Source organism: Vibrio breoganii, from assembly GCF_001677275.1.
GTDB lineage: Bacteria > Pseudomonadota > Gammaproteobacteria > Enterobacterales > Vibrionaceae > Vibrio > Vibrio breoganii.
On the sequence record NZ_CP016179.1, the window covers coordinates 271,293 to 327,323 of the forward strand.

The following is a 56,031-nucleotide window of genomic DNA, read 5'->3' on the forward strand; positions in this document are numbered from 1 at the left end:
TATCCCGAAAAAAGCGTATTGAAATCTATCGACAGATTTTGATGCGAGGAATGTGAACATTAGAATGCTCATGGTAAGCGTCAGCCAGCTTGTCGCCTCTAAATGTCCTGCTACAACTAGACATGCCTTGCTTAATACCAACAGACCCAGTATTGCCACGCACCATTGCGTTTGTATTGATCCCTGAGTCTTGATTGGACCTCGATACAATCCGTACACCGCTATGCCTCCCCAGGCAATGTTAAGGCAAACGAAAGCTAGACTCTCCAATATAACGAATGCGATCCCGAGAATAGTGGAAGCTACTGCTGACAATCCATATCCAAGGCGTGGTTTGTTCAGCACTGTTAGTAAGGCATGGTTTACGAGCAACAGCGTGTAACCGATACCGGTCATGGTGATGGCTAGAGTTTGCAAGGTTCTTCTGTCGTAGCTGGGTGATGGCGTATTAGTAGCATTTAGACTTTGGTTGATTGGGGTGCGTTTTCTTTTTCTCGTGATATCTCGCAAAAACCAGCTACATGGAGTGTTGCGCGTTATAAGTGTGGAGACATCTCCGTCTTTTAGGTTCTTGGCGCCTAAGTTTCTTATTGGAAAGATAAGGGTCTATGGTGTGGCAACTTCATATTTAGAGATATTGGCAAAAGTTGAGTTTGATTGGGATAGGGAAGCGCTCAAACGAGAGTTGGAGTTGACCGATAGCTGTCTTCGCTTTTTGTCTGATTACGATCACAATGGTACAGACCTCGTTCCAGAAGAATACTTCGTGTTTGCTAATGGCATTAATGAGCGATTTCTCAGGCGTTTGGGTATTGAGTCAGATTCAACGGTAACGGTTCAGTGCTTGGCGCAAGTAGGTGGTGTGCTCGCCTATAAGGCGTGGTCTGTAATTATTGAAGATCAGTTGTCGGAGGTATCATTTACGTCCTCGACGGGCTTTGAGCCCCACGCAGTCATATCGAATTCATATGTGAGTAAGTCTATAGAGGTTCAGTTAGCTGATGCACTGACTAAGGTTGGTGTGTCTATCCCACGTTACCTTACTGAGTCTTTTTGTACTGACATATTGAAGTTGCGAGGGTTGATAGCGCAGGGAGTTGAGAACAGCGAGACCGAATTGATGGTTGATGAGATCTCATCATCGCAGATCAGCCGTTTAGTCTATCGAGTGCTTGAAGTCCTAATTGATGTGGCCAGTTATTTCGTGGCGTACTTGCAGAACTTACAATACAGAGGTGTCACAGGAACCCTTTCGTATGGTCACGAAGAGTCTATTGAGCAGCTGAGAGACAGCTTACTGTTATTTGTGCTTCATAGGGTCAAGAGTGAGCCTTTATTCCGCCAGTTTGATTTCAATGCTATAGAGCGTGCGATGCGTTTCGTTTCGGAGTGGCAGGAGTCGGTTGAGTTGTATCTGCAGTCTGAGGGTTTAACTCCAACGCGACCTATATTTCAAGATCTATGGTCATTAACGGGTGATGAGTTGGCGAAGTTGGCCTCCGACGTTGCCGAAGGCCGAGTAGAGGCTTTTACGTGATGCGTCCGTACAGAGCCTCGTAAATAACCAAAACAAAACTGAGTGAAATTGTTAGTACAGGCACCAGCGCAACGATTGATAGAACCCAAACTGCGAGGATGCTAGTTAGTGACAATTCGATCTCCAAGAAGCTAATGGTTGAAACCGTTCGGTTCTTCTCATCTTTAAGGTTAATTTTCATTGTTTCTCTGCTGTGGCGCTGCGTTACCTGCATACAATCTATCAATGATATTTAAAGGGGGCGCGAAGGAAGTCATTGTCTCTTGTTCAATACTATAGGCTGTGTAAATGCCTTCTCTGTCATGGGTGTTGTGCATCGAAGCAATCTGATTGAGGAAGCCAAGATTGAGGGGCAGTGACAGCTTTAGCCAGTCATACTGCATCTCACAAAATAATCGGTAGGATTTTTTAATCCAGATTTCTTCGGGTAGTGGGTGCGTGCGTTTCACTTCCAGGCGACCTGTGCCGGTGTTAGCTCTCATCTTAAAGTCAGTAAGGTGACTCAGTTCATTAAATGCCTGTACAAGATAGGATTCTAGGTTTTCCTGAATTGCTGGCACATAGAGAGTGCTTGGGTATGACTGTGGAGTATAGGTGTAATGTGAGCTCTCCAAGGCAATGTAGTCAATGTGCAAAGCGAGGAGGAGTTTATCTTGCTGGGTAGCAATGATCAGTGTGCCAGGCGGGTTCACTTGCTGTCCGTCATTGGGGAACAGTCGAGCCGTGGTCATTGTAAAATCAAAGCAGGGAATAAGGTAATAGGTGACATCAAGAGAGGTAAATTCCGTCATCTTGAATGTCTGTTCGTTCGATTCCAGCGCTTTAATGTGTATTTTATGGTTGGGGTCTCTGATGTCAGGCTGGCGAGAGGTCAGGCCAAAGCGTTTGAGTGTCAGTTCTATCTGTTTGAAGTCATGGCGCTTGAAGTTCATGGCTTCTTTTGTTTTGACTGGTATGACGCTAGGTAACGACTCTCTGCCTTCTCGGTAAAAAGCTTCGATAACAAGGTGGTCGAAAGTGGAAATATCTCGGTTTGAGCGTAGTTTGCTCTTTACTGAATCTATTCCGTATTTCACGCTAAATAAATCGGCAAGTAATATCTTTGGAAACGCCTTAATAACTGCTTCTGGGAATTTCCCAGACTTATTCATATTGGACAATACTTTCTCGTGGGCATCGTCTGCGCTCATGCTTTCAATGCGAAAGCTGGATGCGGTGCCTTGGTAGAAAATATCTGATTGGCTTTGGTATCCAAGTATTAGTGCTGAGAGATCATTACGGTGCTTCCCAAAAGTAATATCAATTGAGAACTCATCTTTCATTGTGAGTAGCCATGCCTTGATGGCAGGTATTACTGAGTTGGTATCTGAGTAATGAAGCGGTAGTTTAATCATTGTCTACATGGTATCGAATTGAAATTTTCGACATCATTACAGTCAATACGCTGGTGGTTAAGTGACCGTTGAGTTTTTGAGTAGTGTCTCGCAAAAGCGCTAGTTGCCGGCTTTTTTGAATCGTCACTCCCTTTCCTGTGGTTGCTCTTGTTCATACAGACCTGAAACCGATTCTGGTTTAGGTCGCGAAAGCGAGAGTTAACGCAATGTAAGGAACTTAGTATGACTGTAAGACTTAAGAAGGTGTGGGTGTGGAACGCGAAAGGCGTTGATGTGCTTGGGAATGAGATTAATCGTGTTGAAGTCACGATTTCGTACTGTGATGGTACGTTGGAATCGCCTAAGGGCTATCGTCTAGGTGTCGCTGCTGTATATCAGGAGCCAGCCGAAGGTTTTGGTTATTTGCGTCGTTCATCCGGTAAAGGATGGTTTCACTTTGTAGAACCTGCAGGGCGTTTTAGTTTAAAAAGACTGGATGCGCTTGAAAATTATTTTGCGGAAGATTCTTATGAATCAGATGCAAAGGTGATTGCAGGAATGCTTAAAGCGTGTGGTGTTGGTAGTACCGTTCAATTATTGAATGGCTATTCTCCGATGCCCTTTCATATTGCAAAGGCCATTAAGGCGGAGTTGGGGATTGAAGATTCTGAGGTGGATGTATGTTGAGTGTATGTGCGAATTGCATAGACGAAATATGCACCGGTCGTTGCACGGGAACGTGCAAACAGAATTCAACTTTTCTAATAACTGTTCTTCCTTATGAGGTAGCTCTATGATTACCATTCGTTGCAAGTTTGCTAGGAAATCGGCTCGCACTTTAAGTGCTAAACCGTTGCGCAGTGTGCTTTATGTCCGTAGTGATTCTGGGAAACTGGAGCCTGTGGGTATTAAAGAGGCGGTACGTTTGGTGGAAGCGGGTGTTCCTGTTGACGATAAGGGTAAGTTGATGCGTTGTATGGATGATGCGCTACCTTATGCGGTAAAGACAATAGGTGGCAACTTTAGCTTCAAGGAGAGAGTGCAAATCAATCAGATGAAAAAATCTGATGATTTAAACTGGCTCCAGGCGCTCTACTTGCAGTGGAGTATGAATAACAATCCACCAGCTTGGAACGCTGCTGGCCTCAAGCTTGATGTGTAAATCTTCTTAACTAACAAACCCTCATTCGGCACAATTTATGTGCTGAGTGAGGGTTTTTCATTTTCTAAACGCAGTGCCAAGATTTCGCAGCGATGCTCGCGATCATGTTGGCGTTTCCGATAACGAGTTCAGAGGTTGCGATCGGGGTCTCTGAGTTTTCATCTTGCGTAATGAGTTTTCTTGGTTCTGGATGAAATTTCTTGAAGTATTCCGTGTACGCTTCGCGTGCGTCGGCAAAGAAGCCTGTGTGCTTTTGGGCGTCTTTAATCAAGAAGTTTTCAATTGCTTGAGGTTCACCTTTAACGAGAGATGTCATCTGTGTTGGGTGTGGATTGCTCATTTTAAGTGTCGTTAATGCGTACGATTTAATGACCTTAACTTTATCGATGCTATTCATGTATCTATTATTCCTTTGGGGTGTGGTATTCCTTGAGTGTTTTAGCCACGTTTTTTACGTAATCGCGCATTGCAAAAACATAAGTGGTAAACCGGTCACACGTATAGCCAGTGATGAATATCAAGGCGACTGTAGTGACGATAATTGCGCCAATTGGTGCTACAAGAGCGCATAGAATCAAGAAAATACCTAGTTTCATCAGTGATTGATTACAGATTCGAGTAGTTAGAGTTAGACAGTGCGATGTTCGACGAAAGCTTATCCGTTACGAACAGTTTCCCGCATTTTGTGCTGGCCCCAAACTGAACCTCCCCCCCTTTAGTTATTACAGCATATACAGACACCTGATGTGCACCAAGTAAACTTAGTTGTAATGATGTGTCTGCTGTTCCATTTGCGCCCATTAAGAACCCGTCGCTCACGCAAAATGACTCTTGCGTATGTGGGTGCAGTTTAAGTTTGGTGATGCTGTGTTTTAGTAGGGCTTTGTCTGTGCACGATAGTGTTATGGAGAAGAATGCCTTGTCTTCTTCTTTCTCGTAGCGTTTGGCTCTAAGTTTAAGTTCTGTCACAGTGAGTAGATCCGCTCTGGTCTGGTTTCGTTGTGTATATGAAAACGATACTTAGAGTTGTGTGGGCCTGGAAAAGCATGGGTCATTTTTGAGAGATATCACGTAAGAATTTGTTGAGTAGGTATACCCACCCTTTAAATAGTGGACGATAGCGACTTCATTTTGTAAATGCGGAGTTGTTAGTCGTGGATCCAGTTTCACATCGAATGTTGAATCGCAGTCTTAAATTTGTTCGTGATACCGATACTCAAGATATCGCTCGCATCTACTTTGATCATCAAGCCGAAGGGATTAGTGTTTTGGAGATATCTGAGAGATTAGATGTATCACAAGGCCGAGTTCGAACGTTGCGCCGTGGTCTGGAGATTCGTCATTGCTGGGTATTCGAAAAAATCAGCCGCGATCACCACAAGTTATTGATGATAGATGTTGATGCAAAGCACACGGACTATTGCCCCAAAGAGATAGCTATTCAAATGCATCGAGAGAGAGAGTGTCAGTTCTCCCGCTTGATGGCTCAGATGGGAGTTTGAGATAATGTACCCTACAGTCAAGCAAGTAAAACAACTCGGTATTACTGTTGCCATTAACGACCGGATGGATCGTCGAGGTCATTCTGGTTGGTCGATTTATCCTGATGAGATAGTTTTGGGGTTTGCCTGGCGTGAGCGTTCGTTAAGTCCCTCATTCAAAGATGATGTACAGGTTGATATTAAAATTCTTGAGACCGGTGTTGTGCACACGGTATCGAATGGCGATATCGACTGGAAAACAGGTAACGTAAAGCACTTAGGTAAGTTTGCTTACTACAGGCCATCTATGTCGAACTGGAGTGTCATCCTTTGTCCGGTGCAGATACTAACTAAAGATCAGCGCAGAAAAGTTCAGCGTTGTCCTGTTTTAACTAGCGTTTCTTGATTGGAGATACATCGCAGCAATTAAGCGCTGAAGCTTCTATTGCGTGTAGTTAAGTCTTGAGGTGTTTGTAATGAAATGTAGTTGGTGGCAGGTTGCCAAAATAAAGGTCAATATCGCGTATTTGCGCTGGGTTCAGGCGAGTTTGACTCGAACTTTAAATGATAAGCAGTCGATGCTAGAAATTCAGCAATTGGCTCGCACTGACGACAACTATATGGTTCACCTCTATTTTGAGGTAGGCATTATCAAGACAAGAATAAAGGCGCTATCTGAACGACTGTATGAGCAACGTGCTCGACTGAGTTGATGGTCTAGATTTATTACTACAAAGGCGACAATAAGAATATTGTCGCCTTTGTGCATGTATCTGCTAGCTATTGACTGCAATGTTTGCGCATCGCGCATATGAATCCTTCACAGCTGCATCCACCAGCATGTCGTTCCCAATCGGGTTATCGACTTCTCTCACTTTCATGCCTTGAATGGCTTGCCATTTACCGACCTTGGTTAAGGTAGTGTAGTGATTTTCAAGTACTGACCAATAATCGTTGACTGGATCCGGTTCAAAAACAATAGTTTGGCTCTGTCCGGTCATGTTGTTTGTGTATTTTAATTCAATCGGCTTCTCTGCATCAAAGCCAATGATATTTAACGTTGCGTGCTTCATGATGGTTGGCTCTTCGTTTGGCATGGTCATTTTCACGGCCTGGACTCGAATAGCAGTATCGTTGTTGTATATATCGAGGTAACAGGCCTTCATCATTTCGCTATCATCAAAGGAAGCTCTCACGTGCGTATCAAAGCTTTTGTCCTTTGCGAGAACTTCTATGTTTGGGTTTGCTAGTGCTGGAGCGGATAACAGGATGCATGCGGAAGATAGTAGTAGCAGTTTTTTCATGTGTGTTCTCTAGTCGCGGAAATCGATCCTTTAATGAGTCAGTTTTCCTTAACTGATGTGAGTCTAGATCTTGTTTGTCCTCCACGGAAATGAGTAATTTTGATAGCTGAGATGTTCGGCGTGCATATCGCACTTCAAAAATGAAGTGGTGTCTGGTCGCTCCTGATAGATGTTTTTATTCTGACGCTAAACCTTAAGGGTTAGCTGTCTTTTTGCATACTCCGAAACGAATGGGGTCTAAGACCTTATTTGACATTACTTAACAGTAAATTTGGAGTATCGACATGAAAAAACTAGTAAAGAAAACTACTGAAATAAGCACAGTATCGCCCGAGGAATTTGAGCGAGTTCGCAGATATCGACAGCTCGCTGAGTCGGTTGTTAATAGAACGATCCCTAACTGGGATTGGACTGTAGATCTGGAGCAGTACAAGTTCATTTTTTGCGGTCAAAGCGGTGGTGTAGACAGTGCGGCATTAGCTGCAGTGGTTGCCATCAAAAACCCTGAGTTACCCATTACCTATGTGTTTAACGATACGGGGGTGGAGCCAGAGGCTATTTGGCCTGTGTTTGAACGCCTAGCGATGCTGGGTGTGAACATTCAGGTGCTCGGTAACAAGACGCTGTTTGATTTGATTGAAGGTGGTAATGGTTTCTTGCCATCCGCGCGAAATCGAAGCTGTACGAGTGAGCTTAAAATCAAGCCTTACAACGAGTTCATCACATCTAAAATCGAGGAAGTGGGTGGCTATGACGACTCTAATGAGTCGAACGTGGCACTTAGTATTGCTGGGATACGATGGGACGAGCGTGATCGCGTAGGGCCAACTTTTGATGGTGCAGATGCAGAAATGCCATTTGTGAGTCAGAAGGTGTCTAGAGAAGAGGTGTTAAATATAGCTTCTGAACTGGAATTGATTAACAGTTCTTACGCTGCCGGTCGCAGTCGTTCGGGTTGTGTTGGTTGTTTCTATATGAGCATTAATGAGCATATTGCTTTCTATCACGGCGATAGAAGGATGTTTCATAAGTTCGCTTCCTATGAGCGTCTTCCTGAATCATTGCTTGAGCGTTATAAGCGTGTACCTGATGGTTTTCCGTCACCCTACGGGTATTACACCTGTTACCCGCAGCCTGCGTTGCTGACTTTGGGTAAGCCCCATTTTGAGCAGCAAAATCTGTTCGGTCAAAGTGAACGAGTGGACGCTGAATCTAGCGTTACTTGGGATTGGCTAGATAAAGGTTTAGCAGATAGCGTGCGAAAGGGTGAGTTGGAGGACAATGCGCAAGGTAGTGCCATTTTAAAAGCTAAGAAAAAGGCTAAGAAAGGTGCTAGCGCAGACTTTATCTCAATGTTTGATCTAGAGGAGGAATCCCCTGGTGAGTTGTTGGATGAATCTGAGTATGCGTTGAATCCAAGTGCGAATCCTGGTAATGATGAGCCCAAATACATTCCGGTTGATGTGGATAAGCTTCTTAATTCTTCATTGGAAGTTGTGACTCCAGAGTCGCAAAAGAAAAAGAAGAAAGCTAAGAAGATTAAGCCACCGACAGAGGTGTTTGAGCAAGAGCGAGTTCTCTATGTTGCAGTGGAGCACTATCGTTATTCCGGTTTGATGTCGGGAGGTAGTGCCTCACCGATTGATGTATGGAGTAATCGCCTTGTGGTTTACTCGCCATCGGCGGCGGGGTTAGTTGATAGCTTGAAGGGTTATTACTATCACCGATACGTGTTGGCTCGTGCTTCGTTCTGCAGTTCTGAGCGCTATGACACTGAAAGTCACATCGCGGTGTATGCCATTAGGTTTCCTAAAGGTGTGTTACCGAAAGTGAACTACGGTGGTGATGCTTTTAGTTGGTTTCCAACTCGCAGTTATGCGGAGGTGGCTTACACAATTCAAGCAATTGAACGTGTCTGTCATACCTACGCTGCAAAACAAAGCATTAAGATGCACAAAGAGGTGCCTATCGCAGGTTACCAAATGTCTCGTGATGTGGAGTATTTGGAGAGCCTAGAAGTTGAACCAGCATCGATGGGTGAAATCATCGGTATGGGGCATTGGAGGCCACCGACGTTAGATGTTGCTCGTGAATTCTCTGAAGAGGAAATGAGTGGCACTGCACGTTGTTCTGTCTGTGCTGTTATATAATTTACTAGCTTATTAAGTCATTCACTCCTTTTGGGGTGGATGACTTTTTATTTGAGTCAACCTATTCGACGCCTTGCTCTGTTTGCACTACTCAGTGCCAGTATTGGTTGAATAGAGAATTTATAATGAAGAAACTTACTTTGGCTTTAGCTGTAGCAGGGGTAACTCTGGTTGGTTGTGGAAAGGTGGAAGCCGAGATGTCTGATTCTCAGAATTTAGCAGGTAAGTGGCAAGTCACTCATTTGAATGGAGAAGTGATTGTTGCTGGTGGCGAGATTGTTAGGCCAAGCTTGTTGATTACTGAGCGTATGGAGGTAAGTGGGAACGCGGGCTGTAATAATTTCATTGGACGCGCTGAATATGAGGCGGGGTCTTTTCGAATCCCTCACATGGGGATGACAATGATGTTTTGTGCGATGCCGGCTATGGACGTTGAATCGACCTTTGCTGGTGCAATGAAGTCGTGGTCTGTTGTCTCGTTTGAAAATGAGACTCTGTACTTGGATGGTCCAAATGGTCAGGTTGTTCTAGAGCGATTCTGACGACACGTTTTTTAGGGGATGCTGGGGATGCACTGTGTGCATCCTCTTCTTTATGGCTGGGTACCTGGCAGGTCATTGTGGTCGGTTTTGACATGAAAAAACCAAGTAATGAATACTTGGTTTTTCTGATTTTAGCCGAGACGATCTTTAATTAGGTCATCTATTTCTTTGTACGAAATGCAAAGCAGGGTTCGCAACGTTTTCTTGCTGCATCCGTCTTTAACTAATCCTTTAATGACGTCCTTCTTGGCGAGTAATTGCTCTCTTGTGTAGAGTGGTTCGCCTCGCTTTGCCTCTTCAAGATTTGTTTTCATTTCTACTGCTGTGATAGCCATACATATTCTCCAGATAAACGGTTAAGTTTGATTTCGATAATTAATCAGGAGTAAGTAGGCTGAATCGCAATCTGTTGGAAAATGGTTGTGAAACATAATCGGTTAAACAGTTCCCATGAACATCACAGAGACTTTAATCGGTGTGTCTAAAGGTGTTTTTTTAACGAGGCAGAGTTTGTTATCGGTCTCGATATTAAAACGCTTGTTCTTAACGATGATGGTTTCAAATGTATTTTGTGAGGAGTACGCTTGTGGTGTGACACCAAGGCTTCTTAGCTCGAGGCTGCATAGCTCATCTATACTTTGGATGATGCAGATACCGTTCGCGATAGAAGTGTCATCGAGCAGTTGCATTAGTGTGCTTGTAATGTCTGTATCTGACGGGCATTCTTCGCCGTCTAGTACGATGAATTCATTGTAGATTTTCATTGCTCTCAATCTTGGCCTTTTATCGCAAGAAGGTAATTTAGGTGAGTCATGAGTATTCATAAATGAGCGGTAAAATATTTGCGTAATGCCTCGCAAAATAGGGGTTATTCAGGCAGCGGTGCCTCAAAGGAATTAGTTAGATGCAGGATTTAGGAATGTTTTACGAAGGAAGTTTGCCTCCGGAGTTGTTTGAGCAGTTGTTGGCTGGCGAAGTGCCAGAGACTATAGGTGAGATCTTTCCAGAGGAAATCCCTGTGAGTTTTAGTGATGATATTGAGTCAGTAATGGCTGAGGTGAATGTTAAGCAGAAGAGCTTTCAAATTCACGGAAATATCGCTGAATTGGGAATGTACGGGGTCATAACAAAAGAGATGGCGCGTCAAATAGCTTCAGTTCTGCCACCAGCAGCGGTACTGGTTGATCCGTGTGCCGGTCGAGGTTTTTTCGCTAAAGCGATGCGTGAGTTGGGCTTCACTGTTATAGCGGGTGACCGTGAACCCGATAGGCCAATCACAGAAATCTTAGCGATGGATGCTTTAAAGACTATCGATCTGGTAAAGGAAGAAGATAACGCGGTTCTTTGTATGATCTGGATGCCTAGAGGTAAGTTGGATTATCGATTGGCTAAGCGGTGGGGTGACCGTCCAATACTGTGCCTAGGTGATGACGGTGAAGTCACTGGATCTTCTGCTTTTGCTTCTGGGTTTGAGGGTGAATGTGAGGATCTGCCTGCTTCGCCGTTGCTTCATGTTCGTGATTACTGGTCATTGGGCCGTTTCTCTGAATCCGAATCCTGAATATTCTGCGAGATATTTCGCAATAGTGGGCGTTGAATTAATGAGAAGGTGTAATTCTGGGTATTCTAGCCCTGCCTTTTGATGGTCTCATTGTATCAAAACGTCTCTTATTATTAGAATCAGTGGTAACACCCACACTTGCACTTTTGCAGCGGCAAAACCTTCAGTTTGCCGCTGTCTTTTTTTACTTAAACGGCAGAAATGAGAGTGCTTCTTTCCATTCAGCCAGGTCCCATTGTTTAATCCCTTTCTTCTTTACGATATCCGAAAAAGCGACTTGGTAAGGATATGCCTGATCTAACAGGTTATCGAAATCGATAAGCTTGCTCGCATCCAGAAGGTGGCGCCCGTTTCCTTCGTACATGTGCGCTGTCGGATTGATGATTACGGCCACTGGCAGTAGTCGAATACCATCCAAAAGAGCTTCTAGGCATCGATGATTACCTGCTTCAAGGCGAATAGATTGCTTCTTTATATTCACAATGACTAACAGTGGATCTCTCATGCCTTCAGTTCTTATCTCTGACCACACGGTGGATGCAGGTTTAATGATGCCTTGTGCGTCGTCGGTACTGTCGCTCACTTCTGGATTGCTCAGTAAGTGCAGAATTTCGGTGGGTACAAGTTCGACTAATCCTGTTTTTGCCCAAGGGTGCTGTTTCCAGTTGTACTTCACGATTTCGTTCCTTTAGTCATTAAAGAAACGGTTACGTCTAAGTGGGGTGGGTTGCACGTACATCATCGGTACCAAAAGCGGTGAAACAGTCGGTTTGCTGGTGGTTTAGATGCCCTAGTACAGTCAAATCGTTAACTAAGAGAATCACAAACAATGACTGAGAACGAACGCGAAGCTTTTGAACACGGAAAGAAATGTTTTTACTTGGGGTACAGTTCGCACTACAACCCTCATCGAAATTACGAAGACCGTGACGCAGAGTTTTCGGCGTGGCTGCAAGGTTGGAATGCCGGACGCGACGATTATAACGTTAATGCTAAAGGTGCATAGCGAGGTGAACTACTCCAACCAAACTAGCGGGGCTCGCTATGGGTGGAGCTTCGGTAAGACGTTGTAGCACCATGTCAGTCACTTGCAGTTATCACGAACGTGTTAATTGCAAATGGCTAAATTAGGCAAGTATCACTACATTGCTTTCCTTTTAATACTGGCTATAGCCCTACCAGTATCGGCGTTGTCACTACGCCGCCAGACACTAAGATTGCTCCTTCGTGACCTGCTTTTCTTGCTATGTTTGCAGCACCATTTAGGTCTGCATGAATAACAGTTTTATCTCTAGAGCGGTATAATCCGCGCCTATAGCGCTTACCTGAAAAGACATGTTTCACAATCTTCTTTTCATCATAAGTCGGGACAGAGTCGTTATCTAAGAATGAGGCTTTACTTGAGTAACTTTCTTCCTGCTCAACCAAGTTCACTCCAACCTCTCGCAGTTTGTACTTAAGCATACTGATAAACAATGCGTGGGGTAAATTGGTGAAGGTTTGGTTATTCCTTTTCCCGATATTTATATCTTGCTTCCACAGCTTGTTTTTACCGACTATCACCGTACCAATATCATGTGTTAAGCATAGATTTACAATGAGTTTGGATATCTTGTGTAGCTTATCTTTGATTTTCCGATTTCTCTTTTCTGCCACGGCTTTGATATGACCGTACTTTTTGAGAGAACGCAATTGCGCACAGCGCTTGTTGTACCACTGATTTATGCGCTTCATGTCACCACCATTTATAAGGATCGGACTCAAGTCAGCCTTATTTGAAACTAATGATGCGAAACGGGTAACTCCAAGGTCAATAGATAGAAAAGAACCCTTATCAAGCAACACGCTATGAGTATTGCTTGATACAAATTCTAAAGTTTTGTGCTTGTCATAGATAATCTCAAAGCGAAAGCCACTACCCGTAGGCACTAAGCGTACCTCATTGACAACTTTGGTGGTCGCTTTAGGGTTATAAAGTTGATCTTCAAACTTCCCTTTCTCTAGGCGAACAGGTTCTAATCCTAACTTTTTAGCAAAGTGGATAGCGTCATCTTTGATAAAAAATGAACTACAGGGGATGTAAACTGCTTTGGAGTGTTTTACATACTTAGGTGGTTTTGGCATTGCTAAGTATTTAGTTGGATCTTTCTTCCAATCAGCCTTAGCTGCTGCAAAAGACTTCCAGTTGTCACCGACAATCTGAATAACTCTTTGTGCCACAGCAGCAGGCAGTCGATTATAAAGCTCGATGTCAGATTCAGATAACCTACCTTTTTTAAGTAGTTTATCAACCTTGCTTTGGTCGGGTTTTCTACCAGTAAACAAGTCTTTTCGCATGATGTAGTTGGCGCGATTAGATATACGTCTAGAGATTTGAGTTAAGCGTTTTGCAGTTTTGTGGTTGGTCGAACCGTTTTTGACATTTGCCATTAACACCCGACTGGAATTATCAAATTTTGATTTCTTTTTGCGAGCCATGACAAGCGCCTAAAAGTAAGATAACATTACTCTATACTCCTTTAGTGTCACAGGTCAATATCTTTATGCGCTCCCATTATCACTGCGTTTATAAATTAAAATACCACTTAGTGTTAGTAACAAAATACAGAAACAAGTGCTTCACCGATGAGATTTTAACAAGGTTGGAAGTTATATTTAGAGAACAGTGTGCTAAATGGGATGTTGAAGTGCTGGAGTTTGGCGGTGAAGATGACCATATCCACTTGATGCTGGAGTTGCACCCTAACATTGAGCCAGCGAAGCTAATAAACAGCCTAAAAACTGTTAGCAGTCGACTTGTGCGTAAGGAGTATCAGGAGCACATGACAAAGTATTACTGGAAACCCGCACTTTGGTCACGTGCATACTGCCTTATTACAGCTGGAGGTGCACCGTTGGAAGTTTTGGCTGATTATATTGCTAATCAAGATCGCCCGAAATGATCGGGCGCGTGCTATCCATCTCCGCCTAAGCTTGCGCTATAGACGGAGAATTCCGCACATACTCGTTAAATTAATTCGCGACAATGGCCGACTCTTTGAGTTGGCCTTTTTTGTGTCTAGTTTGTTCAGGAATAGTCTGCGACATGGTGCTGCTCTAATGTGTTTTGTCTTATTAAGCAGGAACACCCAAAAATGGGTTATTGGCGAATAGCCTAAACGTTATTGTTTAATAAAGGAAAAAGACATGTCGAAACCTGTAAGAGTTATGCGATTATCTGCTGATGAGTCAGAAATCACTGCTTCAATTTTAGAGATTAAAGCGCCGTACGCACTGAAGAAAGTTCAGTTCTGGCGTGACACAAAGCAGTTGATGCCTACAACGGATGCCAATTGGATTTCAGTGGATGACAACCCAATGCGTTATCTAGGTCTAAAGGCGGTAAGGTTCACTAGGAGAGGCAAGCCAATGAATGGCGAGCCCGAGCTAGTGTTTAATCCACTGCAGATTGGTCTGCAATTGAGCGCTGATGATTTAGTAAAGTTGGGTAAATTGTCTCGTGGTGTTGAAAGGCGCTACCAGAAGATGCATTGCTTGCATAAGGACGTTACACAGGAGATGAGTTATCTGCTGTATGCCGACGCCTTCCAGTGTAAGGAAATATGGATTCAAAACACGAACGCCTTAATGGATAAAGTTCGCGTTAGAGTTGATGATCTACGCGGGTATCCGGTGCTGACAGAGTTGCTGTCGACAGTTGATAAGGCGCAAGCTGCTTAACACGAAGGTTGCTAATAGAAGACACAATTCCCTTTGGGGGTTTGTGTCTTTTTTTTGTGCTCTAGAAGTCAGGTTTGTAGGTGAAATTGTCTTCTGCTTGTTGATCGGTGTAGAAGCTCAGTTTTTTCTTTCTAGAGATTAAGTTGTTAATGATGTTGTTGGGAAATACCTGGAGCGTTTCGTTGTATTTCATGGTGTTGGCGTTGAATAGACGTAGTGCTGCGCTCACTTGTTTTTGAGTTTCTTCAACTGCTTTCATGTACCCAGTAACCAGCTCATGCGTATTCAGATCTGGATAGTTCTCTTGGACTATGTTTATAGCTGTTTGTAGGGCGCCAATCTTACTTTGGACGTCATTTAGGGCAGAGGGATTAATATTGCCTTCTTGAACACCACCAGCTGAGGTGCGCAGTTCGGTCACCTTCGTCATGACTTCCTTCTCGTACTCCTTGTGGCCCGAAATGGCTTTTTCGAGAACCGGAAGTACCTTGATGATTTCATTTTGTTGAGTGAGAACATCACTCCATGATGCTTTTACTGTGTTATATCGACTAATAATGGTGTTGTTAACCCAGATGATGTAAATGGCTAGGGTGACCAGTGTGCCTATAAAAATCTCCACTGTTACTTATCCTTCTCGTAATTGTTGTCGAAAAATTCATTCATGTTAGCCAGTAATGCCTGAAAACCAGCGATTATTTCTAGGTCCGTGTGCCCTTCAATATCGTTCAAGATATTGTCGAAATTCAATGCGTGTGAGTAGCTGAAATCCTGTTGTGAAAGGAAGTCGCTACGAAGCTCGAACACCACAAAGTTTTCACTCGTTCTGAGTCGAAATGGGGACTTTATGCTTAGAAGTAACGAGATAACTGCTGGGCTTAACAAGTTAGCGGCAAGAGAACGATCGGGTGCATGCACTTTGAATTGTTTATTGAATTCAATTGAAGTTGTCTCGTAGTCACTCAGTAGTGTGTTCTTGCTGAGTTTTGCAGAGTCTATATCTACATTTGCAGGCAGATAGTGGTTGTTGAAATAGAGGAAGTGCTTGGTCTTCTTCTTGTGTTCTCGTTTAGACTTCCCTTCTTTGCGAACTAGTCGCTCCGTATAGCCGGTGACACTGGCGCCAATGAATGGCGTACCAGATAGTTCACCTTGATAGGCAGATGAAACGTGGTATCGAACAAAGTTGTGTTCAAAATCCATAAGTTGAGCGAAGCCTGCTGAGAATGACGATGCACAAACTGCAGTGTGTGGTTTCTTCGTCGGATCGACAAGAGTCGGCTTTAGGTTTCGGGTCGCGATTAATTGCGATAGAAAATGAAGACTGTCAGGGAGTAGCCATCGCCAGTTGAAAGAGTCGATTCCTGTTAGTGGGATTTCCTGCAGTTCGTTATCAAGAAGAAGGTCGCGTCTAATGAATGCTCGCACAAACTTGTAGTAACGTTTCAAAACTGCGAACGAGTACGCAATTAAGATAAGGGTTACGGCGATAAGTTTGTTGATGTCAGGCCCACTAGAAGTGGTGCCATTAGCTTTCAAGTGCGCAGTAACTACCATAATGGCGCAGAAAACGGCCATTAGTGCAGGCAGCAATAGTGCTACTAGGTAGATGTTGGATTCGTTGTTGTATCGTTTGGTCAGTTCTGAGAGTTTTTCCTTTCCCGCTTCTTTGGTTTGCTTTTCTGCCAACCAAAAGTAGAGGTATGGGCACACCAGTAAAATCAAAAAGTGCATAGTTTCTTCTAATCTCCAACGTCGTCTTTGGAAGCTCGGGAATAATCGTGGCTTCTAGTAATGCTGGCTAATAGTCGGAAGCGATTGCTGAGGTGGTGTGTGTTGATTTTCTTTAGTGGGTGAGGTTGTTCTGATTCCAAAAATACGTAATAGCTCGTAAAAAATGTGCGAATAATCTCCTGCTCTCAGTGGTTGAGATATAACCAGTCCATATATTTGGAGGCCATCATGGAGTTGGGTTTGTTTGCTCGCATCAAGAAATCATATTACAGCTGGTGTTTAGATAATCTGAACCGAGATGAAGTGGCAGTTCATCAGTTCCTCACCTCGCCGATCTCTGATGGTAATACTGTCGGTCAAGCTTATGCTCGCCAAGACCTGATAGATATTCAGGCTAATAAGGTGCGTCTGAGGAATAAAATTGTTGCGCTCTATTCGTGAGTTCTACAATCAAGATAGTCAGTGAAAAGGTCTATTCTGGTCCGTATTCGTATTGGGCGGGGGAGACGACTGATTTTAAATTGGCTTTGTGCTCAGATGGTTGCCTGTGGTTCAGGCCAATAACTGGTCGCCTTTGGGGGACGCTTCCGGCTTTGCCTTTTGATGTAAAGATTCGCTTATACGATTGGATTGTGAGGCCTGGTTACATCCCGTACCTGCAGGTAGTAGATATGAGAGATAAGGCTTGGATCTATTATCGCGGTCGCTGGGTAGAAAATGGTGGGATATGAAAAGCCCGCACATTAACGTAATAAAGTGCGGGCTGATTATTCAGAGGTAGGGGATGAGCTACGAATTATGCCTCTTCTGCTAGCTCGTACTCGCTAAAGAATTTTTGTTTGATATCGCTTTGCTCGGACTTTGGTACGAGTCCCAAGTGGCGATTAGTTTTGGTCGCGACAAATTTAACCAATACCAGTGGTGACGCTTCTTTGCTAACTTCTTGACGAATACGTGCAAAAGTAACGTACGGGTCGCACATCATAAATTCATCAACCGAGGTAACGCCTACTTTTTTCAGAAGATTCGCAATCGTGCGAGAAAAATTTAGGTAAGTAGACAATTTTGGTTGCTTGCGCTGGTGGCGTTCCAGTGTAGCTCGGTCATAGATTCTTTGAATAAGGTCTGCAGCGCGATCTTGATTTGATTTTAGCCACTCAGTAGATACGTGATAATACTCTAGATAAACCTGCTCGGTCCCTTTTGGTTGAGCGCGCTGGCGAGTAAATGCATCACAATCTCCACGGCGAGCGCGCAAGTAAACACCGTCACCTTCTGCGCATAGTTCACCCAAGATCTCCACTCCGTAAAAAATGCACTGTCCGCCAAACATGGTGCCAATACGAGTTTTGTTCTGGCTCCCGCGAGTATGAGCAGATAGAACGCTCTCGATAAAATTAATAACCCACTCTGAATTTGCACGCTGTTGCATAATAACCACTCCAAATCTCGCTTCTCAGCAAGTAAAAATAATCCGTCTACCTCAAGTTATATATCGTTGCCTTGAGGACGGAAAGGATTATGAACAATTAGATTGCATAATTGAAGAAATAAAATAATACAAAACGACAAAGCTTGATCTGCATCCCAAAAAATACAGTAAAATTATACGGAATGGTCTACATTGCGACCCAAATAAACCCTTAAATGGTCTACATTGTAAATCACGAGAACAGGGAAATGGTCTACATTGTGAGATAACACGCAAAAATGAGTGATCTAAATCACATGTAATTTACGAAGCCAGCAACCGCATAAGGTGACTTAGGTCTACTTTTATGGCTTTGATGCGTGTTAGGTCACGCTAATTTAAGCGTTGACATGAAGAAGGCGAGAGTGGCTGTCTCTGATGTTTTTGTGGATTCTCTTAGCCAGTTCCTTATTTGATTGCAATTTCAAATCTCTTTTTTCTTCTTGGCTAATAAATAAAACGTTCTTGTTATTTACTCTCGCAAATAACGAATACAAGTCTTTATCTGTAATTTCATTATTATACTGAGCTTTTAGATTATGAAACGTATTGATTATTCCGTAGTAATTTAAATCCGAAACAGTATATATTCCAATTGAATGAAGTCTCACTGCAAGCCTACGCATAATAGAGCCTTTTTGTATTAGCTTTTCGCTTCCGTGTAGTGACCTTGTAAGTAAGCAGGCAAATATATCCATCGCCATCTGCGTAGCAGTTTCTAAATCTGGAGTACCAATGTCGTAGAACAGTGTGTCTCCACCAGCTTGTAGTTCTGAGAATGCGCTCATTACATCGGTAGTGAATTTATTGAGACGGCAGTTTGGGTTATTGCACTTGCAAATAAGGGCAAAGAACAGCGTGTTCATCTGTGATCTAACAATGCAAAGACCGTCAACACTAAGGCTGATATAGCGGCCGAAGATTTGTTTGGTGGTCACAGTGTGATTTGGAAGTCGTTTCTCTAATGTGTTTCTTAGTTCATAGATGACTGGGTTTAGATTAACAACAGCGCTCATAGCTCTCGATATGTTCGTTGAAAGAAGACCCGTACATTTTTCATCCATAATCGTTTTGGTGGGGTGTTGAGGGGAATTTTACCGAGCTAGTTCAATGTTTTGAGTTTGGGCGACCGATATGCGTTAGTGCCTTTTTCATTGGTCAGAGATTGTGTTGTTTTGGAGTTGGCTTGGCGTAACGGAGGCATGCGCTCAATGGTTGAGTGTAGTAACTACGGCGTAAAGCCGATAAGGAAGCTTAATGACACAATTAACATTATTTGGTTTTGGAGATATTGAAGAACCATGTCTACTAGATGGGTTTGATAAGAGATCGATAGCTCAGGCTGATAAGTTCCTCGATCGAAAAGATAGCACAGAAGGGTATCTTTCTGGTGTTTTTGGCTCGGTATGTACTCAGCCGTACGTTGATCTTGATTGGACTATGTCTACGATACGTTGGGATTCACGAGTCATCTATGGGTACAAAGAACGCGATTTAGACGTTGGTACGTTTAAGATTGTAGGTCATGATTTTGAATTGTTGGATTACAGGGATTCATTATTCCTGACGCTCAAGAAGCCCAATGGAAAACGCGTATTCCTTCTTCCGGCTATTGATAGAGACAGTGCATTGCGTCTCTTCTATCGACTCGATAGGAGGCTCGATAATCCGTTTACGAGATCTATGACGATTCTGGATGGGTTCCATCAGTATGCTTGGAAAGATGTGATATCTGAAAAGCCTACAGGTGGTGTTATTCATCTTAAAAACGGTTCTAACGATAAGTTGTATTTAGAGGAGGAGTTGTTTGTTAAGTCTCATAGCTCACGAGTTGGTGATTTCACACTGTACCTAGCAGACTCATTAGAGGCTGGCGTTGCAACATACGATGTATATGCCTCATATAATAAGTTAAGTACGGGTTTCTGGGTTTGTAGAATTGACCCTCATACAGTGCCGCTTAAGTACAGGATTTCACCTGTAGCTGAATCTTTGCCTGTAGGTATGGGTGATGTAGAGCAGCAAGCTAAGGCAGTTAGAAAAGTGTCAATCACTAAGTCGTCTTTACCTGATGGTGTAGTGGAGGAGCTAAAACTGCTAACAATTGAGGGGAACGCAATCGTATTGCCCACTCAGCAGTTGGTGCATTATGCCAAGATACGTCAGGTGCTAATTAAGGCCGGTGGCAAATACTCGCGAGGAAAATTTATCATTAGTGGTAAAACTCCGAGTGAGGTGCTGAGCGGTCTGTTAGGTGGTGTAGTCGTTAAGAGTAAGGCAAAAGAGATGGCTTTCTTTGCGACTAAAGATGAGGCGGCTCGTCGTGTTGTTGACGCTGTTCGAGTGAGGCTTGATCTGGATTCATCCAGTTTAATCCTAGAGCCGAGCGCTGGCCATGGTGCTATAGCAGATGTTGTTCGTTCGCTAGGTTTACCGGTCATTACCAATGAAATATGGGAAGATAATAGAAGAATCTTGGAGGCAAAGGGTTATCATCCTTATGCTTTCGATTTTCTTGATACTTCACTTGGTTCATTTGGTGTTGATAGGCCAATGACTGCAATAATGCTGAACCCGCCTTGGGGTAAGTTCGTAGAGTTGCAGCATGTCTATCATGCTTATTCGTTGTTGGATGAAAGTGGGGTGTTGTCTGCGTTAATTGCGCCGTCATATCTGACTAGTTTAACGGCAAAAGCGAAGGCGTTTAGAGAGTGGTTGAAGTCTGTTGATGCAGATGAATCTGAGGTGAGTTCAGGCTCATTTGAAGGTACATCGGTCTCAGGTGTTCACTTAGTTATAACCAAGTAAGTTAGTTTTTGAAGGTCGCTTTCCCACTTGTGGGGAGGTGGCCTTTTCATTTTTGGAAGACGTTACGCAAAAATCGACCTTGATGTATAGATTTTTACACTGGCTTATATAGTGCGCTCATTGATTTTATTGAGTGAGAGTTGTTGTGGAAAATAATGATGCGCCCTTTCCTGGTATGCCGAAATCCGGTTATATCAATGAGTCACTGTCGCAGGGATTAGCAAAAAGATTTATTAAAAACGTTAAAACACATAACGAGCGTCAACGTACCCCACAAAGTAGTAAGGCCATTATGCGCCTATGTGACCAGTTGATGGCTGGTATACCAGTAAAGAAACGAATTACTCATTTTGAGCGGATGTGTGCAGAGTACATGAAAGCCCGCTACGTCCTACCTTTTGTTTTATCTCGCAGGGCCGGTTTTGCATTGATTCTTGATCACACTCGTGTCACGCATAGGTCAGTGGAAATGGACAATCTGACGGTTGAGATGCTCATGATTAACTACGAAGAAAGGTTTATCTATTCATCAAAAGAAGCGAAGAGAGACGCGAGTTTTGTTGAGATGGGTAAAATGTTGAATGTCGAGTTTCACGCTATTCACGTTCTGGCTCGTTACATACAGCGAATGCAGTCGCTCGATATTACAGATGCTATCCGCTTTTTTTATGGTGCCATTATTGAAAATAAGAATGAGATCTTTCGGTCAGCTGAGATGCCTTTGAATATTCCGATCTCCGATGACGTTGGTGGGATGCTGCTGGGATCTGTTAGGCATGATTCCCCAGAACGCACTACGTTTGTTGCTAAGACCTACATCTCTGAGGCGCAAATTACAGACGCAAATTACGAATATTGTGTCAGCCGATTCAGTGAAGAGACTGAGTGTGACTCAGTTAAAGTTTGACTGACACACGAGCGTCAATTTAGTGTTAGAAACTGGTGAATGGATTCTCTAGAAATAGAGTTTCATCATTATGACGCAACAGCGAGACCTTCAGGATCCACTCATCTCGCAGCCCTCGTGCGGCAGCAGTGTCTGGCATAGTCTGGTTGCAGTAATCACTCACAAGATCGACAAGATCTTTCGTTATAATGAAAGAATCGGCCAGCCACTGCCAACGGCTTTCGGGCTTCAAGACAATGTATGTGCCGACTGCAAAGCCGTCAGGCTGAGGTGTGACCTGAATTTTTTTGAAGTCGCATAACAAATTGCTGTCGATTACAGCCTTATGCAGTGAGTCGTCGTAAAGTGCATTGTTCTCAGCCACAATTTCTAATGAGTTCACAATTTTGCCTGTCTTTGCTTTTCGAGTTGTTACTTAGAATCTGGCGGCGCGGCGAGAATAACAAATCGGCCCCCTATTTTTGTGACGTGTCCTGTTTTTTTCTGATCGGCCTTTTGTAGTTAAGAGACGCTCGAAGCATTGATGGTGTCTTTGAGTGCGGGAGAATGTGCCACGACTGCGTGTTTGCGATTTGATGTCGCAGGAATTGGCGGATACTTGCGTTCTTTGTCGCTTGTTGGTAGCCAAAAGAAGTGATCAGACTAAGTTATGCATTGATGAACGCTGGTAACAAAAAGCCCACATCCGAGGAGGATAGTGGGCTCTGTTTTAGTAGTGTCTATTTGCCATGTTTCGCTCGACAAATAGCGTCTTCATTGCTGATAGATAGAATCCACCAGCACTGAACAAGATAGGGCCTATATACATTCCAGGATCGTCACTTCTATGTTCAGTGATGATGAATGTAATAGTGGCCAATGCTGCGATGATGGTGAATATCACGCAAATGCGAAGTTTTACTTTGTCTGACATATTCCTGATCTCCAATTATGGATTTGAATGAACCGATTATTCGGTAGTTCGAGGGTTAGTAGTCAAAGTAAATCTTCTGAATGCATGAGTTGGTGTTCAAACCTGGGTGACTGGATCAATCTCCAGTTTGTGATAGCACGCCTCATCTTCTGTAAAGAACCCGATCCCTTTAACTAGATACGTCCCTTCTGAAATTGGGTGGTCGAGCGGCAAGAAATTCCACCAATCAGCAACGCCGCACATTTCGATGTCATTTCGGACGGCAAGATTAAAGCCATTTTCAATTACTTCTCTTAATTCATTCACTTCTCGTTCTTGTAGTGATGTTACGGCAATACTGTCGCTAAGACCGATTGTGATTTGAATTTCAAACTCGGAGTACATCTGCATGGTCAAACCCTCTTTTTGATTAGATAGTCGATTGTTTCAATTAAGTCGGTGTGAATTGTTTGTGTTAATTCTTTGTCCCGAACAACGTCCATGTCATCAAGCATTGAGTGAGCTTTGTTAAAGACGTGTTTTTGAATAACCCTGCACAGCGGTACCTGAAGGTGGCTATTACGCTTCATGAAAGAACGGAAAATTGCGTGAGTTCCTGAAAGAAAATGGCCTAGTGCAATGGCGTGTTGATTATCTTGGTTGGCAAACACATTGGAGTTGCCAGGTAATGTGCTAAACGAGAACACAAAGGGCGCGTCGGCTGGTAATCTCGCTCCGATCTTCTCTAATGCTGTGATGTCACAGCGGAGCGGGTGAGACGTAAGGATGCTGTCGTCTGCGTGATAGCTCGCAGAGCGGTAACTGGCGAGTAGAGTCCGTTCTAGTTGCTGGTGGCTTATATTCGGTCTTGTATCACGATAGTGTTCAAGAAGCAGGGCTAGGGTACCCGGTTTTTCTTCTGCGCAAATGAAGGCAAAAGATTCCGCCCAATAGGTGTTGCCACTGGCGTGCGTTCTAAATTCCCAGTTAAGGATGCCTAGCTCGATAATAAGCTCAACCCAAGTTTGGGTTTCCATGTGGTGCAAGGCACCTAAGATGCATTGAGAGCGAATACGAGAAGGCCGTTTCTTAGAGACCTTTGTAATGTAAGCGGCTGCGAGCAGAGGGCGCTTTATGGCATGTGTATTGGCTACGATAGGGCCGATAATATCGAGCTGTCTAATAGAGGCATTCGCCGCTAGTTCAGCACCAACCTCATCTTTGTAGTCGGTAATGTAGTCAATATTAGCCATTTGAAAAGCGCCTTATTGTTTAAAGTTCTGCGTAGAACGCTTTATTGCGCTCATGTAGTGCTTTGACTTTGAGTAGGGTGCGTTTGACGCTACTTAGCCGATTAGAGCTCTCGATGTTATTTAGCTTTTGCTCTGTTTCCGTCAGGTGTTCGGATGGCGAGAATACTCTGGCTAAGTGTTTTTTCAGGATTGCTCTGTCAGCCTCGGAAATGGTTTTGGCATCGAGTTCTGGTCTCTGTAAGTAGTTCTGGCAAAGTGCTAATTCGATCACTCGACTGTCACTGCCATCCACTGATGTGCCAAGATTTTCAGTTGTGAACTCACTGCTCTCCATTTTGAAGAGTTGGCGGCGAAGTGATTCCTCCTCTCTGCTAAAGAAGTCATATATACGCTCATTGAGAGAGAGGTCTTCTAGCTTCTTGAAGCCATTCTCACGCTCGTGTTGTGTTGCTAGTGCCTTGAGTTTGTCCATCTCTTGTTGGGCGACATGGTAGTGTTGCTCAGAGGCTTTGGCGTCTAAGTCGAATCGTTTAAAGCAAGCGTGGGCGTATTGGTCAGCCGCGCGTAACATTGGTAGCTTGTTTGGGTAAAGCCTGATCAGGTCTTTTTCTGTTACTTCGCTGGGATTCTTTGCAAGGTCAATTGCGTAAATCACGTTCTTGGTGACGAGGATTGGCAAGATGCATTTTGTATAGCGTTTATTAACGGAGTGGAACATGGCGCTATAGAATACAGCGCACCCCATTTCTGCCGTTTCCACGACGCGAAACTTATCCCAGTTAAGAACGAAGTCGAAAAGATCGGGAGCGCGTTGCTTGATGATTTTGGCAAGTTCTAGGGTCGCAAATATATCGGCCATTGCGGCGTGGGCGTTGGTCAATTCAATGCCGTTAGCAGAGCACATTGATTCCAGCTTCATGCATGGCTTAATGCCATCTTCCTTTAGCTTGAAATTTAAAATGCCAGGTCGATAGGTGTAACACATGCGAACTAGTTGAAGTACATCAAGTGTAGAGTTCAGGGCGAAGCGCTCGTGCTCGAATACACTGATGTTATTTCGATAAAATAGGTGGCGAATGGACGTGTTATCAAAGGCAATATTATTATAACCCGCTAGCACAGCCCCTTTACCTAACGCGCTTTTGACCTTTTCCGCAAGTTGACGCTCTGTAATGCCTTTTTGCATTTGGTCGTCGACATCAATCTTGGTAACTTCGTAAGCTTCAACCGCCGGTATGATGTCAGCGCGTGGTACCACTAGTTCTTCGATTCTTGTCCGCTCTTCTAGGTTCATGTCACATGAGATCGCACCGAATTCGGTGATTTGTGAATGAGCATGCTCAAGTCCAGATGTTTCAACGTCATACATAAATAGAGAAGAAAAAGACTTAGATGGAAACTCTGGTGTTGCAGACAAAATAAACGGCATGTATCCCTCGATAACGAATTAGCACGTTCGGTGTATGTGTCGTCGGAAGGGCAAAATATGATGTCGCGTTTTAAAAGCGTGCAGACAGCAACGAGGGTGTATCTAGCGTCCGTATTCCAAAGATTGTTTGGAGTTTTTGGGATTTGCCGTGAAAGTTGCGATATGGGTGTTGTTAGTGACTGTTGTCCTTGCTGGGTGCAGTCGAGAGTTTATTGAGGAGCATGTTGGGGTTCGTTATACGCTGACAAATAAGGCTGCAATGAACAATTTGGCACCACTGCCAGGCAAGTTTGAGCTCCGGAAGGATGATCAAGGTACCGAAGATATTATCTTTGTTGAGGGTTTAGGTGAGCAATGGCGACCAAGGGATCTCGGTCCTGATGCTCCGCACCATTTCATAAAGTACACAAACAACTATCACTCAAAAAGTGATGTTAATTTTCAGACGGAAATGATCAAGGTTTCCACTATCCATCGAAGCTTTCCTCGGGCGGCTTTACGTGATGCCATAATCACCACTCTTCTAACACCGGCTAATCCTGATGTGGTTGAATATTTTGATGAGAGCGCGATTGAGTTAGGTGGTGAACCTTTCCTGTACGGTCGGGTTCGTGATCATGAGGGCAATAAGTTGCGTTGGGAATGGCGAACTAGGCAGTATGCCGACTATTTGATTGAGCGCTATATGAAAACTGAAATAGTAGATTTTCATACCGCTCACTATGTGGAGTTTCCGTTTCGATATGATGGGCAAGTATTCTTGAGTGGAAAAGACTACAAGTACGCCGATTTGGTAAGGAAAGCGGCCAAGGAGCATCAAATAAGTGAGGCTTTAATTTATGCCATTATTAAAACAGAGTCGTCGTTTAACCCGTATGCCGTTAGTTGGGCGGGCGCGTTTGGTTTGATGCAGGTGATCCCTTCAACTGCGGGTACCGATGTTTATAAGTTAATGAAAGGTAGGAGTCGTCCGCCAACGAAACGTGAGTTGATGACCCCTGCAATAAATGTGGATGTGGGTACCTCATACCTCTGGCTACTTAAGAATCGTTATCTTGCAAAAATAGAAAATCCAATTGTTCGTCAGTACGCGATGATATCCGCATACAACGGCGGTACTGGTGGTGTGTTCAGGGCGTTTGGTCATAGAGGTCCAGCAAAAGCGATAGAGGTTATCAATAAGCATACGCCTGAATCGGCCTATAAGGTTCTGAGAAATAAACACCCTAATGCTGAGGCGAGGGGTTACATTTATAAGGTGCTGAAGTACAAGAACGAGTTCAAGCAATCTTTGGACCGGTAGCTCGGTAGGGTGTCACTGAAAAACAAGAGCAGCAGGTGCATGATTAATTAATGTACTTGCTGTTCTTTGTTTTGCGGGATGCTACACAAAATGATGTACAACGATTTGGTTGGGTCACCATTTCTGTAAACTCACCACGTATTTTAGTAATGGTGAAAAGTTAATAGTGTTATGAACGGTCTAGGCAAGGTGATGTTAGGGGTCGCCGGTTGGCTATTATGTGCTACTGCTAGTGCGGAGACGATGGCGGGTGTATCCCATTATCTGGATGTGCTTAATGAGCGGCACTCGGTTATAGCGCATGAGACCATTACGTTGGATTACAGTCGGGATGGCTCGCAAGATCTCGTGCTATTTGCTACATACGTGAACTCAAATTCAGGTGATCTCGAGGAGCGCGTCGCTTTCTTCAGAGATTTTGACACGCATCGTCTGTTTGAGTTGGAGCATACCCTTTCACATCAAAACGATGAGGGGTTGTTTTATGAGTCCGTAGATGCTGAGACGGGTCTAATTGCGTTGTCCAGTAGACGCGAGAGCGGCCCTGAAGGTTATATGATTGTTCTTGATGGAGAGGTTACGATAGCGCCGACACGTGCGGAGTTATGGCGACAGGTTCGTAAATCAATCAAGACTCGGGCAGTGTATTCTCTGAGTCAGTGGACTCAGCTGCAAGGGTTTAGGTGTGAACTGCAAGAGGTAATTCCCTTCTATGGTTACAAGCTTGCGAAGCGCCATGCTGAATTGAAAAGAAAATGGAATCGTTTGGTGGCGGACGAACCGTTAAAAGCTGACGCTGTAATAAAAAAAGCAAAAGTGAATACGTGTGAATTCTACTGGCAGGTTGAGGATATGTTAACGTGAATAATCAGTTTCGTGTCTCAGTGTATTGGTTTGTCTTAGTGCTGTGTATGGTTGGATGGGCGGTCAACACTAGTGCGGCTAGCCAGGTGTTTTCAAACGAGTTCAATTTTATACTGTTTTGCCTATCTTTTATGATGGTTCGTGATGCTTTGAAGGCTGTACGTACGACTTTCTCTGGAAAAGCTCGTCTAGTTATTACCTTATCTCCCTTCCTTTCTGTGGGTCCTATCCTCGGCATGCTTTAGAAGCCGAAAATGAAACGTAACACAGTATTTTTCTGCTCTGATTGACGTTAAACGTAAGTGTTGAACATGCAATCAGGGCATCCTTTATGAACAATGAATTTACTTTATTCATCTACAGTAGCTTACTCGTAGCCTACTTTGGGTTGTTCTACCTGCTGTTCCACAAAATGAATGTCTTTTTAGCGAAAGAGTCTCGGGAACACTTCAAAACACAATTGGTTTGTAGAGCTACAAAGTACCCGCTTGTAGTGCTTGCCGTTGTGGTGCCGTTGTGTCCGGCAATTCTTTACCTGCAAGAGTTAGTAGGGTTTGAGGGTCGCTCCCTTAAAACTCTAATGGTTGTTTTCCACCTCTCGGTCCTGACCTGGTGGCTTCATAATGTCATTGCGGCATTTGAGGGATATTTCCTTCGTAAGCCAGATCGCGATCAAACAACAGCTTCTGCCGTCGCTAAAGTAGCAAAGATAGTTTTGTATTCAGTTTCAGGGATGGTGTTTCTATCTCAATTGGGCGTGAACCTATCGGCGATTATGACGTTCTCAGGCATGAGTGGTCTAGCTCTTGGCTTTGCGGCTAAGGATATTGTAGCCAACTTTATGTCATCACTCGTCATACACTGGGAAAACCAGATAAAGCTAGGGCAGTGGATATCAAGTCCTGATGAGGATATTGAAGGGATTGTGCGAGCAATCAATATGCGTACGGTTGAGATTGAGCGATTCGATAAATATCCGATGTTCGTTCCAACATCGAAGATTGTTTCGATGAGTATTAGTAATCATTCGAAGATGAGCAATAGGCGAATTAACGAACACCTCGGCGTTCGAGTTATGGACGTAAAGTTAATTCCTGTGATCACTGAGAAACTGCAGAACTATATCAATGACTCTATTTTGCTAGACCAAAGACACAGCAACTTTGTCTATCTCAATAAGGTGGCGGCATCCAGTATGGATCTGTGGGTGAATCTGTATTCTCGTAGTGTTGATTGGGTGCATTTTCAATCGATAAAGCAGCAAATGTTACTGGATATGATAGAGATTATTGAAGGTTGTGGCGCCGAGCTTGCCTATGATGTGGTTGAGCTCAAAGACTTGCCAGAAAACACTCAAAGTTGAAATGGCTTCCAGAAATGAAAGGAATAACACTGAAAATTAAGTCCCTTAGATAGAGTTTGCTCGCTTTGCACGCGTCAGTTGCAGAGAGAATGTTCAATTTTTGGGATGAGTAAAGAATGAAAAAATTAGTAGCGTTGGCACTTTGTGTCGCTGGTAGCGTAGGTTCTGTGTCAGCAGCAGAGCCAGTAAATGTTTATGCGGCAAACGAAACTGCTTATATCAAGGCAGATTTAGATTTTGGCCAAGAAACGCGTCATGAATTGATGGGTTCAGCAGCAACTTACGATAACGATCTTGGGTTTGGTTTGATCGCAGGCTATCAGCAAAGCCTAACTGATCACTGGACGTTGGGTTACGAAGTTGAATATCGCAACATTGCAGAGGCATCAATGAATGTTGGTGGTTCTGAAGTGAGCCACTTCGATGCTAATGGTGTAGCTCTTAATTTGGCACCGAAATACTACGTTGGTGCGTCTCCGTTGTACTTAGGGGCAACATTAGGTCTAGGTCGCTATCGCGTTAATCGTGATGCTTCTGTAGATGGTGTTGGCTTTAAAACGACGACTACTGGTTGGCAGTTAGGCTTTGAAGCGGGTTACCAAGTAACCGAAAGCATCGGTCTTAGTGCTGGCTATCGTGTAATGCGTATGGATATCCATGACGTAGACACAACTGTATCTGGTGCTGTTGTAGGTATGAGTTACAAGTTCTAAGAGAACGGCCCCGCCGAGAGGTGGGGCGATGAATTCTGTATGGATTCACAAGTGAAAATCTGGATTGAGAGTGATTGCTTCGGCAATCGACATGTCATGGTTAAGCGTGACCCATTGGGGTCGTTTTGCTATTGCACTTTTTACTACAAGTACCCGTTTGTATGTAACGCCGCAATAGATAGAACCGCAGAAGCGATGGCTATATCTCTGGGTGCAAGTCATCCAGTGGCGAAGCGTGTCCGCAATCTAGGTGAATAAGCCGTCTGGAAATTTATTTTTGACCGCACTTAATGTGTGGGTTTTCGCGTGCTTGGCATACAGAGAGACGCCGCTTTAGCGAATTGAAGTCTGCGGTAGTCTGAAGGTAAGAGTTTGCGTCAGCGACGCAACATTCACCCTCCGGTAGTTGGAGGATGCTTACTTATGTTGTTTAGGGATTAAAATATGAATAGTAAAACTATGTTAGCGAGTTCGCTCGTGTTGGCCTTTACCTCGTTCCCAGCTCTGGCTGTGTTTAATGGTTCGGAAACGGTGAAGGAGGACTATCAGAATCACTTTGTCCGTTTTGTTGCGAAAGGTAATGAAGGCGTTCAGCACAAAAACTGCGGCGGTGTGTTGGTTGGAGGAAAATATCTTCTGACGGCGCATCACTGTGCTGATGGTTCTTATATACCTGATCTTGTGATTTACCAAGGTATTAACCGTAACAATCCTGATGAAACCTATGTCCGTGAAGCGGAGGTTGTGCATTCAAGAACGCATGAAGCGGGTTTTGAGTGGAATAACTACAGCTCAAAGCTCTTCAATAATGAAATATGGCCTCGCTATGAATCATCTTTTGAAGGTAGTGTGGGCGATTACAATAGTGCTGCGTACTGGCTAGATATATTCGAAAGAATGCCAGTGTATCTAGAATCTAGGCCCGATAGCGAAAAAAATAGCCCTGCATTTAATAGGCACAATGACAGTGACTTTGCGATGTTGGTGTTAAACGAGCCGATTCCTCATCATGGTGGGGCGATATTGAGTCCACTGGTTGACCTTGATACGGGCGAGCGCTTTTTGAACCCTGGAGAACCCTTCACTTTTTATGGTTGGGGAACTACAGCTTATGGGGGTGCTTCGGGTCCTGCTGCTGCAACGCTAATGCAGGCAGAGTTTGAACTCTACCGTGAATATCCATTGACGCAAGCGCGCGATGGGAACTACGGGGGTCTTCGTGGCCCGCTTTGTTCAGCTGAATCTGATGGGTGTCGATTTAGTGCAGCAGCGAAAGTTGACTTCATTGGTATTGACACTGGTTTAGGTGTGCCTGGTGTGGGGTCTGGTGATAGTGGTTCACCAGTCATCGCTGGAGACTACTACTACGGTAGTTTATTTGGCGCTGATAATGATCCTACGGGTGATGCGTGGATAGCATCGGTGAGCTCTATAGGATGGATGATGCCAACAATTGCGAGAGCAATTGATGACGTAATTTATCCGTCTGATATGGGTATCGCTCTTGAGCGTGGCAATGATGAAACGCATGAGGTCAGTATTCCTATTCAGAACTTCACTGATACGGTAATGGTGTTGGATCCTGTTGAGGTTACTGGTGGTTTTGAGCCAGAGTATTTTGAGCCAGAAGATGGTGGCGAAGGTATTGAAATCACCTATGAAGACTTTGTTTTTGTCGACCAGGACTGTGCGGGTTTGTTAGAGCCTAATCAGGGTTGTATGGTGAAGTTGCTACTCAATCGCAACCAGTTTGTTGAGTTCAATCAAACTATAGAAGCTCAAATTGACTTGGGTATAGATGGTGTAGAGGCATTGCCGTTTACGGTTCGTGTTTTGCTTTCATTCTGTGAAGCTAACCCTCAAGACCCAAGTTGTATGGACTTTTGTGATTTGAACCCTTGGCATGACGACTGTATCGATCAATGTATTCTTGATCCTTGGTCGCCAGAGTGTTTGTGTGAAACCCTGCCGTCTCATCCTGATTGCACTGGTGATAAACCGCAAGTGCCAGGTGATGGCGACAATGGTGATAACGACGACAATGGTGACAGTGGTGCTGGTGGATCGCAAGGTGGTTCTTCCTCTGGAGGTAGTGTTTCATTCGGCCTAATTGGTTTGTTTGGATTGCTACTGTTTAGAAGATTCCGTCTGGTCAATTAACATAGCTTTATCGTTTTCAAGGCCCCTACTTTAATAAGTGGGGGCCTTTTTGTTTGATTTCGTTTTTGTTGGTACTTGGTATCCGGTTGTTTAGGTGTTTGGCATACAGCAAACGACCCCGCTTTAGCGAAAGTAACTTAGCGGTAGTCTGTTAGTAAGAGTTTGCGTCAGTGGCGCAACATGGCTCCTCCGTTAAGGGGATATTTACTTACGTTATTTAGGGATAAACAGATTATGAGACTAAAAGCTCAGTTGGCAGGGGTTCTTGCGCTAAGTGCTTTATCTGCACCGGCATTGGCTGTATTTAATGGCTCAGAAACGCCAAAGGGTGACTATGAAAATCACATAGTTCGCTTCATGGCAAAAGGTGACAATGGCGTTCAGTACAAAAACTGTGGTGGTATGCTCGTTGGGGGTAAATACCTTCTGACGGCTAAGCACTGTGTAGATGGTTACTCTGTTCCAGATCTAATTGTCTATCAAGGTATTGATCGTTACTCGCCAGATGCACAGTATGAGCGCACAGCTACTTTAGTTCATGCAAGGACACATGAAGCCGGTTTTGAGTGGTTTAACTATGTTGAGAAGACGTTTGTCAACGAAATATGGCCGCGTTACCTGTCGTCGTTTGCAGGTGATGTAGGGGACTATGGCAGTGGTGAGTATTGGCTGGAGAGTCTTGAAGGTAGTCGCAGGTATTTAGATTCAAGGCCTGACGACCAAAAAGACAACCCTATGCACAATGGCCATAGTGGTAGTGATTTTGCGATGATGGTGCTTGATGAGCCAATTCCTCATCACAGTGGTGTAATTGTTAAGCCTTTGGTCAACCTTGATACGGGTGAGCGCTTTCTTAACCCGGGTGAGTCTTTTACCTTTTATGGTTGGGGAGGTACCTCGTATGGCGGGGTATCAGGTCCAAGCGCTACAACGTTAATGCAGGCTGAATTTCAGCTGTACCGTGAATATCCCTTAACTCAAGCTCGTGATAGTGATTACGGGAATCTGCGAGGGCCTTTGTGTTCGGCGGAGTCTGATGGGTGTCGATTTAAGCCTTCGGCAAAATATGATGTCATTGGTATTGATACTGGTTTGGGTATTCCTGGTACTGGGTCGGGTGATAGTGGTTCACCGTTAATTGCGGGTGATTACTACTTCGGCAGTTTGTTCGGTTCGGACAATGAACCGACAGATGGTGCTTGGATTGCTCATTTCAACTCTATAGGTTGGATGATGCCATCGATTGTGAGAGCTATTGATAGTGTGGTTTACCCGTCTGATTTGGGCGTGAGCCTTGAGCCTGGAAGCAATGAGGTGCGCGAAATCAACATACCGATTCAGAACTTCACTGATACGATTATGGTGTTAGATCCTGTTGTGGTTTCGGGTGGTTTTAAGCCTGATGTGGATGGCGATGTGATCTACGATGACTTCTTGGTTGTCACTAAAGATTGCGCCGGTCTGCTAGAGCCTCATCAAGGTTGTATGGTTAAGTTGCTATTGAATCGCAATCAATACTTTGAGTTTGAAGAGCAAGTGGATGCTCAGATTAACTTGGGGATTGATGGTGTGGATGTGCAACCATTAACTGTCCGTATATTACCAACGTTCTGCGAGCAAAATCCTTATGACCCTAGCTGTATGGACTTTTGTGACTTGAATCCATGGGATCAGGATTGTATGGATACCTGTGATTGGAATCCGTGGCAACCTGAATGTATGGACTTGTGTGAGTACGATCCATGGGCTCCAGAGTGTATCTGTGAAACCATGCCGGAGCACACTGATTGCACTGGAGGTGATTCACAATCACCAGAGGGTGGCAACGGTTCTGGTGGTGGTTCAAGCGATGCACAAGCGGGTTCATCGTCTGGTGGTAGCGTTTCATTCGGCCTATTTGGTTTGTTTGGATTGCTGTTGTTTAGAAGATTCCGTTCACTTAGCTAGTTGAGTTTTAACTTTAAAAGCCCTTAGATTTTATCTGAGGGCTTTTTTCTTGAGGCCAGAAAAAAAACGCAACACACTGACGGGTCTACGTTTCATGCCTTACTCCGTTGGAATTTATACATTCCAAGTTGGAGAAAACATTTAATGAAAAAATTCGGTTCAAAGCGTCGTCAGGGTGGTTTCAACCTGATTGAGCTTAGTGTGGTAATGGTGTTAGTGGGTATCGTCATGCTAGGTAGTATGAAGATCATTCCTAACGTTATGTTCTCAATGGATACGTCCTCACTGAGCGCAGAAGTTGCAGACGTTCGTACTGCATCTATCTCATGGAAATCAAGCCGTCCAAACTTTACTGGTGTAGGTATGGCTGCATTGTGTTCATCTGGCCGTCAGCTGTTGACTGAGTCAATTTGTGGTACTGATGGTCTAGGTACAGCTGCTAACCCTTGGGGTGGTAACTACACTGTGGCGGTAAGTACAAACGTAAGTCAGTTTGATGTGACGATCACTAACCTGCCGACAGAGCGTATTTATGAGATCGGTGATGCATTGGCTCCAATTTCTGCTGACCGTTGTTCAAGCTCAGATTCTTGTAGCTCGCTGGACATTTCTGGTTCTCAGATCACAGTTACTTTCTAACTTATGAGAAAGCGTCAAAGTGGTTTCACTTTGCTCGAGTTATCAGTAGTGGTGTCGTTAGGCATCACTCTGTTTTTGATGACGGCAAAGCCCATGATCACGATGTTTCAAGATCACCTTAAGCGCACCGAACTTAACGAGTTCGTTAGTGCGGTTTTTTCGTCAATGGAAAGACATTATTGGGTTGAAATGAGAGATGTGGGGGCGAATTGCTTAACCCACACGCCAACGCCAAACTACGCGACTCTGCTGTCCTATGGTTTGATGCAGGATTACCATCTCGAAGATGGTGAAGTGATGTGGTTCGATGCTCTATCAACCACTTTTGATTACAGTTCGTCTGGTCCTCATGGCCGCATTGATACCTATCAGATTCAGATACCACACCAATTTGAGGCTCACGACAGTGTGTTTCGTGGAGCGGCTTATTTTGCCGGTACTGATGATATGACAAATATGTACACCTTTAAGAAAGTGTACCCACGATTACAAGATACTCGCTCGTTCTTCGCAACGGGCAGTGATTTATGCCAGTAGGGATTCGTAATGAGAAGTCCAAATAAAACGCTGCGCTCCGGTTTTACCTTGATTGAAATGCTCATCGTCGCATCCTTCATGGCCATGATTATGGTTGGTGTGCAGCGCTTAATCATTGAGTTTTCCGAGGAAGCGGAAGTAGCAGGATTTAGAGCTAGATTGGAGATGGTTCGGGAATCAGTAGATCGCTACTACGTTGATAAGGTGATCGCAGGTGAGGACCCAATGAGTCTAGCTGCGTTTCCTTCTGATGTTCAAGATTTGGTTGATGATGGTTACATTATTGATTGTCCGCTTGCGGATTTCGACGCGGGATTATGTATTGATTTAATAGGCAGTATGCCAGGTCTGCAGATCACGCCAAAAGACATTTTGGGCTCTCCTGTCGCAGAGATTCAATTTGAGCTCTTAGGTGCTAGTCGTAAAAGAGAGAAGTACCACCAAATGGCGTTAATGCTACCGGGCTTTGTGCAGATTGACCCTTTAGGAGTGGTCACTGTTGATCAGCATCGTCCGGGCAGTATGCCGTTCTTGCAAGGTAAGGTTTCAACAGACGGTTCTACACCTATGACTTCTGATTGGGAGTTCGGCCCTCACACCTTAAGTATTGGCTCTGAAATCGACATGCAGGGGACGGGTATTATTCGCGACCCTAAATACATTCTAGGTGTTGAAGATGTGACTCTTGAGGGTGTGAACGATAGAACTCTATTGACCGGTCTTGCTCGCTTTGGGCAGGTATTTATTAGAAATAGCGCAGGGGTGACTGTTAATAAACATGACTGTCAGAGTGCAGATTTTGAGGCGAAAATCGCGGTGTGGACGGTTGGTACTGGCTTTGAGCAAGATTTAATTGACCCTACAAATGTTCAAGTTTGGGCGTTCTCAGGTAATAGCCCGAACAATACGACCAATAATCACCTTTATTGGACTATTCAATCCCAAACTAATGTTCAGCAGTCAGGAAGTACGTCACGAGAGTACACCAATGACGCTGTAGTAATGTACTCAACTTGGTGTGATCCAGTTTAATCAGTAAAAAGGTAACTTCTATGAAATACGCTCTAACTCTACTTGTAAGTCTAGCTATCGCTCCTGGTGCGCTTGCGGGAACTCTTGAAAGCGTTCTGGATAAGAACAGTGTGAAGGTCATTAAGGAGATGGAGGAGGCGCGTTTTCAGAATGTCTCTCTGACGACTCATATCACGTCTGCGGGAATTGTGTATTACGACGCTAAAGCTAATGTCTTGTTCCATAGTACCCCAATGGAAGTGAAGGACGGTCAATTTGAGGCGTTGGATAAAGAATTAACGACAGGTTTGCTTTCCTCACTGACAGCAACCATTGAATACAAAGCAGATAATGAAAGGGCGGTGATGTATCAGTTTTCTGATATCACGTGCTCTTGGTGTGCAAAGGCGCACTCTGAGATCCCTCGTTTGAACGAGGCAGGCGTGACTGTAGTCGTTATCCCGTTCTCACGTATGGGTGCAGATCATGTGGTAGCAAAACAGACTGCAACTATCTTAAATGCTATCGATCCAAAAGGCGCAATGGCGCAGGCATTTGCAGGCGCGCAGGTTCCACAGTCTCATGATGTACCCGCTGAGTTGGTGATGAATCAGAATATGGCCAGTATTTTGGGTGTTACTGGAACGCCTGCATCTTTTCTTAATGGTGTGAAGATAGATGGGTACTTACCATCTAGCACTATTATTAGCGCGCTTTAGTGTAGAGGTCGGTTATGGCAGACGGCGACAAGTCTAAGAGCTCAGGTTCGGGTTTTAAGCTGACAATACCGATTGTAGGGTACGCATTACGCGTGCTCTTTCGTGCTTTCAAAGTCTCAGCGCTTGCTGGTTTCTGTCTGCTGCTCATGGAATGGTCATTGTTCTTTTTCAATCAAGAGAAGGGCTTTGAGCCGGCACTAGGTCGGTACTCTCAGTTGAGTGAGCAGGTGCTAGCGAATAGTAGTCAGTTTCTTGCAGAGGATAAGTGGCTTCGCTCGGCGAACGACTCCGTTACCTACGTTACTGCGAATATTAGTGACCTTAAAAATAGTGTTAAGGCGAGTTCGGCGAGTACCAGCGCGAGCGAAATAAAGGACAGTGAATACTACAATCCAGTCTATTTCCCATGGCAAGAGATTTTTAGTGACATCTTTATTGGGGCGTATGAATACGCGCCAAATCTGGTTTATATCTGGCTATTGGTGACTTTGTCTTGGTTGGCAAAAATGCTCACTGTTGTATCAATGATTATTCCTGGCTTGATGTTCCTGTTTGCCGGTGTGGTGGATGGCTTGGCTCAGCGAAAGATTGATACATATAGGGGCCGTAGGGACTCTATCGATAAGTTCGAAAAGTGGGTCTATGCGACCAAAGCTTCATGCTATATCGTCCTTTTCTTCTATATTGCAATCCCAAGCAGTTTTACCGCGTATCTCTTTATGATCCCATTCTCGTGCTTAATGGCCGTGTTTGTTCGGAACGTCGTTTCTACCTACAAGAAATACAACTAGAGGAAAGCTTGTGGAATTATTTAATGTCATCGTTTTTGGTTTGTTGGTAGGAAGTTTTCTTAATGTTGTTGTTTACCGACTACCATTGATGGAAATGAGAGATTATGAACTTGGTATTGCTGAATACACTGGTGATGCGAGTGTGGTGAAAACGCCATTAACTTCTCTTTGCTCTCCTTCTTCCGCCTGTACCAGTTGTGGTACGCCAATTCGTTGGTATCACAATATTCCAGTAATAAGCTACCTAGCTTTACGTGGTCGCTGCGCTAAATGCGGTGAGTCCTATCGCTTTAGGTATCTGTTAGTGGAGTGCATGAGTGGTGTGTTTGCTGGATTTTTGTATGCGGCGTATGGGCTGACCGCTGAGGCCTTCTTCTGGTATGTCATTACAATGACGTTGATATGCATTGCATACATTGATTTTGACCATTTGGTAATCCCAGAGCAACTAACAAAGATATTGCTAGCGGTGGCTTTATTGTTGGGTGTGAGTGAGTTGTCATTCGTCAATAACCCGTTTACAGGCGAAGGGGGTGCTCCTTTTATGGGGGATGCTCATTACGCCGTCTATAGTGCGTTAGTCATATATGTCATCTATACGTTCCTAGGGGTGCTTGTATCGAAAGTGCTAAAGAAAACGGCAATGGGATATGGCGACGTTGTTCTAACCACGGTGCTCGCCGGTATCTTTGGTTTGAATGTTGCTCTCATTTACTGCGTGGTTCTACCGTCCGTTGTATTTCTAGCAGTTGCGACTTGTTGTAAATACGCTCGCTCGACGGCTTATCCATTTGGGCCTTATATTTCGTTAGGCGCTATTTTCTATATCAGTGCCACGGCGCTGCAGGTTTTGGTCGCTTAAAAATTCACTGCGCAAGACAAGAAGTGCCCTCAATTTCCGATTGGGGGCATTTGTCGTTCTGGCCAGCAGTAACATCCGGTTGTCTAGTGTTCTCCATTGCTTGAGTGTCAGTGCAGAAAAAACACATAGCAGGGCGATCAACAAGGTGTCCATTTCATAGGTATCCAGATAGAAACCTATTTGGATAACCCTTTGCTATGTCTACTGAATTTGAACTCGATGGCTACCTGCGGCCAATCTATGAGAAGTACGTGGTGGTTTGTAACCTTCTTCTCTCTCTCATTTTGTTGAGTTTTCACGAATATTTGAACGTTCCCGCATTCTGGGCATACCTGTGTGTGTTCTTCTTTGTCGCCTACGCAATCAGGCGGTTAAGGCAGGCGCTAGCTATTCGCGCATATCAGCAAGGCCTCACAAAAATTGAGCCTTTCAAACTGTCAACAGATCGACTGCCTCACTCGTCAAAGCGCACCTGGATTGGTCGAGGTTTTGAATGGACGGGTAAACATACGCAGCGCGTGTATGACAGCAAGAAAGAGAACATTAAAAAGCACTATGCGCCGACCGCGTTATTTACATGGATCCGAAATAATGAGTTGAAGATTGAGGTCGGGGAGTCAAGTAACTGGCTTCGCGCAAAAGTTGCCAATATCACTTCTCGCTATAAATGGGGCCCGTTCGCGAACCCGTGGAGCCCGCTGCCTCCTGTTGGTGGTATGTCAGTATTTCATGCCGTAGGCATGGAAGATGAAACAGATCAGCATATGGGATTAGACGAGCGCAACGGCCATATGGCGGTGATCGGAACTACCAGGGTTGGTAAGAGCCGTCTACTTGAGATTCTCGTTACGCAAGACCTGGAGCGCAATGATGGCATTGTTGCTGTATTCGACCCCAAAGGTGATCAGGAATTACTTGCTCGTATGTGGGCTGAAGCTAAACGATGTGGTCGAGATGATGAGTTCTATATCTTCTCGCTCGGTGCTACCAAGATTTCCTGCAAATATAATGCAGTTGCAAACTTTAGCCGTATAGCCTCAATCGCCGGTCGAATTTCCGATGAGTTGCCGGGCGGTGGTAATTCATCAGCCTTTAAGGATTTTGCTTGGAGATTTTTGCTCTTAACCACAAACGCATTAATTCAGATGGGTGAGAAGCCAACATTTACTTCTATTAAGAAGTATATAGAGGACTTAGAGCCATTATTCTTGCGCTTAGCGAAGTTTGAGCTGGACAGAGAATATCCGCAGTGGCGAGATGAGTTTAGAGATCTGTCGAAGCCTAAAATGAAGAAGAACGCGAAGGGTGAGCTGGTGGAAGTTAAGCTCAAGGCGGGTTCATTATCTGGGCGTGGCCATGAGACAATTATCCTGGATAAAATACTGACGGATTTCTATGAGCGAAACCCACATAAAATTAATGCAATCCTAGAGTCTCTAAGGGTCTCGATGAAGACAGATCAGGGCTATTATGGCAAAATTACGGCCAGCTTATTGCCCCTTTTACAGAAGCTAACTAGTGGTAATGTCGCTAGTATTATCAGCCCAGATTACGGGGACGTAAAAGATAATAGACCTATGATCACTTGGAGTAAGTTGATTCAGCGTAAAGCAGTTCTTTACGCTGGTTTTGACGCCATGACCGACGCTGTTGTGGCAGATTCTGTGGGCTCGCAGTTCTTCAGTGATTTTGTAAGTAGTGTTTCCGGTGAAGTATATAAACACGGTGTGAACAAAGGTTTACCTGATGCGCGTAACAATGAGGTGATTCCATTGTGGATTCATATGGACGAATTTCAGTCTCTTATACGTGGTGGAGATTCCATACTCAGCATTTTAAACCGATCTGCGGGTTCGGGTGGGCGAGTTACAGCTTACATGCAGTCCACAACGGACGTTGAGGAGGCAATGGGTGATAAGGCTAAGGCACAGGTTGTCCTTTCTAACTTTAACTCGATCATCATGCTGCGTACTTCTACTGAAGAATCTGCTAAATACCTAACAAACAAAGTAGCTGAAGTTGATGTTTATGCGTTGCAGGTAAAAGGTTCGGTGTCTGATACAGGTAAGGTACTTAAGGATGATGGGGCAGGTGATAATGATCATGAGCTCTTCAAAACGTCATTTTCTGCGGGGGTTGTTAAGGAGGGTAGAGAGCCATTGATTACTCCATCAATGATTATGAGTCTGCCTAAGGGTCAGGCGTTCGCTTTCCTCAATGGCGCGCGCCTAGTAAAGCTTCGTTTTCCTCTGTTGGATGACAGTAAGGGTTTTGAGGTTGCCGATTCAGAGCAGGTCTATGATGAGATAATGAGAAAGTATCGTTTGGGGCCTTACACTGGTCGCAATTAAGGTGTTGGGAGTGAAAAGTAACGTGACGTTTTACTGCTGAATGCAGTTATGGACTACCGAGTGGTACATAAATAGATTGGAACGTTATAAATGAGTGATTTGAACGAAGTAACTCTTATTGGCTCTCTTGGTGCTGATCCTGCGATTAATCATGGCCAGAATGGTGCTATTGCTACGCTGTCGGTCGCGACTTCAAAGAGTTGGAAGGAAGCGAGCGGTGAGAAGCGAGAAAAGACTGAGTGGCACAGAGTGGTTTGTTTTGGCAAGTTAGCTGAAATCGTCGGGCAGTATTACAAAAAAGGTGCTTTGATCTATGTTCGTGGAGAGTTACAGACTCGTAAGTGGACTGATAACGAAGGTAAAGACCGTTACTCTACAGAGGTCGTTGTAAGTAATTATACGGGTGCCTTGAAGATTCTGAATGGTCGAGACAGGGTATCTGCAGGTAATCAACCAGCAGCGCCAGCACAGTCGCCTCAACAAGTGCCGACAACACAGGCGCAACAACCGGCAATGTCGGCTCAAGTACCTCAAACTCCGCAACCTGCGATGGCGGCTCAGGTGCCTCAAGCGCCACCACAAATGAATCCATTGGACCCACTAAATCCTCTGGATGCAAATCCGCCGCCGTTCTAAAATGACGGGTACGGGCGAGTGCGAAGTAATGTGAGGGTGTGAGGGAATGAGATGTACCAGGCGAAAACCAGTAACGGTTGGTGAGGTGCTTCATGAGGAATTTTTATTGCTGGCAGAGTCATTCTCACTGCTCCATTAGCAGAAAAGTTAGCGGTTGCCTTTGGTAACAGTGCGGAATTCTGGCTTAACATTCAACATGCAGTGGATGCTTGGGAAGCAGACAGTCATAGCAAAGAGGATGCTACGTAGAAGTGCTGAATTGACATTAATTAGAAAGCCTTGAGGAAAGAGTCTCAAGGCTTTTTGCTCTCAATCAGGAAGCTTATTGTTTTTGCGCCAAGTTAAAGCATGCTAACTAGCAGATGACCAAAGCCGGCCAGTACGACTATAGGTTTCAATATGAAGCATGTCATTGTTGGCCAATTGAACCAGTATGGCGCTTCGAAGTCTGCTGCTTCAATCTTTTTAGAGTCCTCGTCAAATTGTCGTTTTAAGTCCTTCTGTTTAAATGCGTCAAATCCTGACCACATAACGGCTCCGATGCTGTATTGCAGAAGGTCCATGAATAAGGCAAAGCCAAAACACCAAAGAGCTACATGGTTTAGGGCGTCGGTAGCGTTCTCGCTCGAAAGGATCCATACAACTGCAATTCCAGCCAATGCGTAGTTACGTGTATGTGTACTTGTTAGTTGGCTGTAATCTTGTGATTCGTTCCTAACGAAAGCTAAATTCATAGTGCTTTACCGATCTTGGTTTTTGGGCCACCACTTCTAGTTCCCTTTTTGTAAACTATAGTCCCGTTCAGTATGCCTCTATTGGTTATGTAGCTAATGTGGCGTCTAATTGCAGAGCCTCTTGATTTACGCCATTTGGAGTTGCTTCGGTTTGCTACTTTGACTAAGACTGCTCTAGATGTAGTTTTACCAGTCAGGCGAACTAGGGGGTGGTTGCGACTGTTACCAACTACTTTAAGTTCGATTTCTTCATCAAATCCAAATATTCGTTTAAGTTCTTCTTTATCTTTGCGTTCAATGACGACCATTACTTTTGAGCTCAAAATGCTAATCCTTTAGTTTGTTCGAGTGGCCTGTGCATATGCAACACTAGCACGGTAAGTGTCAGGAATGCGTCGTGCTATGTCACCTTTCACAGATCATTTGGGGAGGCTGTTTCGTTTCTATGATGTCTGGTTTTAAAAGTGTCAGAAGTCGTTCTGGAGGCGCGATATTTAACTGTATTGCCTTAAGTTTGAATTGAATTTGAGGTTTAAAAATGTCATTAACCGAAAGACGTGTGAGTAAATTAAAAAGACAACTGAAGTTTCTGTTGATGGTGCACCTTTTTATATTTTCATGGGCGTATCCGATATATGTCATGGAGGTGGATGTTGATGGTGCAACGGTGACCAGCATCTGGTCGTCAGTTTTCTATTTATTTACTAGTCTATCTTCTATTGGATTTGGTCATGTTGTGGTACAGACCTTGGGTTCTGAGGTGCTAACCATTATGGCGTATGTGGTATCTCGCGGTGCGATGCTTGTATCACTGGCTAGTATCGGGGTTAGCTTTCTGGGTAAGCCGGAATTAACGGAGGAGGATCGCTTGGTTTTGATAGAGCGAAAATTGGAGTTAGTTCAAGCTGAGTTGCACGAAGTTAATAGAGAATACCGTAGAGCCAAGAAAGAGAAGTGTCGCTCAGAGAAGACTATCACCCCTGTCTATGTTTATGACTCAGCTAAAGTGGAAGAGGCGAGGGCGGTCTTAGATTGGCATATATTCTCTGATAAAGTTTCCGAACCGAAGGTTAGTAATATGACGCTGGAGGAAGCAGAGTTGATACTTTTCCATGAGAGTAATAAGTCCTTGAAAGGCCAAAAGCAGTGACCATTTCCAGTTGGAAATCTCAGAAAAAACACACCTAAGCCATTGAAAAGCAACAAATAAAACAAAATTCAAAACCGACCACGACGCACGCTTTGAGGTAATTCTCAAGGGTGCTCATGGTATTGAGGATCGAGTGGCGGAGTTGTCACTTGGTCGTTTTGTTAACTTTGCCCTCGAATTTGTAACGCTGCGATCCATCTCGGAAAACTTGCCTTTCGCCCGCCTATTTTATCTACGCAACTATAGAATCGATCTCATACATAAAAGAACCGCAACAGCGCACCAACAGGAACCTCTACTCCATAGAGATTATCTCTAGAACATATGTTCGTTTTTAAAATGGATAGTGAGTAAATGTGTAAAGTGATTTGTGTCACCTCCGGTAAGGGTGGTTTCTTTAGACGCTTATTCAAGAGAGGTTAATGTGAAACTGTTAAAGCTATTTCGCAAAGAAAAAAATGATACCGCCTCTTTAGCAAAAGAGAGGCTGCAGATTGTTGTTGCTGAGCATCGATGTGGGCACTCAAAAGCATCGCATATCCCGCAATTGAAGCGCGATATTCTAGAGGTATTGAGTCGTTACTTTACTGTTGATGAAGATATGGTTGATGTGAACTTTGAGCATGACAAGGATCAGCTCGCTGTTCTTGAGTTAAATGTGAAGTTACCTGAATAATGATTGTGGCCCGGGCATAAGTCGGGGCTTTTTAGGAGTGTGTGGTAGTGGTTTTCCATGATTCGTTTTACGTTCAATATAACTACAGAAAAATGCTGTGGGGCAAGGTCTCAAAGCTCTTGCTGTGGTTGACCATTCCTATCTGTTTTTTGTTGCAGTTTCCGGTTCATGAGGGAGTGGTATGGTTGGTAGGACGTGTTGATCCAGTCATTCTTTCAGAGCATCCTATGGTTGCCTCTGTTCATTGGTTGGTGTCTGTAAGTGCTTCAATGCTGTTGTCATTTGTTCTGATTGAGCACACTGTTCGACTAATCGAGCGGGTTCTATCGAGGACGTACCTAAAGACCTACACTGTTGTACCTGTTGACGGTGGATTAGCTGTTATAGGTTATTTGAGGGATGTTGATCGCGCGGCAGTTGCGTTCCGTTTGCAAAAGAAATACCCCGCACATGTTATTGATAATGAACTTGCAAGGGCTAACTCTGCCACTATGGCCCTGTCGCCCATATCTTACGATTATGCATCTCGAGAGCAAAGTCAGCCTGCAGAAATTGTTTCCTCTAGTTCTTAATTTCCGATACCGCTCTGATTAAGCAAGACAGGTCGATAGCTAGGTTCCATGCCGTTTGCAGTCTTGTATAGGTATAGGTCAACCATAGGTGTGGCAATGCTTGGGGCGGGTGTTGAATCCTGGGTATCTATAAGTAGCTGAATGTCATTGTGGATGAACTCGGTTTTTGGGGTCATCAGGCAGTTCAGTGCTATTTTCTTTTCGTTGTTGAAGTAAGCAACTACCTCACTATCGGCAACTCTTAGTTTTAGTTCATCTTGATTGTGGGTAGCGCCAAAGCTCCCAAGAGCTTCGATCATTGGTCTGTATTCATCTGAAAATTTATCAAGTAGCAGTAAGTCTAAGTGCTTACTCAGTAGTTTTGCTGCTTTCGTGATTTCCTTATCTTTAATGCTGTTAGAAATGGTCTGAATACACTCATCAGAGTGAAACAGACACTTTGAGTTGTCTGCATAAAGAGAAATCAGCCAGTTAACTTTTGATAGGAAGTATTGCTCTTGGATCTCAATGGCTTCTTCTTTTTGAAGTATTTCTGAGTTATCCGTGATGCTATCGAACATTGATTGAATTTCATGGTTCTTTTTCTTTAGTAACCAGTAGAAACCTAGTGCGATATACATGATGTATATGATTAGACACAGTAGTTCTACTGAGTGTTTTATGTCTGCGCTCAGTCTAGAGTTCAGGTGTATCGTAATTGTAAAGACCGCAAGAACCACGGTACTGCAGAATGTATTGATGCGCCTGTCATTGTGGGTATGTGAGTCGTAAACGCTCAACAAAAGGTGTGTGACAATATTGTATGCCGCGTGTGTAAACACGATCATTCCAAGCGTGGTGATAATAAGTTCTACAGTCATGGGAAATTAGCCATTTTATTCGTGTGACGGTTGTACGTTGTTACATGGGGTGGTTGGTACTTGTTGGGTTGCAAAGATGGCTAAACACGCGATTTTTTTAGAAACACTGCACAAGTTAAGGAAGATTTATTTAAGGCTTGTAGTTGTCGAAATATGATCCACCCTCAACATAAATCTAAGTATCTGATGAAGTATATTTTTTTAACATTATTCGTAGCTTTGACGGCGAACTCTCAGGCTCATCAGTGGCGCAGCCTTTTGGTTGGTGCGGACCAGTCTATGGTTGGTGCTACTGTGTATTTTGGTGTTGATGACTCAACTGAGCGTGGCGTCGTTGGTGCTGATGGTATTGCGAGGGTTTTAGTGCCGGCGCACTCAAAGGTTTCAACCAGGATCTTTGTTGCAAAGCAGTTGGGGGGTGGAGTGTCTAAAACATACGCCCGAAACGTAAAGTTCTCTGATTATATCTATGTCAGTCCATTGAGTACGTATGTATCTCGCTATCAGCTTGATTTGGGTTTGCCTGAGGCCTCAGTAATTGAGCGTGTATATGACGCTATGGATATCGATGTACCTATAGCTGAATTTGAGCGGTGCTATGGCTCCACTTCATGTTCACCTTTGTCGTATGTGGGGATTGAGAGTGGCTCAATGGAAGAGTTAGCTTTGGTGTACTTGAGCCAAGTGGCTGGTTCATTGGATCCGATTGTGGATTTTAGGTTTGTAAAACGTCTGGCGGAGTCGGTGCGTTCTGGTGAGTATGTGGTTCATATTGAGTCAGATGATATAGAGTACGATTTTACAGAGGGTTTAACTGGTATTACTGATACTGAGAAGCGACTTGTGTGTTCGGGTGGTGATGCGCTTGCTTATATGCCCAAGAAGGTTAGGGTGGCATCATGAATACGCTGGCAAAGAAAATAGATCGGATTAAAGCTAGCACTGCCAATATCAGCGGTGGAATAGCGCCCAGTGACCGCTCTATGGAGATTCGTACCGGACATGACCTATTGTTGTATCGAGTCTTTATAGGGGCGAGTCAGAGGAAGTTGGCGCAGATGCTTCGTATATCACCTAGGGTCATTTCGAAATACGAAGGCGGTGGCGTAGAACTGACTGGAGCACTCTTGAGTCAAATCAATGGCATCGTAAGGGAGAGTGATAACGGGGCGAAATTTCTAGATGCTTTCAGAAAAGTTAATTCTCAGCATTGGTATAACTGGCTAGATGAAAATAACCTTAAAGTTAGTTTGAGAGAGTACAGTTGCTCTGAGTGTGGGCATGATGATGTGATAGTTTATCCGATGGTACCGGAGCTCAAAAGGTTCGTTCTAATATGTCCTTTGTGCGGTGAGCGAGAGAAGATCAGTAGCATTAATGCTTATAGGCAGTGGTTTTGGAGTAAAGATCTAGATTTTTACAATGCGTCCTTGTATGCCAAGCGTACTGCAGAGGATGGGAGTGTCCGAGGTATTGGAAGATCAAAGCGCTTTTCATCTCATTTGTTCTGGTTTATTAGAAATGTACTGGATTTATCTCAGTATGAAATGAGTGTTCTGATTTCAGTTCCAATGTGCAAAATTGGCATGATCGAACGTGGGACTGTTGCACTAAAGGAAAACAAGGCAAAGTTGTTGATTGAGCACTTAACAAGTTCAGAATTGCCATCGAGGGAGTCAAAGGCTATCGCAAGTCTATGTGCATTGGCAGCTTATAAGCATTATGAGCAATTTCCTGGGTCACAGCGGAAGAAGCGTATTCAAGCGGATTTGGCTTCTGGAGCTATCTTTGAGCTCATTCCGAAGAATGAGCTTGCGGAGTAGTAGATTGGTTTAATCCAAGGTGTTTCCGGGCCTGATTACGGCAAAGTACAGTTGTATCTAGATAAAGATCCCATTAGCAATAATCTATATTGCGAGTGGGGTTTTTGCTATCTAGCCAAGAATAATTCCATCGAATGAGCGTTTGAGTGTGAATAATCAACCAGATAAAGCTAGTTATCAGCGATACTGGGGTGGTTGGCTCGGTAGGCTCAATGGGGGTGCGGGTTCCTAAATTACATTTTGAAGCAGATAACCCTCATTATCTGCTCCATCAATATCTTGTTTGACAGGCCCTCATGGCTGCCTACCGGTTGATCTGTTTTCACTGATAACTGTCTCTGTTCCCCTACCGTTTTTCAATCAAAGAAATATAGCAATGGGAATTGCTATGGATCTTTTATAGATCTCTTCTTTATGATCTTTAATACATAGTTAGTATTATATCTTGATCTTGTACTTCTCTTTAAGCGTGCAATAAACCCAACTTAACTTATTGATTTTAAAGACTATAAATACTATTACTAAAGTACACATAGGTACATTACGAAGTAATTGAAGGTGTATTATGAAGTAATCAAAGGCATATTATGAAGTAATTGTAGGTATCACCCAGTTGGGCTGCTGGTGGTATATTTAGTTAAAATAGGTACAACCCCATTGCTCAATCGCAGTAAAAATAGGTGGATAAGATCACTATTTGGATCTAATTTCTTGTCTCAATCGCAGTATTATAGGTATACTTCGAAGTAAATTAGGTGCTATCCCGGGCTAATTAAGATCAAGAGTGCGGAATAATAAGGAAGTTAGGTTATGCAGTCAGAGATTACATCCACTGATACTACTAAGGATTTGCCAGAGACACTTGAAAACTTAAAGTCGATCAAGCATCGGTTTGAGCAAGAGAGAGATACCCACTATCGCCTCTCAAATGAAGTGATCTCTACTTTGTTGCAGATGAAGCCTACTAGCTGGAGAATATTCGAGCAGATTGTATCTAATCTCGATGTTTACCCTACTGAATTAATGAATAATGACGGTTTTATCGGTGAATGGGTTAAATCGAAGGGTAAGACGGCGATTCCTCAGCACTTCCGTACAATTGAAATTAAGGCGATTGATTACGCAACAAAGTGGAAATTGCCAAGAAACAATGCGTACAGGCAATTCACTAAAGACTGTTTGGCCTTATTTAATGAAACTCTAAGTAATGTCAGTCTTGGCCCTTACAAAAATACCGCAGAGTTAACACTCTCTCGCGTTGTCAGTGATGTCACTTTTCATGCAAGGCCAGCTGTCGGTGAGGATGTTGTTGATGTGAAATCTTCGTTGATTAAGATTTCCTCAGACGATGAAAGGGAAAATACGGTTTGGCAGTGCCATTCGGCTACGTTTGTTTTAAATGAGACACTGGCCGCTAACATGTTGTTTTTGAGAACATTCTTTACAAGGATTGAAAAGCAGGCAACAGCTCCGTTAAGTAAGCAAGCAATGAAGATGTACACTCTTATCTCCATGATCGCTGCGGGCAGCAAGCCTGTCGATGGTGGGTGGAAGTTGAGTTGGGATCTCTCCCAGTGCAATGCGTTGACTGGTACCGAGTATTCCTCAATAGCGCTTTTTGCTGCAAACTTTAGGCTATCTACTGAACTAAGTAAGTACACTGAGTTCGATGTTATTCATAGTAAGGATAAGGCTAGCAGGGATGGTTTGAAGTACACAAAGCTCAATATATTCTTTTCTAAGAAGGCGTCTTCTGTAGTGCCTCGATTGGCTCCGAGTCAAATTACTAGGAAATTATATCCAAGACCTCGAGTTCTAGCTGGTTCAGCTGCTGAGGGTGTGTGGGCGCGTAAAAACATCGTTGCATTAGAGAGGTTTAGAGAAGATTTAGCTCTGGTTGGTCGGATTCTCCCTAAGGCTGATAGAGAGAGACTAGCGCGCTACAAAAAGATCATTGGAGAACTTTAGTTTTATGGGGTGTGAATGTACCTGCGAATACTGTGAATCAATGCTCTCCCCTTTCATATTGTGCCTATGATTACTTCGAATTAGTTCCGTTGTCGTCTTCATTTTGTACCTACAATTACTAAGAATCACTGTTTTGTCGTTTGCATCTGATGCTGTTATTGACTCGGTTAGTGCGTTTCGGTTGATGGTAGGTCTATGGTTCTTGTTAATCGTTCAGAGTTTCTCCAGATTGTACCTATGATTACTGAGAGTTGGCCTGGATCCGTTCATGCTGTACCTGCAATTACTAAGAATCACTGTTTTGTCGTTTGCATCTGATGCTGTTATTGGGTCGGTTAGTGCGTTTCGGTTGATGGTAGGTCTATGATTCTTGTTAATCGTTCAGAGTTTCTCCAGATTGTACCTATGATTACTGAGAGTTGGCCTGGATCCGTTCATGCTGTACCTGCAATTACTAAGAATCACTGTTTTGTCGTTTGCATCTGATGCTGTTATTGGGTCGGTTAGTGCGTTTCGGTTGATGGTAGGTCTATGATTCTTGTTAATCGTTCAGAGTTTATCCAGATTGTACCTATGATTACTGAGAGTTGGCCTGGATCCGTTCATGCTGTACCTACAATTACTAAGAATCACTGTTTTGTCGTTTGCATCTGATGCTGTTATTGGGTCGGTTAGTGCGTTTCGGTTGATGGTAGGTCTATGGTTCTTGTTAATCGTTCAGAGTTTATCCAGATTGTACCTATGATTACTGAGAGTTGGCCTGGATCCGTTCATGCTGTACCTATAATTACTTCGAATGAGTCCTCCTCCTTTTTCATTATGTGCCTCCAATTACTGTGATATAGCCCATGGTGATTACGGCAAGCTGGCTTCTTTGTATTTCTGCTGATGATATGGTTCTTGGGTGGTCATATTTCCTTCAAAATATGCCTGTGATTACTATGAATCAGTCTTGATCCTTTGATATTGTGCCTAGTTGCGCTGTGACCTCTAAGCTCCGAGTCGCTTTGTGTTGATGGTAAGTCTATGATTTTGAATAATCGATTTGAATATTTTTGATATTGTACCTACGATTACTATGAGGACGTCCCTCCCCCCTTTCATCTTGTACCTACGATTACTACGAAAGGCCTGCCTTTCTTTTGATATTTGCACTCAACAACTGTGAGTTAGCCCGTATATATATGCCTGGTACTGCAATTTCGAGGTGTTAGTTCCACTATTTCGTGATGAGTCTACGATTCTTAGTAATCCGTTGGAAAGTTCTTGATATTGTACCTATGATTACTGTGAGTTGGTGTTGATCCCTTCATATTATGCCTACAGTTACTGCGATAGCCCCTTTGTTTTTGATGTTGTGTCTATTACGTGTGTGAATTAGCGGGAATTTAGGCTTGTAGTGGTCTTGATTGCTGTGCCCTCGCCTTTCAATATGTCTCGTTAAGTCATTGGTTCCTGGTGGCTGGTCTTTATCTATTCATATAGTGCCTATGATCACTGCCAAACAGCTCATCTCTTTCATGTGATGCCTATGATTACTGCGAATTGGCTCCTTACCCATTTGATAATGTACCTATGATTACTGCGAATTGGCTCCTTACCTATTTGATAATGTACCTATGATTACTGCGGATTAGGATCTGGTGTTCTTGATATTGTGCCTTCAATAACTGTGAATTGGCCCGTATCTATATGTCTGGCACCACAATTTTTCCATGTTTTGTGATAAGTCTACGATTCTTAGTAATCCGTTGGAAAGTTCTTGATATGGTACCTATGATTACTATGAGTTAGTGTCGATCCCTTCATGTTGTGTCAACTAAATGTATGAATTAGTTCGATTTAGTCGTGTGGTGGCCTTGATTGCTGCGTCTCGCCTCGCGTTTCAATATGCCTAGTTAAGTTAACGGTTCCTGGTGGCTGGTCTTTATCTATTCATATTATGCCTATGATCACTGCCAAACGACTCATCTCTTTCATATGATGCCTATGATTACTGCGAATTGGCTCCTTACCTATTTGATAATGTACCTATGATTACTGCGAGATAGCTTCTGAGCGTTTTGATATTGTGCCTATGATTACTGCGAGATAGCTTCTGAGCGTTTTGATATTGTGCCTATGATTACTGCGAAATAGCTTCTGAGCGTTTTGATATTGTGCCTATGATTACTGCGAAATAGCTTCTGAGCGTTTTGATATTGTGCCTATGATTACTGCGAAATAGCTTCTGAGCGTTTTGATATTGTGCCTATGATTACTGCGAAATAGCTTCTGAGCGTTTTGATATTGTACCTATGATTACTGCGAATTAGCTTCTGAACGTTTTGATATTGTGCCTATGATTACTGCGAAATAGCTTCTGAGCGTTTTGATATTGTACCTATGATTACTGCGAATTAGCTTCAGGGGCTTTTTGATATTATGCCTATGATTACTGCGAGTTAGCTTTAGGGCTTTTTGATATTGTGCCTATGATTACTGCGAGTTAGCTTCTGGTCTTTTTGATATTGTGCCTATGATCACTGCCAAGCGACTTATCTCTTTCATATGATGCCTATGATTACTACGAATTAGCTTCTGAGCGTTTTGATATTGTACCTATGATTACTGCGAATTAGCTTCAGGGCTTTTTGATATTATGCCTATGATTACTGCGAATTAGCTTCAGGGGCTTTTTGATATTATGCCTATGATTACTGCGAGTTAGCTTTAGGGCTTTTTGAAATTATGCCTATGATTACTGCGAGTAAGCTTCTGGTCCTTTCGTATTGTGCCTTTAAATACAATGAGTTGGTTTCTTTTTGTTCATATTGTGCCTGTTACCTTTGGGAGTTGTTCTGCTCATGTATTTGATAATTGTCATTGTGTAGGGAGTTCCTTAGCTTTCATATTGTGCCTATGATTACTACGAGTACTCCCTTGGATCTTAAGTGTTGTGTTGGTTCAAATACTGGGTGGTCAATGTAATAGTGTTGTAGAATCAATGCTATAGGGTCGCCACACTGTTCTAGTGGAATTAATTAATCTGTGGTGAGTGATGATTTTGTTAATGGGGGTCTGTTATGTTTACTCCGCTTTTTCCTGTAAAGCCTGAGCAATTCGAAACGGGGGTGGAGTCTGCAAACGACTTGATCGCTAGGATGGGCGATAACATACCGACAGCTGGTGAGTCATATGAGCTTGCTGTTGAGTTTCTGCTTGAAAACAAGATGAATCAGAGTAGCTTTCGCGCTATCAGAAAAGAACTGAATCTGTTATTCAACTGGTCATGGCGAGTCAAGGGTGTCTGCGTTAGCCAATTGAACAGGGTCTCAATGAGGGAGTTTGTGGATTTCTGTGCCGAGCCTCCTCTTGAATTGATTTCAAGATCTCCTATCGCCTCTTTTAAGTTTAATAATATGACCGGTGAGTTCGATCCTCATGATAAATGGCGACCGTTTTCCGCCAAAGATCCTGCACAATACGTCCGCGAAGAATCTACAATCAAATCTCAGTTATCTCTACTTAGTAGCTATTACACATTTCTCTCTGACATGGAGTTTTGTTATAGGAATCCAGCCGCAACCTTGCTTAAGCGAATGAATGTTAATAATACTCGTGTTGCAAATAGTGAGGAGGCTGAGAAGTCCCTGACGATTGCGCAATGGGAGTGTGTCTGGAATTATGCCGTGGAGTTGTCTGAGTCTCCACCTGAGGGCGATGATTTGGCGCAGAATAATAGGGCTCGGTTTTTGCTCGCTATGTTGTATCACCTGTATCCTCGTATATCGGAAGTTACTGCGCGTCCCGGCCATACACCTAGAATGAACAACTTTAAGATAATTCGCGGGCATTGGTTTTATAAGATACCGCGATCAAAGGGGGGAAAGACCCGTTCAGTTGCCTGCCCGCATGAGCTCGTTGTTGAGTTAAAGCGCTATCGAAAAACTCTGGGACTATCTTCATTACCGACGCCAGAAGACGAAAGCCCTCTTCTTGTTCGAGTTAGGCCTGCATCGCATGGGCGTGAGGCTGGAATTCTGAATGCACAGATAGGTACACGTGTTGCAACAGAAATTGTAAAGGATGTCTTCAAGCATGCTAGCTTGGGTCTTATAGAGAGTGATCCTTACGCAGCAAGGGAATTAGCAGATTTGTCGCCGCATGCTTTGAGGCATACGGGCATACAGCGTGAGATTGAAAATGGAACGCCGTTATCGGTTGTTATGGCGAATACTGGTCACTCAGACCTTTCTTCGCTAAGTCACTACAGTAAGGCTAACGTGGACGCGCAGATTCGATTCAGTGCTAGTCACGAAGGTAGCGTTCAAAAAGTTGAAAAGATGCAAGGTGTGTAGTTATTCTGGGTTTAAGCGTTCGGTAGGATGCAATCTAATTTATAAGCCTAGGAGGCCACCACAATGAATAGCATAATTGAATACTCTATGTTTGATGCAATGGCAGTACTTCTTTTGACCCTAATCGCCTATCAATATGCTTTTGCCTTGGTAACAAGTGGTGCGTTTGGTAGTAAAAACATTTATCACCATGCAGCAAGGTGTCTGCTGGTATTTGGGGTCCCTGCTGATATTTTCGTTGGTATCTCACGCCACTTTTTTGAAGGTTCGTGGGTTGGTTATGGCCTTAATATGATAGCTATTCCAATGCACATAGTGGCTTTTGTTTGTTTACTGGTCATGCTCAAGGGTGTGTTTGGTGGTCGTATTAAGTCTCAGTTGCTAGCTTAATTTCGTTTGGAAAAAGAATCCCGTTGGAGGAGTGATGGCTCCACCAGCGGGATTTTTGCATTAGAAGAGGTTGCGGCCTTTTACTGCGTCGAGTGCTGATTGCCCTGACTGTGATAGCTTGGAAGCAACAGTTTGCTCTAGGGCTTCTGTTTTCCCTTGAGGTCGTGACACTACATGTTTAGTAGGGCTGTCAGTTAGTTCTGTAATTTGTTGGTGGCTTGTATTCCCGCCGATAATTACTGAGCTTGTGTTTGAATGTCTTGGTATTGGTTGGTTTGGTGCTTTCACACCAAGCAACTCACCTACTCTGTTAGCGCTTAGCGGTGCATCTAGGTTGTTTGCTAAGCGAGGAATCGCTTTGCTATTGATTTTACCTATGTGCATGCCTGTCATTAGGAGATCTTTGATACTGCTATCAAATTCCTTCTGAGATATTACGCCAGCATTGAGTTTTTGGTTCTTCTCTTTTAGCCATGAAAGCGCAGCTGCTTCTGGTGCATCAAATGCGTTCAGGTCGATGGATAAGAGAACTTTAGCCATCTTATGCGACCTTAGATTCAGCTGTGGCGTCTTCATCTAAGTGGAAGCGTAGGATTTCCTGAGATAATGCACATTGAGCGTTCTCAAGAAGGATTACACGCTCACCTAGGGTTGAGTAAGCCTCAGTGATGGCGTCAGCGATTAGGTTGGAGCCCCCGCCGACCAGAATGACTCGGTTAGGGTTTTTACAGAATCTCTTGCATTCATTGGCTACTGTTTCGCCTAGTTCAGCAATACGTTGGTCAATGCGCGCTAGAATTTCGTCAATCTTAGAGTGGTCATTGATGACCTCTTTAACGAATTCCATATTATGTCGGTTTTTGATTAGCTCGTTGCAGACATAGTAACTGACATCAGAATCTGCAGCTGAGAGTGCAGTTTTTGCGGCAGTAGTAACCCAGCTCACGCCAACCTTCGGTAGTCCCATTACAGCTGTAATTTCAAGGAATGCACCTCGAATAACAGAGAGATCGCTAGTGGTCCCGCCGACATCGATACACAGGGTTCGGTTAAAATCCGCAGCTTGCGATTCTAGTAGTGTACTTAGGCACGCAGGTGCTGATTCGGGCATTACACGAACTTCAACGATGTTGAAGGGCGTTCCACCATTAAGTTCGACCGAGCGCAGTAGGTTGCTTTTCTTAGCTTCGATTAGATCTTCGTTCTTCTGCATATCGTCTTGATTGTAATACTGCGTTATCGGCAGGGTACAAATCAAAACGGTTGGTGCTGTTGGATCAAGTTCGGTTTGCTGAAGGGCATTATGAACTGATAGTAGGTTTTCATCGCTTAGTTGGTAGTCAATATGCTGCGTATCTAGTGATGAGTCTGAGGTGATGTCATAAGAATAACGTTTACCGTCGAGCATCCAGTTAGAGCTAGGTGTGCCACGCAAAGCTGCTGACTGCCATCCTTTTTTAAGGGAGTTGGGTACAACTTTTGATTTAATTTCCTTGCCAAGCAAGTAGCTTAGTTTGCATTGGGTAGATCCGTCATCTACTGCGATCATTTGCATGATTATTAATCCTTATTGTTAGAGCGGTATGATTTTGAGTTAAAGAGTGTTTGTCTTGCTAATTCATGTATAAATATTCGAGGTGTCTCGTAAAAAAGCTCTCATGGTTACTTAGAGAAATGGGAGGGACACTCGTTCGGGATTCGTTACCACTAACACTATTCTTCGATTCAGTGAGTTGTAGATATCTACAGTAGATAGCCAGCATGCATGTAAAAGCCCGCTGGGCTGATAAGGGGCAATTATTGTGTCGTGATGTTTAGGGATTTTGTGGAATGCTTCTTTTATTTTGAAGTAATCACAGAAATATTTACCGCCTACGCCTGACGCTTTAAGTGTGTATGCCATGGCTGTAGGGAATTGGAGTTCACGTGGTAAGAAAACCTCACCAACCCTCTGTCCAAAAGGTGTTTTGTTTTCCTTGTCCTGCATGTCGATAGAGCGAATATATTCTCTAAATGGTTTGATATCTCGCTGAGTCATAGCGCCCATACCGGCGTCTTTTGGTATAAGTAGTATGGCGTTCGGATGCAGCTGAGTAATTGTGTCAATATTATCGGTGCTCAATAGGCAGTTGTTAGGTATTAGGTTAGTTAGGAAACTTAGAATTTCTAACTGGCTATTGATTCGGTGTTTTGAGAATAGCTGTAGACGACGTTCTGTGACCAGTCGTGAGAATGCCGGTTTATTGGCGCCAAGATTCACGATTGGTGTATCTGGGTATGTGGTTATCACCTGTTTTA

General features: G+C 43.8%; 63 protein-coding genes and 1 pseudogene (2 of these 64 running past the window's edge). 39 read left to right on the plus strand and 25 right to left on the minus strand.

From position 1 onward, the window contains the following. Positions 1-417: the 5' portion of a hypothetical protein gene (locus A6E01_RS20460; RefSeq protein ID WP_065211347.1), read on the minus strand. 138 nt of this gene lie to the left of the window's left edge; only the first 417 of its 555 coding nucleotides appear in the window; the start codon lies at positions 415-417; its stop codon lies off the left edge, out of view. Between the two features lie 196 nt (positions 418-613). On the opposite strand from A6E01_RS20460, the gene A6E01_RS20465 reads away from it, so the two are divergent. Further along, positions 614-1,537, plus strand: coding sequence for a hypothetical protein (locus A6E01_RS20465; RefSeq protein ID WP_065211348.1), 924 nt, complete (start codon positions 614-616; stop codon positions 1,535-1,537). On the opposite strand, the gene A6E01_RS20470 is transcribed toward A6E01_RS20465, so the two are convergent. Then, the gene (locus A6E01_RS20470) at positions 1,530-1,718 is read right to left on the minus strand and encodes a hypothetical protein (RefSeq protein ID WP_065211349.1); all 189 of its coding nucleotides are present in this window, start codon (positions 1,716-1,718) and stop codon (positions 1,530-1,532) included. The genes A6E01_RS20465 and A6E01_RS20470 overlap by 8 nt on opposite strands. Next, on the minus strand, positions 1,708-2,931 hold the full coding sequence (locus tag A6E01_RS20475; RefSeq protein WP_065211350.1) for a hypothetical protein: 1,224 nt from the start codon (positions 2,929-2,931) through the stop codon (positions 1,708-1,710). Before A6E01_RS20475 ends, A6E01_RS20470 begins: the two co-directional genes overlap by 11 nt. Positions 2,932-3,153: 222 nt before the next feature. Here A6E01_RS20475 and A6E01_RS20480 point away from each other — a divergent pair, with 222 nt between their 5' ends. Continuing rightward, a complete protein-coding gene (locus tag A6E01_RS20480; RefSeq protein ID WP_065211351.1) occupies positions 3,154-3,597 on the plus strand; it encodes a hypothetical protein in 444 nt (147 codons plus the stop codon). Positions 3,598-3,703: 106 nt separating this feature from the next. Further along, a complete protein-coding gene (locus tag A6E01_RS20485) occupies positions 3,704-4,072 on the plus strand; it encodes a hypothetical protein (RefSeq protein WP_065211352.1) in 369 nt (122 codons plus the stop codon). 64 nt (positions 4,073-4,136) lie between these two features. Here A6E01_RS20485 and A6E01_RS20490 read toward each other — a convergent pair whose 3' ends face one another. Together A6E01_RS20490 and A6E01_RS20495 are read right to left on the minus strand one after the other, a co-directional pair. Beyond that, positions 4,137-4,469, minus strand: coding sequence for a hypothetical protein (locus A6E01_RS20490; RefSeq protein ID WP_065211353.1), 333 nt, complete (start codon positions 4,467-4,469; stop codon positions 4,137-4,139). Positions 4,470-4,678: 209 nt separating this feature from the next. Next, positions 4,679-5,041 carry a hypothetical protein gene (locus A6E01_RS20495; RefSeq protein ID WP_065211354.1) on the minus strand — a complete coding sequence of 121 codons (363 nt, stop codon included), beginning with the start codon at positions 5,039-5,041 and terminating at the stop codon, positions 4,679-4,681. Positions 5,042-5,226: 185 nt separating this feature from the next. On the opposite strand from A6E01_RS20495, the gene A6E01_RS20500 reads away from it, so the two are divergent. From A6E01_RS20500 to A6E01_RS20510, 3 genes are all read left to right on the plus strand, one after another. Then, positions 5,227-5,574, plus strand: coding sequence for a hypothetical protein (locus tag A6E01_RS20500; RefSeq protein WP_156744668.1), 348 nt, complete (start codon positions 5,227-5,229; stop codon positions 5,572-5,574). Positions 5,575-5,578: 4 nt separating this feature from the next. After that, positions 5,579-5,959 (plus strand): hypothetical protein, encoded by a 381-nt coding sequence (locus tag A6E01_RS20505; protein WP_065211356.1) that lies wholly within the window; start codon positions 5,579-5,581, stop codon positions 5,957-5,959. Between the two features lie 70 nt (positions 5,960-6,029). Continuing rightward, positions 6,030-6,266 carry a hypothetical protein gene (locus A6E01_RS20510; RefSeq protein ID WP_065211357.1) on the plus strand — a complete coding sequence of 79 codons (237 nt, stop codon included), beginning with the start codon at positions 6,030-6,032 and terminating at the stop codon, positions 6,264-6,266. A 63-nt stretch (positions 6,267-6,329) separates the two neighbouring features. Here A6E01_RS20510 and A6E01_RS20515 read toward each other — a convergent pair whose 3' ends face one another. Continuing rightward, the gene (locus A6E01_RS20515) at positions 6,330-6,857 is read right to left on the minus strand and encodes a hypothetical protein (RefSeq protein WP_065211358.1); all 528 of its coding nucleotides are present in this window, start codon (positions 6,855-6,857) and stop codon (positions 6,330-6,332) included. Between the two features lie 284 nt (positions 6,858-7,141). Between A6E01_RS20515 and A6E01_RS20520 the strand changes: the two genes are divergently transcribed. Both A6E01_RS20520 and A6E01_RS20525 read left to right on the plus strand, forming a co-directional pair. Then, positions 7,142-9,007 carry an adenine nucleotide alpha hydrolase family protein gene (locus tag A6E01_RS20520; protein ID WP_065211359.1) on the plus strand — a complete coding sequence of 622 codons (1,866 nt, stop codon included), beginning with the start codon at positions 7,142-7,144 and terminating at the stop codon, positions 9,005-9,007. 125 nt (positions 9,008-9,132) lie between these two features. Then, on the plus strand, positions 9,133-9,549 hold the full coding sequence (locus tag A6E01_RS20525; RefSeq protein ID WP_082961437.1) for an META domain-containing protein: 417 nt from the start codon (positions 9,133-9,135) through the stop codon (positions 9,547-9,549). A gap of 131 nt (positions 9,550-9,680) precedes the next feature. Here the strand turns inward: A6E01_RS20525 and A6E01_RS20530 are convergent, their stop codons facing one another. Beyond that, complete coding sequence (locus A6E01_RS20530) at positions 9,681-9,884, minus strand: hypothetical protein (protein ID WP_065211360.1); 204 nt, start codon at positions 9,882-9,884, stop codon at positions 9,681-9,683. Positions 9,885-9,986: 102 nt separating this feature from the next. Next, a complete protein-coding gene (locus tag A6E01_RS20535) occupies positions 9,987-10,313 on the minus strand; it encodes a hypothetical protein (RefSeq protein ID WP_065211361.1) in 327 nt (108 codons plus the stop codon). Between the two features lie 155 nt (positions 10,314-10,468). Between A6E01_RS20535 and A6E01_RS20540 the strand changes: the two genes are divergently transcribed. Next, positions 10,469-11,110, plus strand: coding sequence for a hypothetical protein (locus tag A6E01_RS20540; RefSeq protein WP_133152945.1), 642 nt, complete (start codon positions 10,469-10,471; stop codon positions 11,108-11,110). A gap of 184 nt (positions 11,111-11,294) precedes the next feature. Here the strand turns inward: A6E01_RS20540 and A6E01_RS20545 are convergent, their stop codons facing one another. Next, the gene (locus A6E01_RS20545) at positions 11,295-11,786 is read right to left on the minus strand and encodes a hypothetical protein (RefSeq protein ID WP_065211363.1); all 492 of its coding nucleotides are present in this window, start codon (positions 11,784-11,786) and stop codon (positions 11,295-11,297) included. A 153-nt stretch (positions 11,787-11,939) separates the two neighbouring features. Between A6E01_RS20545 and A6E01_RS21385 the strand changes: the two genes are divergently transcribed. Beyond that, positions 11,940-12,116: a hypothetical protein gene (locus A6E01_RS21385; RefSeq protein ID WP_156744669.1), complete on the plus strand. Its 177-nt coding sequence runs from the start codon at positions 11,940-11,942 to the stop codon at positions 12,114-12,116. Between the two features lie 161 nt (positions 12,117-12,277). Here the strand turns inward: A6E01_RS21385 and A6E01_RS20550 are convergent, their stop codons facing one another. After that, positions 12,278-13,588, minus strand: a complete 1,311-nt coding sequence (locus A6E01_RS20550; protein ID WP_065211364.1) for an RNA-guided endonuclease InsQ/TnpB family protein — start codon at positions 13,586-13,588, stop codon at positions 12,278-12,280. A gap of 65 nt (positions 13,589-13,653) precedes the next feature. Here A6E01_RS20550 and tnpA point away from each other — a divergent pair, with 65 nt between their 5' ends. Continuing rightward, complete coding sequence (gene tnpA / locus A6E01_RS20555; protein ID WP_082961425.1) at positions 13,654-14,052, plus strand: IS200/IS605 family transposase; 399 nt, start codon at positions 13,654-13,656, stop codon at positions 14,050-14,052. 244 nt (positions 14,053-14,296) lie between these two features. Continuing rightward, positions 14,297-14,830 (plus strand): hypothetical protein, encoded by a 534-nt coding sequence (locus A6E01_RS20560; RefSeq protein ID WP_065211365.1) that lies wholly within the window; start codon positions 14,297-14,299, stop codon positions 14,828-14,830. Positions 14,831-14,891: 61 nt separating this feature from the next. On the opposite strand, the gene A6E01_RS20565 is transcribed toward A6E01_RS20560, so the two are convergent. Both A6E01_RS20565 and A6E01_RS20570 read right to left on the minus strand, forming a co-directional pair. Beyond that, a complete protein-coding gene (locus A6E01_RS20565) occupies positions 14,892-15,452 on the minus strand; it encodes a LemA family protein (RefSeq protein ID WP_065211366.1) in 561 nt (186 codons plus the stop codon). A gap of 2 nt (positions 15,453-15,454) precedes the next feature. After that, positions 15,455-16,564: a hypothetical protein gene (locus A6E01_RS20570; protein ID WP_065211367.1), complete on the minus strand. Its 1,110-nt coding sequence runs from the start codon at positions 16,562-16,564 to the stop codon at positions 15,455-15,457. A gap of 228 nt (positions 16,565-16,792) precedes the next feature. On the opposite strand from A6E01_RS20570, the gene A6E01_RS20575 reads away from it, so the two are divergent. Next, positions 16,793-17,005 (plus strand): hypothetical protein, encoded by a 213-nt coding sequence (locus A6E01_RS20575; protein ID WP_065211368.1) that lies wholly within the window; start codon positions 16,793-16,795, stop codon positions 17,003-17,005. A gap of 355 nt (positions 17,006-17,360) precedes the next feature. On the opposite strand, the gene A6E01_RS20585 is transcribed toward A6E01_RS20575, so the two are convergent. Beyond that, positions 17,361-17,996, minus strand: a complete 636-nt coding sequence (locus A6E01_RS20585; protein ID WP_065211370.1) for a TfoX/Sxy family DNA transformation protein — start codon at positions 17,994-17,996, stop codon at positions 17,361-17,363. A 377-nt stretch (positions 17,997-18,373) separates the two neighbouring features. Continuing rightward, positions 18,374-19,051, minus strand: a complete 678-nt coding sequence (locus tag A6E01_RS20590; RefSeq protein WP_065211371.1) for a TfoX/Sxy family DNA transformation protein — start codon at positions 19,049-19,051, stop codon at positions 18,374-18,376. Positions 19,052-19,292: 241 nt separating this feature from the next. Here A6E01_RS20590 and A6E01_RS20595 point away from each other — a divergent pair, with 241 nt between their 5' ends. Both A6E01_RS20595 and A6E01_RS20600 read left to right on the plus strand, forming a co-directional pair. Beyond that, the gene (locus A6E01_RS20595; RefSeq protein ID WP_065211372.1) at positions 19,293-20,843 is read left to right on the plus strand and encodes an SAM-dependent methyltransferase; all 1,551 of its coding nucleotides are present in this window, start codon (positions 19,293-19,295) and stop codon (positions 20,841-20,843) included. 145 nt (positions 20,844-20,988) lie between these two features. Next, positions 20,989-21,750 carry a hypothetical protein gene (locus A6E01_RS20600; RefSeq protein WP_065211373.1) on the plus strand — a complete coding sequence of 254 codons (762 nt, stop codon included), beginning with the start codon at positions 20,989-20,991 and terminating at the stop codon, positions 21,748-21,750. 25 nt (positions 21,751-21,775) lie between these two features. Here the strand turns inward: A6E01_RS20600 and A6E01_RS20605 are convergent, their stop codons facing one another. The 5 genes from A6E01_RS20605 to A6E01_RS20625 form a co-directional block, all read right to left on the minus strand. Beyond that, positions 21,776-22,132, minus strand: a complete 357-nt coding sequence (locus tag A6E01_RS20605; RefSeq protein WP_065211374.1) for a hypothetical protein — start codon at positions 22,130-22,132, stop codon at positions 21,776-21,778. Between the two features lie 327 nt (positions 22,133-22,459). Next, complete coding sequence (locus A6E01_RS20610) at positions 22,460-22,663, minus strand: hypothetical protein (protein ID WP_065211375.1); 204 nt, start codon at positions 22,661-22,663, stop codon at positions 22,460-22,462. Positions 22,664-22,759: 96 nt separating this feature from the next. Next, entirely contained in the window at positions 22,760-23,053 is a 294-nt protein-coding gene (locus A6E01_RS20615; RefSeq protein WP_065211376.1) for a hypothetical protein, read from the minus strand. A gap of 2 nt (positions 23,054-23,055) precedes the next feature. Continuing rightward, a complete protein-coding gene (locus tag A6E01_RS20620; protein WP_065211377.1) occupies positions 23,056-23,895 on the minus strand; it encodes a hypothetical protein in 840 nt (279 codons plus the stop codon). A 19-nt stretch (positions 23,896-23,914) separates the two neighbouring features. After that, complete coding sequence (locus A6E01_RS20625; RefSeq protein WP_065211378.1) at positions 23,915-25,324, minus strand: exonuclease domain-containing protein; 1,410 nt, start codon at positions 25,322-25,324, stop codon at positions 23,915-23,917. Positions 25,325-25,472: 148 nt separating this feature from the next. Between A6E01_RS20625 and A6E01_RS20630 the strand changes: the two genes are divergently transcribed. The 16 genes and pseudogenes from A6E01_RS20630 (at position 25,473) to A6E01_RS21605 (ending at position 41,469) form a co-directional block, all read left to right on the plus strand. Further along, entirely contained in the window at positions 25,473-26,627 is a 1,155-nt protein-coding gene (locus tag A6E01_RS20630) for a murein transglycosylase domain-containing protein (RefSeq protein WP_065211433.1), read from the plus strand. A 171-nt stretch (positions 26,628-26,798) separates the two neighbouring features. Next, positions 26,799-27,491, plus strand: a complete 693-nt coding sequence (locus A6E01_RS20635; RefSeq protein ID WP_065211379.1) for a hypothetical protein — start codon at positions 26,799-26,801, stop codon at positions 27,489-27,491. Between the two features lie 331 nt (positions 27,492-27,822). Beyond that, a complete protein-coding gene (locus tag A6E01_RS20645; RefSeq protein ID WP_065211381.1) occupies positions 27,823-28,854 on the plus strand; it encodes a mechanosensitive ion channel family protein in 1,032 nt (343 codons plus the stop codon). Positions 28,855-28,970: 116 nt separating this feature from the next. Next, a complete protein-coding gene (locus A6E01_RS20650; protein ID WP_065211382.1) occupies positions 28,971-29,567 on the plus strand; it encodes an outer membrane beta-barrel protein in 597 nt (198 codons plus the stop codon). Between the two features lie 51 nt (positions 29,568-29,618). After that, positions 29,619-29,825 (plus strand): hypothetical protein, encoded by a 207-nt coding sequence (locus tag A6E01_RS20655; protein WP_156744670.1) that lies wholly within the window; start codon positions 29,619-29,621, stop codon positions 29,823-29,825. Between the two features lie 186 nt (positions 29,826-30,011). Continuing rightward, positions 30,012-31,727, plus strand: coding sequence for a trypsin-like serine protease (locus A6E01_RS20660; RefSeq protein WP_065211384.1), 1,716 nt, complete (start codon positions 30,012-30,014; stop codon positions 31,725-31,727). Between the two features lie 234 nt (positions 31,728-31,961). After that, positions 31,962-33,674, plus strand: coding sequence for a trypsin-like serine protease (locus tag A6E01_RS20665; protein ID WP_065211385.1), 1,713 nt, complete (start codon positions 31,962-31,964; stop codon positions 33,672-33,674). A 144-nt stretch (positions 33,675-33,818) separates the two neighbouring features. Next, positions 33,819-34,313, plus strand: a complete 495-nt coding sequence (locus tag A6E01_RS20670; protein ID WP_065211386.1) for a type II secretion system protein — start codon at positions 33,819-33,821, stop codon at positions 34,311-34,313. A gap of 3 nt (positions 34,314-34,316) precedes the next feature. Next, on the plus strand, positions 34,317-34,850 hold the full coding sequence (locus tag A6E01_RS20675; RefSeq protein ID WP_065211387.1) for a type II secretion system protein: 534 nt from the start codon (positions 34,317-34,319) through the stop codon (positions 34,848-34,850). 9 nt (positions 34,851-34,859) lie between these two features. Further along, positions 34,860-35,882 carry a hypothetical protein gene (locus A6E01_RS20680; protein WP_065211388.1) on the plus strand — a complete coding sequence of 341 codons (1,023 nt, stop codon included), beginning with the start codon at positions 34,860-34,862 and terminating at the stop codon, positions 35,880-35,882. Positions 35,883-35,902: 20 nt separating this feature from the next. Then, the gene (locus tag A6E01_RS20685) at positions 35,903-36,580 is read left to right on the plus strand and encodes a thioredoxin fold domain-containing protein (protein WP_065211389.1); all 678 of its coding nucleotides are present in this window, start codon (positions 35,903-35,905) and stop codon (positions 36,578-36,580) included. 14 nt (positions 36,581-36,594) lie between these two features. Next, positions 36,595-37,371, plus strand: a complete 777-nt coding sequence (locus A6E01_RS20690; protein WP_065211390.1) for an IncC plasmid conjugative DNA transfer DtrJ family protein — start codon at positions 36,595-36,597, stop codon at positions 37,369-37,371. Positions 37,372-37,381: 10 nt separating this feature from the next. Next, a complete protein-coding gene (locus A6E01_RS20695; RefSeq protein ID WP_065211391.1) occupies positions 37,382-38,233 on the plus strand; it encodes a prepilin peptidase in 852 nt (283 codons plus the stop codon). 197 nt (positions 38,234-38,430) lie between these two features. Then, complete coding sequence (gene traD, locus A6E01_RS20700; protein WP_065211392.1) at positions 38,431-40,584, plus strand: conjugative transfer system coupling protein TraD; 2,154 nt, start codon at positions 38,431-38,433, stop codon at positions 40,582-40,584. 90 nt (positions 40,585-40,674) lie between these two features. Next, entirely contained in the window at positions 40,675-41,220 is a 546-nt protein-coding gene (ssb, locus tag A6E01_RS20705) for a single-stranded DNA-binding protein (RefSeq protein ID WP_065211393.1), read from the plus strand. Positions 41,221-41,266: 46 nt separating this feature from the next. Further along, a pseudogene (locus tag A6E01_RS21605) lies at positions 41,267-41,469 on the plus strand (helix-turn-helix transcriptional regulator). A gap of 92 nt (positions 41,470-41,561) precedes the next feature. Here the strand turns inward: A6E01_RS21605 and A6E01_RS20710 are convergent. Beyond that, entirely contained in the window at positions 41,562-41,954 is a 393-nt protein-coding gene (locus tag A6E01_RS20710) for a hypothetical protein (protein WP_065211394.1), read from the minus strand. Next, on the minus strand, positions 41,951-42,277 hold the full coding sequence (locus A6E01_RS20715) for a hypothetical protein (protein ID WP_133152931.1): 327 nt from the start codon (positions 42,275-42,277) through the stop codon (positions 41,951-41,953). The genes A6E01_RS20710 and A6E01_RS20715 overlap by 4 nt, the downstream gene beginning before the upstream one ends. A gap of 215 nt (positions 42,278-42,492) precedes the next feature. On the opposite strand from A6E01_RS20715, the gene A6E01_RS20720 reads away from it, so the two are divergent. The 3 genes from A6E01_RS20720 to A6E01_RS20730 all read left to right on the plus strand — a co-directional run bounded on the left by A6E01_RS20720 (position 42,493) and on the right by A6E01_RS20730 (position 44,352). Beyond that, on the plus strand, positions 42,493-43,104 hold the full coding sequence (locus A6E01_RS20720; protein ID WP_065211396.1) for an ion channel: 612 nt from the start codon (positions 42,493-42,495) through the stop codon (positions 43,102-43,104). A gap of 424 nt (positions 43,105-43,528) precedes the next feature. Then, complete coding sequence (gene minE, locus A6E01_RS20725; RefSeq protein ID WP_065211397.1) at positions 43,529-43,780, plus strand: cell division topological specificity factor MinE; 252 nt, start codon at positions 43,529-43,531, stop codon at positions 43,778-43,780. Positions 43,781-43,827: 47 nt separating this feature from the next. After that, a complete protein-coding gene (locus tag A6E01_RS20730; protein ID WP_065211398.1) occupies positions 43,828-44,352 on the plus strand; it encodes a hypothetical protein in 525 nt (174 codons plus the stop codon). On the opposite strand, the gene A6E01_RS20735 is transcribed toward A6E01_RS20730, so the two are convergent. Beyond that, positions 44,349-45,212 carry a hypothetical protein gene (locus A6E01_RS20735; RefSeq protein WP_065211399.1) on the minus strand — a complete coding sequence of 288 codons (864 nt, stop codon included), beginning with the start codon at positions 45,210-45,212 and terminating at the stop codon, positions 44,349-44,351. The two genes, A6E01_RS20730 and A6E01_RS20735, sit on opposite strands and share 4 nt — an antisense overlap. A gap of 186 nt (positions 45,213-45,398) precedes the next feature. On the opposite strand from A6E01_RS20735, the gene A6E01_RS20740 reads away from it, so the two are divergent. The 5 genes from A6E01_RS20740 to A6E01_RS20760 all read left to right on the plus strand — a co-directional run bounded on the left by A6E01_RS20740 (position 45,399) and on the right by A6E01_RS20760 (position 53,733). Next, positions 45,399-46,115, plus strand: coding sequence for a hypothetical protein (locus A6E01_RS20740; protein ID WP_133152932.1), 717 nt, complete (start codon positions 45,399-45,401; stop codon positions 46,113-46,115). Then, complete coding sequence (locus tag A6E01_RS20745) at positions 46,112-47,035, plus strand: helix-turn-helix domain-containing protein (RefSeq protein WP_065211401.1); 924 nt, start codon at positions 46,112-46,114, stop codon at positions 47,033-47,035. Before A6E01_RS20740 ends, A6E01_RS20745 begins: the two co-directional genes overlap by 4 nt. A gap of 810 nt (positions 47,036-47,845) precedes the next feature. After that, positions 47,846-49,003, plus strand: coding sequence for a hypothetical protein (locus tag A6E01_RS20750; RefSeq protein WP_065211402.1), 1,158 nt, complete (start codon positions 47,846-47,848; stop codon positions 49,001-49,003). Between the two features lie 3,065 nt (positions 49,004-52,068). Then, a complete protein-coding gene (locus A6E01_RS20755; RefSeq protein WP_065211403.1) occupies positions 52,069-53,343 on the plus strand; it encodes a tyrosine-type recombinase/integrase in 1,275 nt (424 codons plus the stop codon). 63 nt (positions 53,344-53,406) lie between these two features. Further along, the gene (locus tag A6E01_RS20760) at positions 53,407-53,733 is read left to right on the plus strand and encodes a hypothetical protein (RefSeq protein ID WP_065211404.1); all 327 of its coding nucleotides are present in this window, start codon (positions 53,407-53,409) and stop codon (positions 53,731-53,733) included. A gap of 60 nt (positions 53,734-53,793) precedes the next feature. Here the strand turns inward: A6E01_RS20760 and A6E01_RS20765 are convergent, their stop codons facing one another. From A6E01_RS20765 to A6E01_RS20775, 3 genes are all read right to left on the minus strand, one after another. Continuing rightward, positions 53,794-54,273, minus strand: a complete 480-nt coding sequence (locus A6E01_RS20765) for a hypothetical protein (protein WP_065211405.1) — start codon at positions 54,271-54,273, stop codon at positions 53,794-53,796. Between the two features lies 1 nt (position 54,274). Continuing rightward, entirely contained in the window at positions 54,275-55,288 is a 1,014-nt protein-coding gene (gene parM, locus A6E01_RS20770; protein WP_065211406.1) for a plasmid segregation protein ParM domain-containing protein, read from the minus strand. Between the two features lie 111 nt (positions 55,289-55,399). Further along, a protein-coding gene (locus A6E01_RS20775; protein WP_065211407.1) for a hypothetical protein crosses the window boundary here: on the minus strand, positions 55,400-56,031 show its 3' portion. It continues 316 nt past the right edge of the window; only the last 632 of its 948 coding nucleotides appear in the window; the start codon falls outside the window, past its right edge; the stop codon is at positions 55,400-55,402.

What these genes read in the sequence shown, in the direction of transcription:
- A6E01_RS20470 (WP_065211349.1), bottom strand. Translation starts at nt 1,718, where the DNA reads ATGAAAATTAACCTTAAAGATGAGAAGAACCGAACGGTTTCAACCATT.
- A6E01_RS20475 (WP_065211350.1), bottom strand. Translation starts at nt 2,931, where the DNA reads ATGATTAAACTACCGCTTCATTACTCAGATACCAACTCAGTAATACCT.
- A6E01_RS20480 (WP_065211351.1), top strand. Translation starts at nt 3,154, where the DNA reads ATGACTGTAAGACTTAAGAAGGTGTGGGTGTGGAACGCGAAAGGCGTT.
- A6E01_RS20485 (WP_065211352.1), top strand. Translation starts at nt 3,704, where the DNA reads ATGATTACCATTCGTTGCAAGTTTGCTAGGAAATCGGCTCGCACTTTA.
- A6E01_RS20490 (WP_065211353.1), bottom strand. Translation starts at nt 4,469, where the DNA reads ATGAATAGCATCGATAAAGTTAAGGTCATTAAATCGTACGCATTAACG.
- A6E01_RS20505 (WP_065211356.1), top strand. Translation starts at nt 5,579, where the DNA reads ATGTACCCTACAGTCAAGCAAGTAAAACAACTCGGTATTACTGTTGCC.
- A6E01_RS20510 (WP_065211357.1), top strand. Translation starts at nt 6,030, where the DNA reads ATGAAATGTAGTTGGTGGCAGGTTGCCAAAATAAAGGTCAATATCGCG.
- A6E01_RS20515 (WP_065211358.1), bottom strand. Translation starts at nt 6,857, where the DNA reads ATGAAAAAACTGCTACTACTATCTTCCGCATGCATCCTGTTATCCGCT.
- A6E01_RS20520 (WP_065211359.1), top strand. Translation starts at nt 7,142, where the DNA reads ATGAAAAAACTAGTAAAGAAAACTACTGAAATAAGCACAGTATCGCCC.
- A6E01_RS20525 (WP_082961437.1), top strand. Translation starts at nt 9,133, where the DNA reads ATGAAGAAACTTACTTTGGCTTTAGCTGTAGCAGGGGTAACTCTGGTT.
- A6E01_RS20530 (WP_065211360.1), bottom strand. Translation starts at nt 9,884, where the DNA reads ATGGCTATCACAGCAGTAGAAATGAAAACAAATCTTGAAGAGGCAAAG.
- A6E01_RS20535 (WP_065211361.1), bottom strand. Translation starts at nt 10,313, where the DNA reads ATGAAAATCTACAATGAATTCATCGTACTAGACGGCGAAGAATGCCCG.
- A6E01_RS20540 (WP_133152945.1), top strand. Translation starts at nt 10,469, where the DNA reads ATGTTTTACGAAGGAAGTTTGCCTCCGGAGTTGTTTGAGCAGTTGTTG.
- A6E01_RS21385 (WP_156744669.1), top strand. Translation starts at nt 11,940, where the DNA reads ATGACTGAGAACGAACGCGAAGCTTTTGAACACGGAAAGAAATGTTTT.
- A6E01_RS20550 (WP_065211364.1), bottom strand. Translation starts at nt 13,588, where the DNA reads ATGGCTCGCAAAAAGAAATCAAAATTTGATAATTCCAGTCGGGTGTTA.
- tnpA (WP_082961425.1), top strand. Translation starts at nt 13,654, where the DNA reads ATGCGCTCCCATTATCACTGCGTTTATAAATTAAAATACCACTTAGTG.
- A6E01_RS20560 (WP_065211365.1), top strand. Translation starts at nt 14,297, where the DNA reads ATGTCGAAACCTGTAAGAGTTATGCGATTATCTGCTGATGAGTCAGAA.
- A6E01_RS20570 (WP_065211367.1), bottom strand. Translation starts at nt 16,564, where the DNA reads ATGCACTTTTTGATTTTACTGGTGTGCCCATACCTCTACTTTTGGTTG.
- A6E01_RS20575 (WP_065211368.1), top strand. Translation starts at nt 16,793, where the DNA reads ATGGAGTTGGGTTTGTTTGCTCGCATCAAGAAATCATATTACAGCTGG.
- A6E01_RS20585 (WP_065211370.1), bottom strand. Translation starts at nt 17,996, where the DNA reads ATGCAACAGCGTGCAAATTCAGAGTGGGTTATTAATTTTATCGAGAGC.
- A6E01_RS20590 (WP_065211371.1), bottom strand. Translation starts at nt 19,051, where the DNA reads ATGAGCGCTGTTGTTAATCTAAACCCAGTCATCTATGAACTAAGAAAC.
- A6E01_RS20595 (WP_065211372.1), top strand. Translation starts at nt 19,293, where the DNA reads ATGACACAATTAACATTATTTGGTTTTGGAGATATTGAAGAACCATGT.
- A6E01_RS20610 (WP_065211375.1), bottom strand. Translation starts at nt 22,663, where the DNA reads ATGTCAGACAAAGTAAAACTTCGCATTTGCGTGATATTCACCATCATC.
- A6E01_RS20615 (WP_065211376.1), bottom strand. Translation starts at nt 23,053, where the DNA reads ATGCAGATGTACTCCGAGTTTGAAATTCAAATCACAATCGGTCTTAGC.
- A6E01_RS20620 (WP_065211377.1), bottom strand. Translation starts at nt 23,895, where the DNA reads ATGGCTAATATTGACTACATTACCGACTACAAAGATGAGGTTGGTGCT.
- A6E01_RS20625 (WP_065211378.1), bottom strand. Translation starts at nt 25,324, where the DNA reads ATGCCGTTTATTTTGTCTGCAACACCAGAGTTTCCATCTAAGTCTTTT.
- A6E01_RS20635 (WP_065211379.1), top strand. Translation starts at nt 26,799, where the DNA reads ATGAACGGTCTAGGCAAGGTGATGTTAGGGGTCGCCGGTTGGCTATTA.
- A6E01_RS20645 (WP_065211381.1), top strand. Translation starts at nt 27,823, where the DNA reads ATGAACAATGAATTTACTTTATTCATCTACAGTAGCTTACTCGTAGCC.
- A6E01_RS20650 (WP_065211382.1), top strand. Translation starts at nt 28,971, where the DNA reads ATGAAAAAATTAGTAGCGTTGGCACTTTGTGTCGCTGGTAGCGTAGGT.
- A6E01_RS20660 (WP_065211384.1), top strand. Translation starts at nt 30,012, where the DNA reads ATGAATAGTAAAACTATGTTAGCGAGTTCGCTCGTGTTGGCCTTTACC.
- A6E01_RS20665 (WP_065211385.1), top strand. Translation starts at nt 31,962, where the DNA reads ATGAGACTAAAAGCTCAGTTGGCAGGGGTTCTTGCGCTAAGTGCTTTA.
- A6E01_RS20670 (WP_065211386.1), top strand. Translation starts at nt 33,819, where the DNA reads ATGAAAAAATTCGGTTCAAAGCGTCGTCAGGGTGGTTTCAACCTGATT.
- A6E01_RS20675 (WP_065211387.1), top strand. Translation starts at nt 34,317, where the DNA reads ATGAGAAAGCGTCAAAGTGGTTTCACTTTGCTCGAGTTATCAGTAGTG.
- A6E01_RS20680 (WP_065211388.1), top strand. Translation starts at nt 34,860, where the DNA reads ATGAGAAGTCCAAATAAAACGCTGCGCTCCGGTTTTACCTTGATTGAA.
- A6E01_RS20685 (WP_065211389.1), top strand. Translation starts at nt 35,903, where the DNA reads ATGAAATACGCTCTAACTCTACTTGTAAGTCTAGCTATCGCTCCTGGT.
- A6E01_RS20690 (WP_065211390.1), top strand. Translation starts at nt 36,595, where the DNA reads ATGGCAGACGGCGACAAGTCTAAGAGCTCAGGTTCGGGTTTTAAGCTG.
- traD (WP_065211392.1), top strand. Translation starts at nt 38,431, where the DNA reads ATGTCTACTGAATTTGAACTCGATGGCTACCTGCGGCCAATCTATGAG.
- ssb (WP_065211393.1), top strand. Translation starts at nt 40,675, where the DNA reads ATGAGTGATTTGAACGAAGTAACTCTTATTGGCTCTCTTGGTGCTGAT.
- A6E01_RS20710 (WP_065211394.1), bottom strand. Translation starts at nt 41,954, where the DNA reads ATGAATTTAGCTTTCGTTAGGAACGAATCACAAGATTACAGCCAACTA.
- A6E01_RS20720 (WP_065211396.1), top strand. Translation starts at nt 42,493, where the DNA reads ATGTCATTAACCGAAAGACGTGTGAGTAAATTAAAAAGACAACTGAAG.
- A6E01_RS20735 (WP_065211399.1), bottom strand. Translation starts at nt 45,212, where the DNA reads ATGACTGTAGAACTTATTATCACCACGCTTGGAATGATCGTGTTTACA.
- A6E01_RS20740 (WP_133152932.1), top strand. Translation starts at nt 45,399, where the DNA reads ATGAAGTATATTTTTTTAACATTATTCGTAGCTTTGACGGCGAACTCT.
- A6E01_RS20745 (WP_065211401.1), top strand. Translation starts at nt 46,112, where the DNA reads ATGAATACGCTGGCAAAGAAAATAGATCGGATTAAAGCTAGCACTGCC.
- A6E01_RS20750 (WP_065211402.1), top strand. Translation starts at nt 47,846, where the DNA reads ATGCAGTCAGAGATTACATCCACTGATACTACTAAGGATTTGCCAGAG.
- A6E01_RS20755 (WP_065211403.1), top strand. Translation starts at nt 52,069, where the DNA reads ATGTTTACTCCGCTTTTTCCTGTAAAGCCTGAGCAATTCGAAACGGGG.
- A6E01_RS20760 (WP_065211404.1), top strand. Translation starts at nt 53,407, where the DNA reads ATGAATAGCATAATTGAATACTCTATGTTTGATGCAATGGCAGTACTT.
- A6E01_RS20765 (WP_065211405.1), bottom strand. Translation starts at nt 54,273, where the DNA reads ATGGCTAAAGTTCTCTTATCCATCGACCTGAACGCATTTGATGCACCA.
- parM (WP_065211406.1), bottom strand. Translation starts at nt 55,288, where the DNA reads ATGCAAATGATCGCAGTAGATGACGGATCTACCCAATGCAAACTAAGC.